This window comes from Streptomyces sp. NBC_00647 (genome assembly GCF_045207245.1).
Lineage (GTDB): Bacteria > Actinomycetota > Actinomycetes > Streptomycetales > Streptomycetaceae > Streptomyces.
The window spans coordinates 4,986,290-5,041,716 of record NZ_CP109040.1 but is presented as its reverse complement, the minus strand read 5'-3'; the positions used below and the strand labels follow the sequence as shown (position 1 = coordinate 5,041,716).

The following is a 55,427-nucleotide window of genomic DNA, read 5'->3' as shown; positions in this document are numbered from 1 at the left end:
ACCACACCGGGCGCCGTGACGGTCGGCACGCGCTGGGGCGGCAACCGCCTTCCCGAGTTCGCCGTCGGCGTCGCCTCGGTCCTGGTCGCGGGCGACCAGAACCGCGCCGGTGAGATGTGCGACGCCCGCGTGGTGACCACCATGTGGCTCGCGCTCAGCACACAGCCGGACCCGATGAAGTCCCTGCGCAGCGTCCGGCTCGACGACAGCATCGAGGGCTCCGCCATCGCGCTGACCCCCACGGAACCCGTCTCCATGTCGGCCCAGCAGACCACGGTGGTCCGCGAGTTGCTCCAGAAGCCGCACTACGGCGTGGCCGCCAAGGTGAAGGCCCACTGGACGGAGCTGACATCCGCGAAGACGTCCACGGCCCGGGTGGCCGAGTTGCTCGGAGTGCCGGCCGGAGGCAAGGGGACCGCGGCGGACAAGGAGAGCGGATCGTGCGGGGAGTAGCGGGAAGCACGGTCGCCGGGCGGTCGTCCGCGTATGTCGTGGCTCTCGCCCTTCTCGGCCCCGTGTGGCGGGGCCTGCCCCACAGGTCCCTGGCGACGGGAGCCGCCCTCGGGCTGCTGCTGGCCGGCGCTCCGCGGATGCTCTCCGATCCGGCCGACCCGTGGCTCTCCCTCAACCTGCTGCGGGCCGCCGCGCTCGCCTTCGGGCTGGGCCTGGCCTTCCTGCTGGACGATCCGGCCCGGCACGCCACGGCGGCGGTGCCGACCAGGCGTCCGGTGCGGACCGGGCTGCGGGTGGGGCTCGTCGTGCCGTTCACGGCGGTGTGGTGGACGGCCGCGCTGCTCCTCATACCCGACCAGGGCCGGCCCCCGGTGGGCGCGATCACCCTGGAGGCATCCGCCTTCGTCGTCCTCGCGCTGGCCGGCGCGCTCCTCGCTCTGCGGCACTCGGAAGCCACCGAACCGGGCATCGCGGTGTCCGCCGGACTCGTGGGCGCGTCCTTCGCCGCCGCCCTGCTGCTCCCCGACCGGTGGGCGCTCTTCGTGGCCACGTCCGACCCGGACTGGGGCGACGCGCACCGGCGCTGGGCGGGCGTGCTGGTCGTGGCGGCGCTGACGGGGGTGTGTTCCCTGACCGAACCCCTGCGGCGACGCCGGACAACCCTCCTTGCCCACCGCTGACTTCGTCTCCCGGTGCGGCGCCCGGAGCGGCGCTCGCGCGGCGGGCGGTCAGGACTCCGTTCGGTACATCAGGTCCGTCTCGTGGGTGACGAAGCCGAGGCGCTCGTAGACGGTGACCGCCGCCTTGTTGTCGGCGTCGACGTAGAGCATCGCGGTGGGCATCCGCTGCGCGGCGAGGTGGCGCAGTCCGATCGTGGTCAGCGCCTTGCCGAGGCCGCCGCCCTGGGAGCCGGGGCGCACACCGAGGACGTACACCTCGCCCAGCCCCTCCTCGGCGTGGACCTTGGTCCAGTGGAAGCCGACGAGTTCCTCGCCGCGGAAGGCGAGGAAGAAGCCGGCCGGGTCGAACCACGGCTCGGCCGTCCGGTCGTCCAGATCGCGCTGGGTGAGGGAGCCCTGCTCGGGGTGGTGCGCGAAGGCAGCGGCGTTCACGGCGAGCCAGGCGGCGTCGTCCTGTCCCGGCACGAAGGTCCGGACGGTCACGCCTTCCGGCAGCTTCGGTCCGGGCAGGTCGAGGCCCTCCAACGGGCGGCGCATCTGGCGCAGTTCGCGGAAGAGGGTGAGGCCGAGGACCTGGGCGAGATGCCGGGCGGCGGAGTGCCCGCCGTGCGCCCACACCCGCAGCCGCTTCCCGGACTCGTGGAGCATGGCCGAGCCGAGCGCCCGTCCGTGCCCGTGCCCGCGGTGCGCCGGGTGGACGACCAGCTCGGCGGCAGGGGCCTCGACCGGATCGGTGTCCTCCAGCTGTGCGTAGCCGACCAGTTCGTCGCCGAGGGTCAGCAGCAGATGCCGGACGCCCTCACGGCTCCCGCCCTTCAGCTGGAGCCGCCCCTGCTCGGACACCGCCTGCTGCCCGTCGGTCCTGGCGGCCTCCGACAGCAGCCGGAGCACATCCTCGGCCTGATCCGAGGTGAGCACGGAGTAGGTCTCGATGGAGCGGGTGAGAGCGGAGGGTGCCGCGTCGTCGCTGGTCATGGATACGAGGGTACGGCTCGGTGATGGGGGGACAAGGAGTTGGCCGGGGTGGATGTGGATCGTGGCGGAGAGGGAGAAGCCGAGAGGGCGGTGACGTGCCCGTCGGTCTCCGGTGAGGCGATGGCAATCACTCCGTAACCCCGAAACCCCTTTTGCGCTACGCGCGTTGATTCTAAAGTGCGTGCAAAAGCCACGGCTGTCACTCGGCCCGCCCGGTTCGCACTGCACGCATCATGTGCGGGACCGGCGGTACGCACCACCCGCTTCACCCGCGCCACCTGCGGGGCCCGCACACCACGCACCGCGTGCGGGGCCGGCAGTTCGCACAGCCCGCACCACCCGCGAGTCCCGCAGAGCAGCGCCACCGCGGGGCCCGACGGCCCGCACCGCACGCACCACCCGCTCGGCTCGCGCACGTCACACCGCTCTCGCATCTCACCGTTCTCCAGGGGGAACCATGCCGCCCACGTTCCGGCACAGACGCACGCATCGCCTTCTCGCGGCAGCCGCCGGCCTCGCCACCGTCGGTGCGCTGGCCGCGGCGATGCCCGCGAGCGCGCACCAGGACAAGGCGACTCCGCTGCACCACCACGGCAGCGGCCGCTACCAGGACGTCCAGCTGCTGTCCTTCAACGACCTGCACGGCAACCTGGAGCCGCCGACCGGTTCCTCCGGGCGGGTCACGGAGCTGGCGGCGGACGGTACGACGAAGACCATCGACGCCGGTGGTGTCGAGTACCTGGCCACGCATCTGCGCAACGCCCGCAAGGACAACAAGTACTCGATCACCGCGGCCGCAGGTGACATGGTCGGCGCCTCCCCGCTGATCTCCGGCCTCTTCCACGACGAGCCCACCATCGAGGCGCTCAACGGCCTCGACCTCGATGTCACTTCGGTCGGCAACCACGAGTTCGACGAGGGCGCCAAGGAGCTGGCCCGGCTCCAGAAGGGCGGCTGCCACCCGACGGACGGCTGTTACGGCGGCGAGGAGTTCGGCGGCGCCGACTTCCCCTACCTCGCGGCGAACGTCACCGACGAGAAGACCAAGAAGCCGGTCCTCAAGCCCTACTGGGTGTGGAAGAAGAACGGCGTCAAGGTCGGCTTCATCGGCGTCACGCTGGAGGGCACGCCGAACATCGTCTCCGCCGAGGGCGTCAAGGGCCTGAAGTTCGGCGACGAGGTCGAGACGATCAACAAGTACGCCAAGGAGCTCCAGCGCCAGGGCGTGAAGTCGATCGTCGCGCTGATCCACGAGGGTGGAGCGCCCGCGTCGACGGCGTACAACTACGACTGCGACAGCCCCGGCGCCGGAGACGGCATCTCCGGGCCGATCGTGGACATCGCCAAGAACGTCACGCCGGCCGTCGACGCGCTGGTCACCGGTCACACCCACCAGGCGTACGCGTGCACCATCCCCGACCCGGCGGGCAAGCCCCGCATGGTCACCTCGGCCTCCTCCTTCGGCCGGCTCTACACGGACACCACGCTGACGTACGACCGCTGGACCGGTGACATCGCCCGTACGGCGGTGAAGTCCGCGAACCACGTGGTCACCCGTGACGTCGCGAAGGCCGCCGACATGACGTCGCTCATCACCAAGTGGAAGGCGCTCTCCGCGCCGGTCGCCTCGCGTCCCATCGGCTACATCGCGGGCGAGATCGGCAACGTGGGGACCGAGTCCCCGATGGGCGACCTGATCGCCGACGCGCAGCTCGCGTACGCCAAGTCGGTCGACGCCGAGGCCGACCTCGCGGTGATGAACCCGGGCGGCATCCGCGCCGGGCTCACGTACGCGGCGAGCGGCGGTGAGGGCGACGGAGTGGTGACCTTCGGGGAGGCGTACACGGTCCAGCCCTTCGCCAACACCGTCAACCTGGTCGACCTCACCGGCGCCCAGGTCGTCACCGCACTCCAGCAGCAGGTCAGCGGCGCCAACGAGGCCGCCCCGAAGATCCTCCAGATCTCCAAGGGCCTGACCTACACGCTCGACCTGACCAAGACCGGCGCGGCGCGTGTCGTCGCCGACTCGGTCAAGCTCAATGGCGCGGCGATCGATCCGGCCGCCACCTACCGCGTCGCGATGAACTCCTTCCTCGCGGGCGGCGGCGACGGCTTCGCCGAGCTCGGCAAGGGCGCCAACGTCCGTGTCGGCGGCGACGACCTGGCTGCCCTGGAGACCTACCTGACGGCCAACTCCGCTGCCGCCACGCCGTACCCGGTGCCGGCTGCGGACCGGATCACGGTCGTCAAGTAGCCACGTCGGCGGACCGGGACGCGGAAGCACCGCGCCCCGGTCCGCGGAAGCACCGCACCCCGGTCCGCCGAAGGCGACGCGGATCGTGGAGTTGATCGTGAAGTTGATCGCATACGGGCGGTAGCGGTTGCGGGCAGGGGCGGTGCGCATGGTCGGATGAGACGATGCGTACCCCCCACCGCATGACAACGCATCCCTTTCCGAACCCGTACGAAGAACTGGGCGCCCTCGATGACGGAGGGCCGTTGGAGGAGTTCCTCCACGAGGACCGGCCGCCGGACGAGCCGTCGCGAGAGCCGACGGAGGAACCGGACGACGGCTGGTCCCCGCCCAACCACCGCCGCGGCAGCAGGCGCCGCCGCAAACGCCTCGCCGGACTTCCGTTCGCGGTGAAGGCGACCGCACTCGTCCTGTCCCTCACCGCGGTCCTCGCTCTGGCCGATCGCTGGGCGCTGCTGTACGCCGAGCACCGGGCGGCGGACCGGGTCAAGGACCAGCTGCATCTGACCGCCGCGCCCGAGGTCGAGATCGGGGGCTTCCCCTTCCTCACCCAGCTCGCCCGCGGCCGGCTGGACTCCCTGAAAGTGACCGTGCCCGACGTGGCCGCGGACCGGGTCTCCCTGGCGAAGGTGTCGGCCACGGCGACGGACGTACGGCTCGACGGCGACGGCCCGACCAGCGTGCGCGGCGCCCGCATCCCCCGGCTGCGCGGTGAGGTTCTGCTCTCCTTCGACGATCTGAACCGTGAACTGGGCGCGTCGCAGGTGACGTTCACCGGACACGGCCGTGACCGGGTGCGGGCGCGCGGCACACTGCCCGTCGCCGGACACGATCTGTCGCTCAGGGCCGACGCGCGTATCCGGCGTGACGGCGCCCGCGGCATCTCCACCCGCATCGGCGGAATGCGCCTGGACATCGGCGACTTGGCGACGTACCGCCCCGGCCGGCGCGCCTCGGAGGGCCTCCACCTCACCCGCGCCACGGCCGCCCGGCTCGGCGAGGAGACCGCGAAGGCGCGGGCCCTGCTCTCCGTCCCGTCGATCGTCCGCAGGCTCGGCGTACCCGACGCGGCGGTGCGCGAGGCGCTGCGCGACGACACGAAGCTCGCGACCCTGACGGGAGCGCCCGCCTTCGTCCACCGGGCGATGCGGCTGAACCTTCTCGATGTGGCGGCGGCCCACCCGGAGCTCCTTCGGCGGCTGGGCTTCGACCCGAACCTGCTCAAGGGCCTGACCCGTCTCACGCGCCCCGTTCTCGCCGACCGGCTCTCGCTGGGATTCCGGCTGCCGCATCCGGCGGACGGGGCGGTTCGGCTGCGGGACGTACGGGTGGAGCGGGACGGGATACGGGTCGAGGTGTCGGGCGCGGACCTGCGGCTCGGGCACTGAGCGGGCGCTCACGAATTCAATGACCTGGCAATTGCCTCGGTAAATTCCAGGTGAGTTCGGTAATAAAGTCCGTGTGAGTCGCTGATCCGTTCCTCCAGGCGCCTGAGAATTCCTTTCAGTCGCAATTCATCGAGGTCTCAGCCGATTTGGTCATTTCCGGGGTTCGAGGTCCCGTAGTGTTTTGCATGTCGAAAGCGAACAGCGCGAACGGCAAAGGTAATTCACCCGCACGGAAGAAGGAGAACCCATGAGCTTCCACAAGATCGTCCCGGTCAAGAAGCACCACAAGGACGCTCCCAAGCGGGCGGCCAAGCCGGCGCCGAAGCCCGCCGCCAAGAAGGCCGCCGCTCCGAAGCGGCGCCCGGTGGGCCGTCAGGGCCGCTAGCAGCCACCACGAGGCGGGGCCCCGGAATTGTCCGGTGCCCCGCCTCGGCCATGTCCGAAGGGAGTTGAATCCGTATGCGGGACGTCAGGGAGGCATTCGCGCGTTTCTGGCCGCTGACACGCGGAGACCGCAAATGGCTGGTGCTGATCATCGGCTGCGTGATCGCGGCGGCACTCGCCGAGACCGCCTCGATCCTGCTCTTCGCGGAACTCACCGACCACGCCTTGAAGGCGGGGTCGCTGTCCGCGTTCTGGGGACCCGCCGGGGCCTGGCTCGGGGTCGCCGTACTCGGCGCGCTCGTCGGCTTTCTCGGCAACTCGCTCGCCGTGTGGACCGCGGAGAGATTCGTCCTGAGGCTCCGGGCCGGTGTCTTCAGGCACGTCCAGGATCTGCCGCCGCACTTCTTCCAGAAGCACCGTCGGGGCGACCTGGTCGAGCGGCTCACCGGAGATGTCGAGGCCATCGAGCAGTTGGTCGTCTCGGGCGTGGTCGGCACGGTCTCCGCGGCCTTCTCCGCCGTCTTCTACGCCGCCGCGGCCCTCTGGCTGCGCTGGGACCTCGCGCTGGTCACCTTCGTCCTCGCCCCGCTCTTCCTCGTCGTGGCCCGCCGGTTCTCCGGGCGGATCAGGACCGCCGCCCAGGAGGAACGGGCCGCCGACGGCGCGATCACCTCTGTCGTCGAGGAGTCGCTCGCCAACGTGGTGCTGACGCAGGCGTACAACCGGCGCGGCGCCGAGGAGAAGCGGCTCGACCGCGAGGCACGTGCCTGGATGCGGGCGTCCGTGCGCGGGGCGCGGGCGAGCGAGATGTACGAGCAGTTCGTCGAGGTCGTCGAGACGTTCTGCGTGCTCGCCGTGATCGGGCTCGGTGCCTGGGAGATCTCCCAGGGGCGCATGTCGCTCGGGCAGCTGCTCGCCTTCGCGGCCTTCCTCGGGTACCTGTATCCGCCGATCCGCAATCTGGGGCAGCTCGGGCTCACCCTCACCGCCGCGACCGCGGGCGCCGAGCGGCTCCAGGAGATCCTGGACGCGCGCCCGGCGGTCATGGACCCCGCCGAACCCGTCCCCGCCTGGCCCGTACGCGGCCGGGTCGCCTTCCACGGCACGTCGTTCCGCTACCCGGGCGCCGGGCGGGACACCCTGCACGGGGTGACGTTCACTGCGAGTCCCGGCGAACTGGTCCTCGTCACCGGCCCGAGCGGCGCCGGGAAATCGACGCTGTCCAAGCTCCTGACCCGTTTCTACGACCCCACGGCGGGCGTCATCAGCCTGGACGGCGTGCCGCTGACCGACGTATCCCTGCCGTTCCTGCGCGAGAGCGTGGCGCTGCTGCCCCAGGAGACCCTGATCCTGCGCGGCACCGTCCGCGAGAACATCGCCTGCGGACGTCCGGGAGTCTCTCCCGCCGATGTCGAACGCGCCGCCGCCGACGCCGTCGCGCACGAGTTCATCAGCGCCCTGCCCGAGGGGTACGACACCGAGATCGCACCCGGCACGGCCACGCTTTCCGGCGGGCAGCTCCAGCGCATCGCCATCGCCCGCGCCATGCTGCGCGGCGCACCCGTCCTGGTCCTCGACGAGCCCACGGCCGGGCTCGACTCGGTTGCCGCGCGACGCGTGGTGAAGCCGTTGCGCCGGCTGATGGAGGGCCGTACGACCATCATGATCACGCACGATCTGTCACTGGCGCCCGACGCCGACCGGATCCTGGTCGTGGACGGCGGACGCCTGGTGGAGGCCGGCACCCATGACGAACTGATGGCACACGACGGGATGTACGCCCGCCTGGCGACACCCGGGTCGACACAGGCACAGGCACAGGCACAGGCGCCGGCGCCGGCGTCCGTACCGGTCTCGCCCCTGGCCTGACAGGGGGAGACGAACGGGCCCCGTGAGACGAACGAGCCCCCACCCGGAGTCGGGTGGGGGCTCGTTCGGGGGAGTGCCCGCTACGGCATCTCGGGCGGAGCCGTCGGAGCTCCCGGAAGCCGTACGACCGCGATCGTGCCGCCGCCGTCCGCGGGGCGCAGCGACACCTCGCCGCCGGACTGCTGGACGGTGCGGGCCACGATGGACAGACCGAGGCCCGAGCCGGGGAGGGCCCGCGCGTCGGGGGAACGCCAGAAGCGGTCGAAGACGTGCGGGAGTTCGTCGGTGGGGATGCCGGGACCGTGGTCGCGCACGGTCAGCTCGCCGTCCTTCAGCCGGACGTCGATCGTGCCGCCCCCGGGGCTGAACTTCACCGCGTTGTCGAGGATGTTCACGATCGCCCGCTCCAGCGCGGAGGGCTCCGCCCGGACGTACCAGGGCTCCAGATCGGCCGTGATCGTCAGTTCCGGGCCGCGCAGCCGGGCCCTGCGCAGGGCCGCTTCCACGGTGTCCTGGAGCGCCACGACCTCCGCACGGTCGGCCGGGTGCCCGGCGTCCGAGCGCGACAGCGTCTGAAGGTCGCCGATCAGCGCCGCCAGCTCGGTCATCTGCGCGGTCACCGAGGCGAGCAGGGCCTTGCGGTCCGCCGGGGGGATCGGGCGGCCGATCTCCTCGCTGCGGGTGAGGAGTTCGATGTTCGTGCGGAGCGAGGTGAGCGGCGTCCGCAGTTCGTGCCCGGCGTCGGCGATGAGCTGCTGCTGGACCTCGCGCGAGGTGGCGAGGGAGGCGGTCATCGAGTTGAAGGAACGGGAGAGCCGGGCGATCTCGTCGTCGCTCTCCTCGTCCACGGGGATGCGGATGGTGAGGTCCTCGGTCCGGGCGACGTGTTCCACGGCGTCGGTGAGTTCGTCGACCGGGCGAAGCCCGGCGCGGGCGACCCAGAGGCCCACGGCTCCGGCGCCGACCACTCCGATGCCGGAGACGAGAAGCAGGACCAGCGCCAGGTCGTTGAGCGTGGACTGGGTGCTCTTCAGCGAGACGGCGATCATGAGACCCACGTTGGGGCCGGGCTGCGCATCGGCCGTGGTGGTGGCCAGCGGCTGAAGCATCACGCGTACCGCGTTGCCGTCCTGGTCGGTGCCGTCGCGGAAGTAGGCCTTGTCGAGGTCGCCGCTCTTGATCGCGGTCCTGTCGGACTGGGTGACCTTGACCTTGCCGACGGAATTGTCGAGAACGCAGGCCGTTCCGTCTTCCTTGACCACCTGGACGTAGTTGTTCCGGAAGGGGGGAACAGCGGTGTCCGGGGTCGCGGTGCAGTTGTTGAGGGCGCTGACGATCGCGGGCGTCGGGGCTCTCATGCCCCTCTTCAGATCGTTGTTGACCTGCTCGTACAGCTTCCCCTGCACGATGAACCAGCAGGTGACCGAGACCGTCGCGACCCCGAACGCCACGGCCGCGGCAACCAGAAGCGACAGCCGGGCCCGGATGGGCAGGGACCGGAACCGGCGCAGTACCTTTCTCACTCCGCGCCACCGGACCGCAGCACGTACCCCACGCCCCGCACCGTGTGGACCAGGCGCGGCTCGCCGGCCGCCTCCGTCTTGCGGCGCAGGTACATGACGTACACGTCGAGCGAGTTCGACGACGGCTCGAAGTCGAAGCCCCAGACGGCCTTCAGGATCTGCTCGCGGGTGAGGACCTGGCGCGGGTGGGCCAGGAACATCTCCAGCAGGGTGAACTCGGTGCGGGTGAGCTCCACCGGGCGCCCCGCACGGGTGACCTCGCGCGTCGACAGGTCCATACGCAGGTCGCCGAAGGTCAGCGCGTCGTCCTCGGGGACCGCACCCGTCGACGCCGCGTACGAGCTGCGCCGAAGCAACGCCCTGATGCGGGCGAAGAGTTCGTCGAGCTCGAAGGGCTTGACGAGATAGTCGTCCGCCCCGGCGTCCAGCCCCGTGACCCGGTCACCGACCGTGTCACGGGCCGTCAGCATGAGGATCGGCGTGGTCGTGCCCGCGCCGCGCATCCGGCGGGCCGCCGTGAGGCCGTCCATGCGGGGCATCTGGATGTCGAGGACGACCAGGTCGGGCTGGTAGGCCGTCGCCTTCTCCAGGGCGTCCGCGCCGTCGACCGCGACCTCGGTGTCGTACCCCTCGAAGGCGAGGCTGCGCTTGAGTGCGTCGCGCACGGCCGGCTCGTCGTCGACGATCAGGATGCGCTGGGTGTCACGGTCGCCTTCGGCGGAGCTCATGGGTGTGGGTTCCTCGAGTGGGATGGGTCGTGATCGGGTGCTTTCAGCCTCGCACGTTCCTGGCTGTCCCGGAATGGATCAGCTTCGTACGGTACGGCGGTGGGCGGAGGCCCGGTGCGCGGCGGGCCGGGAGACGGCGGGGGCCAGTTCCGGGGCCCGCCGCGCGGGGGTGTGCAGCTCGCGGGTGACCGCGAGGGCGAGGCGGAGTCCGGCCGGGTCGCCGTCGCTGTCCGAGGCGGTGTGCGCGACGTGCTGGATCATCATGGCGACCTCCGGGGTCAGCTGTCGGAACCGCCGGCCCGCAGGGTGGCCAGGTCGGACTTGACGGTGTTGATCGGGATGGCGAAGCCGAGGCCGACGCTGCCCGCGCTCGACGAGGACGACGAGGAGTCCGAAGCGGCCGAGTACATCGCGGAGTTGATGCCGACGATGTTGCCGTTCATGTCGATCAGGGCGCCGCCGGAGTTGCCCGGGTTGAGCGAGGCGTCGGTCTGCAGGGCCTTGTACGTCGTCGTGGAGGAGCCGGTGTCACCGTTGAACTCCCGGCCGCCGAACTCGAACGGCCACTGGCCGCTGCCGCCACCGTCCTGCTGTTGCTGCTGGCCCTGGCTCTCGTCGGTGGAGACGGTCACGTCACGGTCGAGGGCGGAGACGATTCCGCTGGTGACGGTGCCGGTCAGGCCCTCGGGGGAGCCGATCGCGACGACCTGGTCACCGACCTGGACGCCGTCGGAGTCGCCGAGCGTCGCGATCTTCAGCCCGGACGGCGCATTCTCCAGCTTGATCAGCGCGAGGTCCTTCTTGCTGTCGGTGCCGACGACCTTCGCGGTGTACGACTTGCCGTTGTTCAGCTGCACCTTGATCTCGGAGGCGCCCGAGATGACGTGGTTGTTGGTGATGATCTCGCCGCCGGTCGTGATGATCACGCCCGAGCCGGTGGACGAACCCGCGTTCGAGGTCGCGCTGATCTCGACGATGCTCGGGCTGACCGCCTTCGCGACGCCGGAGACCGTGCCCTTCTGGCTGGTCGGCACCACGCTGGTGCTCGTGCTGCTGGAGGCGACGGTGTCGTTGCCGGTCAGCTCCTGGAAGCCGTACGCGGTACCGCCGCCGATCGCCGCCGCGACGATCGCGACGGCGGCGAGCAGGGCGAACGGGCCCTTGGGGCGCCGCTTGGCGGTGGCGGGGGCGGCGGGCTCCTGCCCGCCGGGGACCGTGGCGAACACCGCGGTGGAGCCGGCGGGGTCGGGCTCGGGGTAGCCGGCGTACGGACCGGCGCTGTGGCCGCCGTTCCCGCCGCCACCGTGACCGGAGCCCGGCCACACGGTGGTGCCCGGCTCGACGTGGACCGGCGCGACCGGGTCGTACGCCGGCGGGGGAGGCCACTCGGGGTTCACGGGGGTGGAGGGGTGCGACTGCTGCTGGGGGTACGCGGACCCGTGGTCGTCGCCCTGGGGGTACTCGCCGCTGCGGCGGAAGCTCTCGGTCATGAAAAAAGACTGTCCCCCGATCATGAGAGCTCCCTGAGTGGTCCCTGAGAAGCCCGACAGAACCTCGTATGCCCGATATAAAGGCGCTTCCTGTGAGCTTCCGGTGGCGCTCGCGGCCCGTTCCCCGTGGTGCCCACGGCTCGTTCCCGGTGGTGCCCACGGCCCGCTCCCGGCGTGCTCGCGGCCCCTCCCGGCGTGCTCGGGACGGGCTCGGCGAACAGTGGGTTGCGCCCGGGTGATGTCACGGAAGGCCGGGGGCGAACACTTGACCGACCGCTGTGAAGGCCGTGTGTTCAGGGGCGGGCGGTGCCTACGATCTCCGGGCCGGAGGGGGGCTCCGCGGTTACGCCCGATGTCGCTGCAAGCGATTGCCGTCGTCGAACGGGCCGGTGCGTCGTATGCCCTTCCCGGGCCTCGGCCGAAGACAGCACACACGCACCCATCCCAGGAGTCCTGAGTGATACCTGCCCTGCGCGACCGCTGGAGACGCCCCGTCACGGCGTTGCCGGCGGCCGCTCTCGCGCTGGCGCTGACCTGCGCCGGCGCCCTCGCGGCGCAGCCCGCCACCGCGGCCGGCAACCCGGCCGGACTGCCCGACGCGAGCGTCGCCCAGTCCGCGACGGCGCCCGCGCCGGCCGCCTCCGACCAGGAGCTGCGCCACCGTGTCGTCGAGGCCGCCAAGACCCAGGCGACCCCCGGCACCGCGCCCAAGAAGACACCGTTCATCATCGGCGGCAGCGAGACGACGATCTCCTCCGCGCCGTGGATGGTCCAGCTCTCCTACTACGACAGCACGGCCGGGGTCGGCTACTTCTGCGGCGGCACCCTCGTCGCCCCGAACAAGGTCCTGACGGCCGCGCACTGCGTCGCCGGTCTGGACTGGGTGGACAACGGCGCCGTCGTCGCCGGTGCCACCGGCCTGCTGGACGACACCAACGGCACCGTCGCGGGCGTCCACCGCCAGTGGAACCACCCGCACTACGACGAGACGACCATCCGGAACGACATCGCGGTCCTCACCCTGGACCGTCCGCTGGAACAGCAGTGGACGAAGCTGGTGGCCGCGGGCGACAGCGCCTCGTACAAGGCCGGCAACTCGGCCACCGTCTACGGCTGGGGCCTGACCTCCGGCGCCGAGGACGCCGACCTGTCGGCGAACCTGCGCAAGGTCACCCTCCCGCTGGTCGCCGACTCCACCTGCGACACCGCGATGAAGACCGTCCTCGGCGAGGACGACTTCGTCGAGGGCTCGATGTTCTGCGCCGGCGCCCCGGCGACCGGCACCGACGAGGGCACCAAGAGTCCGTGCAACGGTGACTCCGGCGGTCCGGTGATCGTCGGCGGCAAGGTCGTCGGCATCGTCTCGTGGGGCGTCTCCGGCTGCACCGCGAAGGGCGCCTACCCGGTGTTCACCAAGGTGTCCTCGTACACCTGGGCAGCCCAGCCGCGCATCGACGACACGGACCTGACCTTCGACGGCCGTGCCGACCTGCTGGAGCGCACGCCGTCCGGCGGACTGTTCGAGCAGGACAGCAAGGGCACCTCGCTCGCCACCCGCGCCTACCAGGGGAACGGGTGGCAGAACGCCACCTGGGTCATGCAGGCCGACCTGGACCGGGACTTCTTCCAGGACCTGATCGTCCGCGACAAGGGTGACGGCAAGCTGTACCGCAGCTACCTGAACCACGGCTCGGGCGAGTTCGAGTGGATGCAGATCAGCTCGGTGTGGGGCGGTTACAAGTCCTACGCCATCCCCGGCGACCTGACCGGTGACGCGCGTCCCGACCTGGTCGCGGTGGACTCCGACGGCTCGGTCTACCTCTACCCGGGCAAGGGCACCGGCCAGTTCTACGGCCGCGTCAAGGTCGTCGACAAGGCGTGGAAGAACGTCAAGATCTTCGGCCGTGGTGACCTGTCCGGCGACGGCCGTGCCGACCTGCTGGTCCGCAACAGCTCCGGCGTCCTGTACCTCTACCGGGGCACGCAGGTCGAGAAGACCCCGTTCGCCGCTCGCATCCAGGCGCGCACGGGCTGGAACTTCACCTCGTACGTGGCCAACGGGGACATGACCGGCGACGGTATCGCCGACGTCCTCGCCCGCGACTCGGGCGGCACGCTCTGGCTCTACCCCGGCACCGACAAGGCTTCCAGCAGCCTGTTCGGCACCCGGAAGAGCCTCGGCACCGGCTTCAACCAGTACAACCTGCTGTTCTAGCTCCCGCTTCTCCCGCTTCTCCCGCTCTCCCGCTCTTCCGCTCTTCCGCTTTCCTTCCTTCGGGAAGCAGCGATCCCCGCGTCCCGTCAGGGGCGCGGGGATCTCCGCTTTCGTCTGCCTGGTGCGGGTGGCCTGGTCGGCCGGCGGGGCTTACGCGCAGCCGCAGGACTGGCGTACCACCAGCCGCGAGGGGAAGAGCTTCAGTCGCTCGCGCCGGGAGCCGGCCACCCGCAGCCCGTCGTCCAGGACGAGGTCCACGGCCGCGCGGGCCATCGCGGAGCGGTCCGATGCGATCGTTGTCAGAGGGGGGTCGGTCAGCGCCGCTTCCTTGACGTCGTCGAACCCGGCGACGGCCAGCTGCCCCGGCACGTCGATGCGCAGTTCGCGCGCGGCGCGCAGGACGCCGATGGCCTGGTCGTCCGTGGAGCAGAAGATGGCCGGCGGCCGGTGCGGTCCGGCGAGCAGTTCCAGGCCGACCTTGTAGGCGTCGTACCGGTTGTACGGGGCCTCGAAGAGGCGTCCCTCGGTCGGTTTGCCGGCTTCCTGCATGGCGCGCCGCCAGCCCTCGACGTGGTCGGAGACGGGGTCGCCGACGGCGGGCGTCTCGGCCGTACCGCCGAGACAGGCCACGTACGCGTACCCGTGCTCCAGAAGGTGCCGGGTGGCGAGCTGGGCGCCCCCTATGTCGTCGGTGACGACGGCGACGTCGTCGATCGCCTCGGGGCGCTCGTGAAGGAGCACCACGCGGGCGTCCCACGCGTCGATCTCGGCGGCCGCGTGGTCGTTCAGCGCGTGGCTGACGAGGATCAGTCCGGAGACCCGCATACCGAGGAAGGCGCGCAGATAGTGCACCTCGCGCTCGGCGATGTAGTCGGAGTTGCCGACCAGGACCATTTTTCCGCGCTCGGCGGCGGCCTGTTCGACGGCGTGCGCCATCTCCCCGAAGAAGGGCTGGCGCGCGTCCGGCACGATCAGTCCTATGAGCTCCGTCTTCCGCGAGGCCATGGCCTGGGCGACCCGGTCGGGCCGGTACCCCAGCTCCTTGATCGCGGCGAGAACGCGCTCGCGCGTGGCCGGGGCGACCGGCCGGGGTCCGTTGTTGATGACATAGCTGACGACGGCGGTGGACGTACCCGCCAGTCGCGCTACATCATCCCTAGTCACCTTGGCCACGCGCGGAGTCTACGCGGATGGACCTACCTCTGGGCAGGGCGTACGGCGGCTTCCTGAGGCTCCGCCGGAGCCTGCGCCGGGGCGGCGGCGTCCAGGTGCGCCGTCTCGTCCGCATCATCCGGCTTTGGCTGGGCGGCCTTGGCTTTCGCCTCGTCCGCGGCGCGGTCCACTTTCTCGGGGGTAACGAATCGATAACCGACGTTCCGGACGGTCCCGATCAGCGACTCGTGCTCGGGCCCGAGCTTCGCCCGCAGCCGTCGTACGTGGACGTCGACCGTCCGCGTACCGCCGAAGTAGTCGTAGCCCCAGACCTCCTGCAGCAGCTGGGCGCGGGTGAAGACCCGGCCCGGGTGCTGCGCGAGGTACTTCAGGAGCTCGAACTCCTTGAAGGTCAGGTCGAGGACCCGGCCCTTGAGCTTGGCGCTGTACGTCGCCTCGTCCACGGAGAGGTCGCCGTTGCGGATCTCCATCGGGGAGTCGTCGTTGACGATCTGCTGGCGGCCCATCGCGAGCCGCAGGCGCGCCTCGACCTCGGCCGGACCGGCGGTGTCGAGAAGAACGTCGTCGATGCCCCAGTCGGCGGTGACGGCCGCGAGGCCGCCCTCCGTCACGACGAGGATGAGGGGACAGCCGGGGCCCGTGGAACGCAGCAGCTGGCACAGGCTGCGGACCTGCGGGAGATCACGTCGTCCGTCGATCAGGATGACGTCGGCACCGGGGGTGTCGACGAGAGCTGGGCCTTCCGCCGGAGCCACGCGCACGTTGTGCAGCAGCAGGCCGAGAGCGGGAAGCACCTCCGTCGACGGCTGAAGGGCATTGGTCAGGAGCAAGAGAGAACTCATCGCGCCTCACCCACTTGGGTCGTCCTGCCTTCGTGCACGGTTCGCTCGCCCATAACGTCTGGTTCCTCCTCGGTCCCTGCGAGGACGTTTGCGGCACTGCTCTGTACGTGCGGTTCCCGCGCCCCTGGGATCCGCTGCACGTCCGGAGCCCCGTACACCTGCGGTTTCCCGCTTCGTATACAACGCTTCCGAAAGCACAAAAGGACCCGGGGGCTACTCTGCCCGAGTCCTCATGCCCAGCAGAATAGCCCACATGAGCTCAGGTCCGGCAGGTCAAGTGACGCGATCTTTCAATAGTCCACGCCTTGAGACAGCGTCGCGCGTCCCTTCGCGGAGGTTTCTGCGCACAGTCGACGGGGTGACGATCGATGCCGCCTACGACCCCGGAACGGGTTCTTCAGGTGACCTTGCGTTCATCGTCGCGCACGGATTCACCGGCGGTCTGGACCGCCCGCACGTGCGTCGCGCGGCCGGCGTCCTGGGCCGCCGTGCGGCGGTGGTCACGTTCTCCTTCCGTGGTCACGGGGGATCGGGCGGCCGTTCCACGGTCGGCGACCGCGAGATCCACGATCTGGCGGCGGCGGTCGCCTGGGCGCGTGAACTCGGGCACACCCGGATCGTGACGGTCGGCTTCTCCATGGGCGGCTCGGTGGTGCTGCGGCACGCGGCGCTGTACGGGAGGAAGGGTCCGGTGCCCGGTCGTGAGCCGGTGCCCGGCCGGGAGCACGGGGGGCGCACGGAGGCGCGAACGGACGCGGTGGTTTCGGTCAGCGCACCGGCCCGCTGGTACTACCGGGGTACGGCCCCCATGCGGCGGGTGCACTGGCTGGTGACCCGCCCGGAGGGCCGGGTCGTGGGCCGTCTCGGCCTCGGGACCCGTATCCACCACCGTGACTGGGACCCGGTGCCGGAGTCCCCGGTCGAGTGCGTTCCGCACATCGCGCCGACCCCGCTCCTCATCGTCCACGGCGACCGGGACGGCTACTTCCCCGTGGACCACCCGCGGATGCTGGCCGAGGCCTCCGGCGGCCACGCCGACCTGTGGCTGGAGCACGGCATGGGGCACGCCGAGAACGCCGCCTCGGACGACCTGCTCGCCCGTATCGGTGACTGGGCTCTCGCACACGCGGGCTAGCCTGACGGGGTTCACGCGGACACGCGCGCGGACGACACCGACACCGGATCGCTGATTGAGGGACGAGATGGCAAAGGGCACGGTGCGTTACTGGGCCGCCGCCAAGGCCGCGGCAGGCGTCGCCGAGGAGCCGTACGAGGCGGGCACGCTCGCCGAGGCACTCGACGCTGCCCGCGAACGACACCCCGGCGAACTCGTCCGCGTCCTGCGGCGATGCTCGTTCCTCATCGACGGTGATCCCGTGGGTACCCGAGGGCATGAGACGGTACGGCTGGCCGAGGGCGGCACGGTCGAGGTGCTCCCGCCGTTCGCAGGAGGGTGAGCGAGACGATGAGCAACCAGCCGTACGAGGGTCAGTACGAGGGGTACGACCCGTATCAGCAGCCGCAACAGCAGCCGCAGCAACAGCCGCAGCGCCGGCGTCGGCCCCAGCAGCAACAGCCGCAGCCGCAGCCCCAGCACCAACAGCAGCAGCCCGAGTGGCAGCAGCACACCCAGCAGTGGGAGGGGCAGACCTGGGAGACGCAGGCGCAGAGTCCGGTCTCCGCGGCGGACACCGCGTATCTGCCCCCGCAGGGCTACCAGTCCTACGGCGAGCCCCAGGGCTACGGCGCCGCCGTGGGAGACCCCCTGCCGCCCGAGTCCCCGGCGCAGCCCTGGACCCCGGAGCAGGCGCAGGCCGCCCACGAGGCGCCCGGCACCGTCGGCCAGGCCGACCCCTCCCGCCCCGGCGGGACGCTCCGCGAGAGCGCGAGCGAGGCCGCGGGTGGGTACGGTCCCGCGACCGTCACGGGCAACGCCCGGATCACCGACGCCCAGCGCGCCCGCGCCGAGGGACGGTCGCCGATCATCGAGCCCGGGATGCAGCCGGCCGCGCTGACGGCGGTGCTCGCGCTGCTGCTCTCCGGGGCGGCGGCGGTCGGGGAGTACGCGCTCGTCGTTCCGCTCGTCCTGCTCCAGGCCGTCACCGCGGCGGGGTGGTTCCGGCTGAACGGGATGTGGCCCGCCCGGCAGGGCATCGCGCTGGCGTTCGCCGGTGCGCTGACCGCGGACGTCGCGCTGCTCGTCGCGGGCCGGGAGAACGCGCCGGCCGCGATCCTCGGCACCCTCGGTGTCTGGGTGCTGCTGACCCTCGTGCTGCAACTGCGCAGCCACGCCGACCCGGACACCCGGATGTACGGCCTGATGGCGACCGTCGTCTCCGCGGCGCTGTCGATCATCGCGGCCGGGCATCTGGCGGCCGAGCCGGACGCCGTGACGGTGGGCGCCGCCGCGGTCGCCGTGGCGATCCTGGCCCGCGCGCTGCCGCTGCCCACGGCGGCCTCCGTGGTCGTCGCGCTGCTGGCCGCCGCGGGCGCCGGCATCGCGGTCGGCGGGATGACGGACCTGGGCACGCAGGGCGCCTTCCTGGGCCTCGGCGCGGGTGTGTGCGCGCTGATCGGGCACCGGGTGGCGAGCTACGACTACCCGTCCCGCTTCGTCCACTTCACCGCGGGTGTGGCGCTGCCGCTGGCCGCCGCCGCTCCGGCGGTGTACCTGCTGGGCCGCGCGCTCGGCTGATCGGCCGTTCCGGCCGTTCGGATCCGGTCATCCGGCCGCGCCGAATCGTCACAGCTGATCGACAACCGCCATGAAGGGCCCCCGTTCCGGGGGCCCTTCGGGGTTAGGCTCACGCTCGGCGGCCATTCGGCCGTCCGGACGGGGACGTCAAAGGTGGGGGAACACCGAGCATGCGCGCACTGCGAATAACCCTGATCCTCTTCGTCATTCTCGGCGGTCTGTTCGTGCTCGCCGACCGGGTGGCGGTCGGGTTCGCGGAGGACGAGGCGGCGGACCGGATCAAGAGCACCGAGGGCCTCGCGGCCACCCCCGACGTGTCCATCGGGGGCTTCCCCTTCCTCACCCAGGTCGTCGGCGGCGAGCTCGACGACGTGACGATCGGCATCAAGAACTACGAGGCGTCCACGGGCGGCACGGACTCCGCCGCCGGCACGATCCGCATCGACGACCTCAACGCCGAGATGCACGGCGTCGCCTTCAGCGGCGACTACAGCTCCGCCACCGCCGACAGCGCCACGGGCACCGCGTCGATCACGTACGCCGAGTTGCTCAAGGCCGCGAAGTCCGAGCCCGCGCAGGTCGCGCCCGGCGTCACCGCCCAGGTCATCGGCCTGTCCGACGGTGGCGACGGCAAGATCAAGGTCACCGTCTCGGCGACGGTTCTCGGCACCAAGCTGCCCCAGCCGGTCTCGGTGCTCAGCTCCGTCGCGGTCTCCGGCGACACGGTGAAGGTGCACGCCGACTCCCTGCCCAAGCTGGGCGTCCAGCTCGCCGAGGGCAAGATCCGCTCGATCACCGACTTCCAGCAGAAGATCGAGGAACTGCCCGGCGGCATCAAGCTCGACAAGGTCGAGGCGGCCCCGGGCGGCGTCGAGATCTCGGTGAAGGGTTCGGACGTCCGGCTGGTCGGGTAGAAGGCCGTCGGGCCGAAGGCCCTACCGGACCGGCCGGGTGGCAGGCTCCACCGGGCCGGCCCTGTGGCCGGTCCTGCCGGACTCCCTGGCAGATGGCCCTGCCGGGGCCGATCCGGCAGACGGCCCGGCCCCACCGGGCGGCTCCGGCGGACGTCCCCTCGGAGGGCGGCTGTCCGAAAGGCGAGACGGCCCCGTCCGTACCGCAGATGCGCTGTTGATGTGACGACCGATACAGGCCCCCGGAACCCGTGCGGGCCGGGCCTCGACGGCGTACGCATACCACTATGCGGACGATCGCGTCTCAATATACGACACACCGGTGACATGCCCGCCTGTCCGTCCCTACGATCGGACCCATGAAGCGACAGGCGGATCTCACGAAGCGGCGGGCAGTAGACCTGTGCCGCGTCGCCGCCATGCTCTGTCGCACCTTCTGAGCGGAAGCTTCCCGCCTTCCGCGAGCCGGGCCCTTCGACCTCTCTTGTCGGGGCCACCATTGCGCCGCGCAGCCCTCACCGGCATGCATCACCGCGCACCCTCTCCATCGCACCACCCCGCCGCAACTGCCCCGGAGGAGAACGAGCATGAGCCGCAGCGACGTCCTGGTAGACGCCGACTGGGTCCAGGATCACCTGGACGACCCGAACGTGGCCGTCGTCGAGGTCGACGAGGACACGTCGGCGTACGAGAAGAACCACATCAAGAACGCCATCCGGATCGACTGGACCAAGGACCTCCAGGACCCGGTCCGCCGTGACTTCATCGACCAGGAGGGCTTCGAGAAGCTCCTCTCGTCGAAGGGCATCGGCAACGACACGCTGGTCGTCCTCTACGGCGGCAACAACAACTGGTTCGCGTCCTACGCCTACTGGTACTTCAAGCTCTACGGCCACGAGAACGTGAAGCTGCTCGACGGCGGCCGCAAGAAGTGGGAGCTCGACTCCCGCGACCTGGTCGACGGCTCGCAGATCCCCGAGCGCGCCGCCACCGCCTACAAGGCCAAGGCCCAGAACACCTCGATCCGCGCCTTCCGTGACGACGTCGTCGCCGCGATCGGTTCGCAGAACCTGGTCGACGTCCGTTCGCCCGACGAGTTCAGCGGCAAGCTGCTCGCCCCGGCGCACCTGCCGCAGGAGCAGTCGCAGCGTCCGGGCCACGTCCCGAGCGCCCGCAACATCCCGTGGTCGAAGAACGCCAACGACGACGGCACCTTCAAGTCGGACGACGAGCTCAAGGAGCTCTACGCCGCCGAGCAGGTCGACCTCGCCAAGGACACGATCGCGTACTGCCGCATCGGTGAGCGTTCCGCGCTCACCTGGTTCGTGCTGCACGAGCTCCTCGGTGTGCAGAACGTCAAGAACTACGACGGCTCCTGGACCGAGTACGGCTCCCTCGTCGGCGTGCCGATCGAGCTCGGCGCCAACAAGTAACCCTCAAGGCCTGAAGGACGGAATCGAAATATGTGTGGAGCGAAGGCCGGCGGCCCCGACGCCTCGACGATCAAGCCCGGTGAGACCACGATCCAGGGTCAGGTGACCCGCGACGGCGAGCCGGTGACGGGCTACGTCCGTCTCCTGGACTCGACCGGCGAGTTCACCGCGGAGGTCCCCACCTCCGCCACGGGCCAGTTCCGCTTCTACGCGGCCGAGGGCACGTGGACCGTCCGGGCCCTGGTCCCGGGTGGCACCGCCGACCGCACGGTCGTCGCCCAGACGGGCGGCCTCGCCGAGGTCGCGATCGCCGTCTGAACGGCAGACCGCCGTCCGTGACGGCAGTCGACTGAACGGCCGAAGGGCCGCACCCCCGGGGGTTGGACGCTTACCGGATCGGGGTGCGGCCCTTCGGCTCGCCCTCGCTCGGCCCGCCCCACCCCTCAGGGTCCCGCCGACGCTGCGCCGGACGGGTTGTCCGGGCCTACGCTGGTGGTATGTACGCGCGCAGGCGTCACCTGTACTTCGTCATGATGGGGACGTGCATCGTGCTGTTCGTCCTCGCCTGGGGCGTCGTACGGCTGTGGTCGGTTCCGGTGGCCGTCGGTATGTGCGTGGTGGCCATGGTGATCCCGCCGGTGGCCGCGATGGTGGCCAACCGGCGGGGGCCCGAGGACAGATGGTGGGACGACCCGTCCGGCGACGCCAAGTCCGACGAGTGGTGGGACGAGCTGGACGGCAAGAAACGGCGGCAGCAGTGAGCCGGCGGCAGCGGTGAAACGGCGGCAGCGGTAGGAGCGGAAAAGCGTCTATGTCGCGTACGAGGTTGTCCACGGTGGTGCTCGACGCGCCCGACGCCCACGAACTGGCCGACTTCTACCGGCGGCTGCTCGGATACGAGGTGCGCGCCGAGGAGCCCGACTGGGTGCTCATCGGCCCGCCGTTCGGCGGGATGGCGCTCGCCTTCGAGACCGAGCCGCTGTACACACCGCCGGTCTGGCCCGCGGGCCCCGGCGACCAGCGAATGATGCTCCACCTCGACATCGAGGTCGACGATCTGGCCGAGGAGACCGCCCACGCCGTCGGGCAGGGTGCCCGGCTCGCCGACCATCAGCCCCAGGAGGACGTACGGGTGCTCTTCGACCCGGCGGGGCACCCCTTCTGCCTCTGGGTGGACACGCGCGGGCGGCGCGGACGCGGCCAGTAGAGGCACGGACGCCGTGATCGGGGGCGCGGACCGTGAGCCGGGACGCGGACGTCATGAGCAGGGGTGCGGACGTCGTGAGCAGGGACGCGGACGTCGTCAGTAGACGAGCGCCTGCGTCCCGTCCGCCATCGCCTCCTGCACGAACACCTGCGCACCCGCGATCCGTACGCCTTCCAGGACGTCCTTCTCCGTGATGTCGCGCCGGGCCGCGCACTGAGTGCACAGGGTGATGCGTCCGGCCGCCAGGATCGAGTCGATCAGATCGGGCAGCGGCGCCGCGTGCGGCAGCTCGAACTCCGCGGCGCGGCCCGGCAGCGCGAACCACGCGGACTCGCCGGTCAGCCAGAGGGAGACCTCGACGCCACTGGCCACGGCCACCGCCGCGACGGTGAACGCCTGTGAGCAGCGCTCCGGGGCATCGGCCCCCGCCGTCACCTTGATCACGAGCTTGTTCGCCATGGCCGCCATGGTATGCCGAATCGTGATCATCGCCAGGGCAACCCCGTGTGTGGGCCATGGGTCTCCTGTGCGCGCGGATACGGAATCCGTGCTTCACGTTCGTGGGGGGACGTCTTGGTAGTACCCGAAGGACCCGAAACACCGGAAAGACCGGGCGTGCCCGCGGACGCGCCGATTGTCGATCCCGGTACGACCCCTCGTGAGCCGACGCAGCCCGCGCCGGCCGAGGAGGTCCCGGCGTCGGTGCCGACCGCAGCGGCCGCGGAGCCGGAGCAGCCCGCAGTGGTCGCACCGCGCGCGCGTCGGCGCGGCCGTACGACGCTGCTCATCGCCACGGCCGCCGTGCTCGGTCTCGTCGCCGGGACCTGCGCCGGATTCCTGATCCAGGCCGACCGCGAGCCCACCAAGCTGCCCTCGCTGTCGCAGCCGGTGCTGGCCCAGGCCAAGGGCGCAGGCCCCGAGCCGCTGTCCGCCGCCCAGGACCACCGGGTGAAGACGGACGGCGACCTGCGCAAGCTGCTGGTCAAGCGGCCGCACGGTTCCCGGGACCTCGAGTACGCGGTCGGTGACGACGGCTGGATGGACCTGCCGCAGTACGCGGACGCCTACGAGAAGCCCGTCAGCGCCTTCGCCGACCTCCTCGCCGAGGAGTTCCGCCGTGCGGCCGTCACCGGATGGCAGCAGGGCAGCACCTATGCCGTGGAGATCCGCCTGGTGCAGTTCCGCCAGGAGGAGACCCTCGAAGCCGCCGACGGCTCGGAGAGCGGGCACTACTGGGCGGAGAAGGAGGCCGGCACCCGCAGCTGGCCGGTCCCCGGCACCGGTGACGGCATGGCGTACGTCCACACCCGGCCGGACACGAAGCCGGGTTACCTCCCGGTGTATTCGGCGGAGGCGCACGCCTGGCGCGGCGACATCCACATGGAGATCTGGATCTACGACACCAAGCCGATCCCCAAGGAGAAGATCATGGATCTGGCCGAACGGCAGATGAGGCAGCTGTGAGCGAGAACCATGTCGAGAATTCCGCTGGAAGCCTCGCCGAGGTTTCCAGTGAGGCCTCCGAGGACTCCACGGCTGTCTCCGCCGAGACCTCCGCCGAGACCTCCGAGGAGACCTCCGGTGAGGTCCCTGCCCAGAGCCTCGGTGTTCCCGCCGCCGGTGACCCCAGCGGTGAGCCCACCGCGGGTGACACCGCCGCGCCCAGGAAGCGGCTGCGCCGGGGCCGTGTCGCCGCGGTGTCCGGTGCAGTCCTGCTGCTCGGCGCCGTCGTCGCCGGCGTCGGCCAGACCGTCGTGACCGTGGACGAGGCCGACCGTGATCCGGGGAAGCCCACCTGGCATTTCCCGAAGGCCGTGAAGGACAAGAAGCCGAAGGCCGCCACCGGCCTGGAGGGCATGCTCCTGCCCTACGACGAGGGCTACACGCGCGGCCCGGACCTCGGTGAGTTCGGGTCCGACACCGAACTGACCGGCCGCCAGGCCGCCGCGCTGCGCAAGGAGGCGATCGGCGGGCTGCCGCGCACCCAGCGGCGGCAGTTGGAGAAGCGGATCGATGAGCAGCACATCAAGGGCATGGTGATGCGCAGCTACCTGAGCTCCGACCCCTATGCCGTGTACAAGAAGAAGTCCTTCATCGTCAGCGTCACGCTGTCCCAGATGGAGAACCAGCGGACCGTGCGGGAGATCGCGACGGGGCAGAACAGCTTCCTCGACGGACTCGGGATCTTCCGGAAGGGCCCGAAGATCGAGGGGCACAAGAACGCCGGGTGCTTCCTGCCGCCCAAGGACAGTGACGAGAAGCTCGACGAGATGATCTGCTCCGCGTACGTGGGAGACGTGCTGGTGAACGCGACGGTGTCCGGCGTCAAGCCGCTGGACAGCCAGGCCGTGTCCCGCTTCCTGGCCGCCCAGCTCGACCGGATCACGGACCCGGGGGAGGCCGTATGACCGAGAACCTTTCCGTGCCGCTCGATGACGAAGCGCCGGCGGAAGTACAGACGGAGGCACCGACCGAAATGCGGACGGATGCGCCGACGGAGGCACCGACCCACGTGCGGACGGAAGCGCCGACGGAGGCACCGACCCACGTGCGGACGGAAGCGCCGACGGAGGCACCGACCCACGTGCGGACGGAAGCGCCGACGGACGTACTGCCGGAAGCGCCGACGGACGTCCTGCCGGAAGCGCCGGTGGACGCACCGTCGGCCGTGTCCCCGGCCGAACCGTTCCCGGCGCGGCCCCCGGTGAAGAAGGATCGTCGTGTCCTCCGCGCCACGCTGCGCTGGACCGCGGCGGTCGTGGCGTTCGCGGCGGCCTGCGCGGCCTCCACGTACGGCATCACGGAGATGAAGCGCACCGACGTCCCGGGCCTGGCCACCGCCTCGGACGGGCGGTGGGACTACCCCGAGATCCAGCTGCCGCCGCTGCCCTCGGGCAGCCCGCGCCCCTTCGACGAGGCGAACACGCCCAGCGTCCACTTCGCCGACCTGCGGAAGCTGCTGCTGCCCTCGCCCAAGGGCGCGACGGCCGACAACGGCCTGCGCGGTGCGGACGGCTGGCTGCCGAGGAAGGACTTCCTGGCCGGGTACTCCTCGAAGGACGACCGCGACGAGATCGGCCAGTTGCTGACCGACTACGGCCTGCGGCACATCGCCGCCCGCGGCTGGACCACCCCGGACGGCACGCACACCCGGGTCTACCTGCTCCGGTTCGATACCGCCGCGGTCGTCGACGCGCTCCAGCAGGACGAGCTCACGAGCTGGGACAGCCCGAACTTCGCGCTCCGGGGCGCCGCCGACGTGCACAGCGACGAGAGCTTCCCGGACAGCACCCGGATGGACGACGTCTCCCGCTACGCGTACGCGGAGGCCAAGCCGTACGGCGCCGAGCAGGTCAGGCAGGCGTATCTGGTGGCCGGAGACACCCTCGGGCTGGTGGTGCAGTCCCGCAAGGGCCGGGCGCCGGAGATTCCCTTCCAGCAGACGGTGGTCCTGCAGAGCCAGCTCCTCGGCTGAGACCGGACGCTCCGACAGGGTGTACCTGCAAGAGAGTGCCGGGCCCCAGCCGCGTAAGCTGGGGCCCGGCCTTGTGTACCTCCCCAGTCTCGGCTGCGCCCGGGCGGGGACCCCGTTCCGCTCATCGAGGAGCACCCCGTGGAGATCTTCTTCGAAACCCTGCTGGTCCTGGTCTGCGTCGGCGTGCTCGCCTTCGCCGGACTGGCCGTGAAGAAGCTGTACCAGGGCCAGCGCTGACCCCCATCAAGGAACTGCTCAGCTCATGATCGAGATCCCGTCGGACCTCCACAAGGACCTGGTCCCCCTTGTCTTCCTGCTCGGCGACTGGGCCGGAGTCGGTGTCCACGACTTCCCCGGCTCCGAGAAGTGCAACTTCGGGCAGGAGGTCAGCTTCACCCACGACGGGCGGGACTTCCTGGAGTACCGCTCGCACAGCTGGGTGCTCGACGCGGACGGCGAGAAGGTCCGGCCGCTGGAGTCGGAGGCCGGTTTCTGGCGCATCGACTCCGACCGCAAGGTCGAGGTCGTGATGACCCGCGACGACGGCGTCGTCGAGATCTGGTACGGCGAGCTGGCCGACAAGAAGCCGCAGATCGACCTGGTCACCGACGCCGTGGCCCGTACGGCCGCGGCCGGTCCCTACAGCGGCGGCAAGCGCCTCTACGGCTATGTGAACAGCGACCTCATGTGGGTCGGCGAGAAGCAGACCCCCGAGGTCGAGCTGCGCCCCTACATGTCCGGACACCTGAAGAAGGTCGTCACCCCGGAGGACGTCGAGCGCTGGGCCAAGGCCCTGCCCGACGACATGCCGGACGACGGGATCGCCTTCTTCAAGTAGGCCGCCGTGTAGTTCATCAGGTCGGCACCGACAGGAATGGTCCTAGACTTCCAGTGTGGTGAGCACCGACTGGAAGAGCGACCTCAGGCAGCGCGGCTACCGGCTGACGCCGCAGCGCCAGCTTGTCCTCGAAGCAGTGGACACCCTGGAGCACGCGACCCCCGACGACATCCTCGTGGAAGTGAGGAAGACGGCGTCGGGGGTCAACATTTCCACGGTGTACCGGACCCTGGAGCTCCTGGAGGAGCTCGGGCTGGTCAGCCATGCCCATCTGGGGCACGGCGCGCCGACCTATCACCTGGCCGACCGGCACCACCACATCCACCTCGTCTGCCGCGACTGCACGAACGTCATCGAGGCCGACGTCTCGGTCGCCGCCGAGTTCACCGCGAAGCTCCGGGACACCTTCGGCTTCGAGACGGACATGAAGCACTTCGCCATCTTCGGACGCTGCAAGGACTGCGCGGCCCGGAAGAAGTGATCGTGAAGACGCGATCGTGAAGAGGCGATCATGCAGGTACGAACGTGGAGAAGCGATCGTGAGGGTGCGAGCGTGGAGAAACGATCGGATCGGGTGATCATGCGGTCGTCGTCCCAGAAATAAAATCGGCGACCCCACGGTCGTAGTGTGTATGTCCATGAAGAGCTCCCTCCTGTCCCTGCCCGGCGCCGTTCCCGCCGAGGGCGTGGACGAAGGCGTCGCCGCCCACTACGGCGACCTGTTCCGTGAGCAGCGCGCCCTTGCCGACGGCATCGGCTTCGTGGACCTCTCGCACCGCGGAGTCGTCACCGTCACCGGCGACGACCGGCTGGCCTGGCTGCACCTGCTGCTCACCCAGCACGTCACCGACCTCCCGGTGGGCCGTGCCACCGAGGCGCTGATCCTCTCCGCGAACGGCCACATCGAGCACGCGCTGTACCTCGTGGACGACGGCACGACGGTGTGGATGCACACGGAACCCGGCACCCAGGAGGCGCTGATCGCCTACCTGGAGTCGATGAAGTTCTTCTACCGCGTCGAAGTCGCCGACCGCACCGCCGACTTCGCGGTCGTCGAACTCCCGGCCGGTTCGATCGCCGAGGTCCCCGAGGGCGTCGTCGTCCGCGAGACGCCGTACGGCCGTGATCTCTTCCTCCCGCGCGCGGACCTGGACGCGTACGCCGCAAAGGCCGGTCCCGCGGCCGGTCTCCTCGCCCACGAGGCCCTGCGCGTCGAGCAGCACCGGCCCCGCCTCGGCTTCGAGACGGACCACCGCACCATCCCGCACGAGCTGGGCTGGATCGGCACGGCGGTGCACCTCCAGAAGGGCTGCTACCGCGGTCAGGAGACGGTCGCCCGCGTCCAGAACCTGGGCAAGCCCCCGCGCCGGCTGGTCTTCCTCCACCTCGACGGCAGCGAGGTGCATCTGCCCCCGCACGGGACCGAGCTGCGCCTCGCGTCCGAGGACTCCGACGGCCGCAAGATCGGCTTCATCACGACGTCCGTACGCCATCACGAACTGGGCCCGATCGCCCTGGCGCTCGTGAAGCGCAACGTGCCGCTGGACGCCGCGCTGATGGCGGACTCGACGGCGGCGGCACAGGAGGTCGTGGTCGAGCCGTAGCACTCACGTCTCCGTGAGGGGCCACGTCTCCGTGAGGGACCGCGTCAACGGGACGGCTTCGGGACGGCTTCGGGAGGACTCCGGGGGGCTCACATCTCCAGGAGGACGGTGAACGGGCCGTCGTTCGTCAGTGAGACCCGCATCCGGGCGCCGAAGCGGCCCGTGGCCACCGTGGCACCCAGGGCGCGGAGTTGGGCGACGACCTCGTCGACGAGGGGCTCGGCCACATCGCCGGGGGCGGCGGCGTTCCAGGTGGGGCGGCGGCCCTTGCGGGCATCGCCGTACAGCGTGAACTGGCTGATGACGAGCAGCGGCGCGTCGATGTCGGAGCAGGACCGCTCGTCGGCCAGCATCCGAACGGACCAGAGTTTGCGCGCGAGTTGGGCCGCCTTCTCCTTGGTGTCCTCGTGCGTGACCCCGACCAGGACGCACAGTCCCTCGCCGCTGATCTCGCCGACCGTCTCGCCGTCCACGACGACGCTCGCGCCGTCCACCCTCTGCACCACCGCACGCATGCGGACCATGATGCCGTGTCACGCCGGTGTCACGAGCTGCGGGCCCTTCGCGTGATTTCTGAGGGTAACCAACCCGCCATCTGGGGCCGATCGGGTCACTCGGTCACATAGCGACCATCTGGGGTGGCACCATGCGGGGTGTTGCGGTGCACCCGCTGGGTTGACCGCGCCGGTCGAGGGGACGGTAGAGGCACATGAGCACATCGAGGACCGGGCAGCAGCCCGGGGCCGTGTCATTGACCCGCACGAGTGAACGGGCGGGGAGGATGACGGCCCGGCCACCGGTGCAGCGCACCGACAGCGGCCCGCGGGCCGCCGATCCGGCCCGGCCCGACGTCGCCTTGCTCCGGCTGCCCGAACTGCGGACGCTGCGCCGCGACGCGCAGCGGGACGAGGCCGACCTCAGTTATGTCCGGCGGCTGCTCCAGGGGCGCATCGACATCCTGCGGGCGGAGCTCGCGCGCCGCGGGGAGCGGCGGGTGCCCGGCGCGGTCTCAGGACCCCGGTCGCTGGTGGACGGCGGGAAGCCGTCCGTCGTCGAGCGGCTCTCCGAGATCCTGACGGACGCGCCGGCCCGGTACCGCTCCTCGGCCCGCCATGTGACGGTGGGCACGCCGCACGGCGAGGAGTACCGGGCACTGGCCGCCGACATGCTCGCCGAGGTGGAGCTGTCGGACCTGGACGCCCGGACGGACGAAGAGCTGATCGCGGGACTGGGACGCCTCGTCCGCTATGAGCAGCAGGTCTCCCGGCAGCGCCAGCAGCTTCAGCGCACGGCCGACGACTGCAGCACCGAGATCGCCCGCAGGTACCGTGAAGGCGAAGCACAAGTAGACGACCTGCTCATGTGACGTGGCGGCCCCGGCGATCCCGGGGCCGAGGGCGCGCCGGAATCCAGGAGGCGCACGCCCGCTCCACACCGGTGGGGGCGCGGTCCGGGACACGACCCGGCCGGCGCCTTCCGAGCGGGTCCCCGTTCCGGAAGGCCACCGCCGATGTCCGTCGCTCCCAGCACGCCCGAAGGTTCCCCCGCCCCCGACGACGCCTCCGGCATACCCGGCATACCCGTCACTCCGAGTGCACCCGGTACGCCCGGCACGACGGGCGGCACGGGCGGCACAGGCAGGACGGGAACGCCAGGTGCGGCCGGTACTGCCGCCGCATCCGCCGCATCCGGCACGCCCGGCGGACTCCCGGTCCTCGCCGAGGTCGTGCGGTCCGGCTTCGTCGAGGGCCGCCACCGCGGCAGCCTGGTCGTGCTCGCCGCCGACGGGACGGTCGAGCTGGCGCTCGGCGACGTGACGGCGCCGGTCTTCCCCCGCTCGTCGAACAAGCCCATGCAGGCCGCGGGCGTCCTGCGCGCGGGCCTGGATCTGGCGGGGGAGCGTCTCGCCCTCGCCGCCGCGAGCCACTCCGGGGAGACCTTCCACCGTGACCTGGTCCAGAAGATGCTCGTGGAGCACGGGCTGATCACCGAGCAGCTCCAGTGCCCGCCGGACCTGCCGCTGGACCCCGTCGAGGCCGAGACCTACCTCGCCTCCGGTGCCGTCCGCGACCGGGTCACCATGAACTGCTCCGGCAAGCACACGGCGATGCTCGCGGTGTGCGCGCTGCGCGGCTGGCCCACCGAGTCGTACCTCGATCCCGGGCACCCCCTCCAGCAGCTGATCCACTCCGTGGTCGAGGAGGCCGCCGGGGAGCCGGTCGCCGCGGTCGGCACGGACGGCTGCGGGGCGCCCCTGATGGCGATCACCCTCACCGGCCTCGCCCGCGCCTTCCGCTCCTTCGTCCTCGCGGCCCCCGGCTCCGCCGAACGCCGCGTCGCCGACGCCATGCGCGCCCACCCCGAGTACGTGGCCGGCACTCGGCGCCCCGACACCTGGCTGATGCGCGAGGTCCCGGGCGCCCTCTCCAAGATGGGCGCCGAGGCCGTCCAGGCGGTTGCCCTCCCCGACGGCCGCGCCCTCGCCTTCAAGATCGACGACGGCGGGGGCCGGGCACTGGGCCCCGTCCTGGCCCGCGCGCTGGGCCTGCTGGGCGTGGAAGCGCCGGTGGTGACCCGGATCGGCAGCGCACCTCTGCTGGGCGGCGGGCGCGCGGTGGGGGAGATCCGGGCGGCGTTCTGAGAGGGACGCCGTGGGCCGGAGCGTCCCGCGTAGGGGCACGGGGACTCGCGTGACCGGCCCTGCCGGCTCCCACCGGCCCGCGGAGAACGCCCCCGCGGTGGAGAACGCCCCCGCGGTGGAGAACGCCCCCGCGGTGGAGAACGCCCCCGCGGTGGAGAACGCCCCCGCGGTGGACGAACGTCCGTGGGCCCGTGGTCCCCGTGCGGAAGGGGCGGGACGGTCAGGAGGGGCGAGAGGGTCAGAAGGGCGTCAGGAGGGCGTCCGGAGGGGCGGCGCGGAAATCCCCGCGACACCCCGTCGGCGTACACCTAGCGTGGCCCCATGACCCCGCACGACGCCATCGACACGATCGACGTACGACCGATCACCACCCCCGACATCCCCGACTGGCTGCGCGCGCTGAAGACGGGGTTCCTGCGGGCGCCGACCGTGTCGGGGCAGGAGGCCGAGGCGCGGGCGCCGGGGCTCCTGCTGTCGAGGACGCTGGGCGCGTTCGACGGCAACCGCTGTGTCGCGACCTTCAGGTCGTTCCCGCAGGAGCTCACCGTGGTCGGCGGAGCGGCCGTCCCCGCGGACGCGATCTCCAACGTGACCGTCTCGCCCACGCACCGCCGCCGGGGCCTCCTCACCCGCATGATGGAGGCCGACCTGGCGGCGGCGAAGGAGCGGGGCGATGTCGTCGCGACGCTCATCGCCGCCGAGTACCCGATCTACGGCCGCTACGGCTTCGGCCCCGTCACCACCACCGCCGAGTGGACCATCGACGTACCGCGCACCGGTCTGGACCCCCGCTGGGCGGGCCCGGCCGACGGCGGCCGTATCGACCTCGTGGACCCCGAGGACGTCCGCAAGGCGGGTCCCGAGCTGCACGAACGGTTCCGGCGCGGCCGGCCCGGAGCGGTCAGCCGCGACGACCGCTGGTGGCAGATCAACACCGGTCTGCTGAATCTCGGGGGCGAACCCTGGAAGGAACCGTTCTACGCCGCGTACCGATCGGCGTCCGGCGAGGTGGAGGGCCTGGTCGCCTACGAGTCGGACGACAACTGGGGCGACGCCAACCAGCCCCGGAACACGGCCGAGGTGAACTGGCTGCTCGCGGTGACACCGGCGGCCGAGCGCGCCCTGTGGCGGTACCTCTGCTCGATCGACTGGATCACCCGGGTCAAGACCGGCCGACGTGCCCCCGACGACCTGCTGCCGCACTTCCTGCCGGACCCGCGCGCCGCCCGCATCACCACCCAGTCGGACTGGCTCTGGGTGCGGATCCTGGACGTCGTACGGGCTCTGGAGGCACGGACGTACGGGGCTGCCGGGACGCTCGTGCTGGAGGTGCTGGACGGGAGCGGGTCGGCCGGCGGCCGCTATCGGCTCCAGGCCGCCCCGGACGGTACGGCGACCTGCTCGCCCACCGCCGAGGAGGCCCAACTGACTCTGTCCGTGGCGGACCTGGCGACGTTGTGGCTCGGAGACGAGTCCGCGGTGCGGCTGGTGGCGCTGGGCCGGGTCCGGGAACGGCAAGAGGGCGCCGCCTCCGTTGCCGACGCCCTGCTGCGGACGTCCAGGCGACCGTGGTGCCCGGACATCTTCTGAACTGCTGCTGCCGGTCGGGTGGTTCTCCTTCCACGCGGGTGCCGAGTTCTGATCCGTAGCGATTCAGTTGTGGTGGTGCGGTGGTGCGGACCGACCGGGCTCCCGGCTCCCCTCCGGAGGGGAGCCCGGTCGGCCGGACTGGCGGACGGTGGCGTCCGGTCAGCCGGACTGGGCGAGCAGCATCACGAGGATCACGGCCCCGATGCCGCTGATCATGGTGTTCCTGGCCTTGAGCCCGACGGACAGCGCGACGAACGCGATGATGCCCATCGGCCCGTACTCCCACTGGATGAGTTGCTCGAATCCGATGGCAAGGGCGGCGACGGCGAGGGCGACGAGCGGCATGACGGTCCCTCCTTCGGGACGGGGAGGCGGACCCCCGCTGAGGACCGTCCGCCGACCACCTGCCGTGCAGGCGGGGCTTCGGCGGCCAACCCTCCGGAAGTTTGACCATGTTGTGCAAGTTGGCTACCAACTCATCCTTAGTTATCTCCGTGTTGGGGCGACTCATAACCACCTATCCGGCAACTGCCCAAAGATGGCGGGAAGTTGTAGTGTTCTGGTTGTGGAGCCGGAGCACGCCGCCGTCAACGGGCGGAACAGGTCACCACGGCCGCCGAGGTCACACCGCGAGGTGGCCGACGAGCTGCGCAGTCGGATCAGGTCCGGTCAGCTGCGGGCCGGCCAGCGCATGCCGACCCAGGCCAAGCTGGCCGACGAGTTCGGCGTCGAGCGCGGCGCGGTGCGCCAGGCGCTGCGCATCCTGCAGTCGGAGCACCTGCTCGTCAATGTGTCCAAGGGGAGCCCGGCGACGGTCGCGGACCAACCGGAAGGGGCTCTGACCGGGCCCGGAGCCGCACCCTTGCCCACGACGGTGGCGCTCGGCCCGCGCATAGCGGCCGCCTTCGCCGCTCCTCGTGTGGCGATAGACGCCCTCTGTCTCACGTCGGTCTCGCTGACCCTCGCCATGGGCGAGCCCCTGCGGCAGATTCACGCCGGGCGAATAAAACCGGCCAGGGTGGACGTCCGGGTGCTGCTCCCGAGCGGTGACATCGACCTGGCCTTCCCGGCACCGGTCGACGCGGGCTCCGACGGCCGGCTCCAGCGCGGCTGGCTGGCCAACCGCAACGCCCAGGGACAGGTGCTGCGGCACAACCTGCTGGCGCTGAGGGCCACGCACGGCATCGACGTGAACGTCACCTTCCGCGCGCTGCCCTTCACTCCGCCGGTGAAGTTGTACCTGCTCAACGAGGCGGAGGCGCTCTTCGCGTACTACACGCTCACGCGGCGGGGCGAGGAGATCGACCACGAATACCTGGAGATGTACGACGTCGAGGGCACGCAGTCGATGCTGTTTCCCTTCGGCCAGGGGGCGGGACTGCGGGACACCACGTTCGTGGAGCAGTCCCACCTCTGGTTCAACGCGCTGTGGGAGACCATCAGTTCGGAACTGCTGTTCACGAACTGATGGCCGGCCCGGCGACCATCAGGGCCAGTACCACGGCCCCTACCGAGCTGCACGTGGGGCTCTTCGCCTTGATCCCGATGGTGAGCAGCAGCAGTCCGACGATGCCCGCCGGTCCGTACTGCCATTGAACGAGTTGCTCGAAGCCGACGACGAAGACGGCGGAGAGGAGGGCGAGGGCGGGCATGGTGGTTCCTCCTGCTTCTTCAGTGACGTGCTCGGGGTGGCAGATGCCGCAGATGGTCGAGAGGAGGCAAAAGTTCCGCCATCTTGGCCAAGTTGGCAACCAACTATGCCTATGTTGTCCCCACTTGGTGACTGTCCATAAACAACTTTCAAACAACTCCCCGTAGATGGGGGAGAGTTGTACCGTTTGGTCGTGACTCAGGAGAACGTTGTGGTGAGTGACAGCGGCAGAAGGCTTTCGCCCCAGCAGGTCGCCGACGCCCTGCGGGAGCGCATCCGTTCCGGCGAGCTGAAGGCGGGCGACCGCCTGCCCACCCAGGCGGAGCTGGCCGACGAGTTCGGCGTCGAGCGCGGTGCGGTCCGGATGGCACTGCGCGCGCTCCAGGAGGACGGCCTTCTCAGCAACGTCAGCAAGGGCAGCCCGCCGCGGATCGCGACGACCTCCCCGAACAGGGAGGCGCCGCAGCCGACGATGGCCGGGCTGGCGCCGCGGCTGGCGGTCGCCTTCTCGGCGCCCCAGGTGCGTGTCGACGCCGCCTGCCTCACGGCGGAGACTTTGATGCTGGCCCTGGGCGAACCCGTCCGCATGATCCACGAGGGCCGCATTCGCCCGGAGTCGATCGATGTCCGGCTCCTGCTGCCCAGCCGGGAGATCAATCTGGCGTTCCCCATCTCCGTCGACGGCCGCAGCGACGACGACCCGGTCCACCGGCGCTGGTTGGAGCAGCGCAACGCCCAGGGGCACGTCCTGCGCCACAATCTCCAGTCCCTGCGCTCGTCCCACGGCATCGACGTCCGCGTGACCTTCCGGGCGCTCCCCTTCACCCCACCGGTGAAGCTTTACCTGCTCAACCAGTCGGAAGCGCTGATCGCGTACTACATGATCACCAGGCGCGAGGAGACCGTGGAGAGCGAAGTCCTGGACATGTTCGACGTCCTCGGCTCCGACTCCCTTCTCTTCTCCTTCGAGGAAGGGGCCGGCCAGCGGGACGCCGCCTTCGTGCAGGAATCGCAGAAGTGGTTCGACGCCCTCTGGGAAACCATCAGCACGGACCTGACACTCTCCTAGTGGCCTCTGATACGACTGATACGCCCCAGACTGAGCTGATGCCAGTTGAGACGGAATCCGTTCAAGAACTGATCACATCCGCCCGCTTCGTGGTCTTCGACTTCGATGGGCCGATCTGCCGACTGTTCGCGCAGTACACAGCGCAGCGCGTGGCAGGAGAGTTGGTCGAGTGGCTCGCGTTGCACGGGCTGAGAGAGCTTCTGACGGATGAGGAACGGCGCCATCCCGATCCCTGGTTGCTCCTGCGCGCCGTTGACCAGCGTCATCCGGACAGCGATCTGGTCGCCGAGTTGGAGGAGTGGCTCACCCGGCACGAACTCAAGGCTGTGCCTACCGCTTGGCCCACTGCCTACGCGGATCCCCTCATACGGACATGGAGCGCCGTCGGCGTGCGCCTCGCGATCGCGACCAACAACTCCGCGCTCGCGGTCCGCCGGTACCTGGACAGCCGCGATCTCCTGGCGTGCTTCGCTCCTAACATCTACGGCCGGACCCAGGATCTCGGCCTCCTGAAGCCTCATCCGCATTCGCTCAATCGTGCGCTGAACGCCCTGGGTGCCGCGCCCTCCGCCGCGCTCATGATCGGCGACACCCCGGCGGACCTGATCGCCTCCCGGGAGGCAGGGGTCCCGTTCTTGGGCTACGCCACCAACGTGGAGAAGGCCGATCTGCTGCGCAGTACCGGGGCGACCGCCGTGGTGAGCTCACTGTGGCCGCTGCTGCGTGTGCTGCGGGGGCAGATGTGAGGGAAGAGTTCGACGAGCGCGTTTCGTTTGTGAAGCGCGGGTGGGGGAAGTTGGTAGCCAACTGTATTGAGGTTGGCGGGCTTTGGCACCATCAGCGGGCGGCTGTCGATGAAGGCAACGGGAAGGCGCGGAGTTGTAGCGTCTCGTCATGATTCGGGAGAGCGTTGCAGTGAACGGCATCATCAGGCGAACTCACACCGAGATCGCCGACATCTTGCGAGACCGCGTCCGCACAGGACAGCTCAGGGTCGGAGACCGGCTGTCCACTCAGGCTGATCTGGCTCAGGAGTTCGGAGTGGAGCGCGGTACCGTGCGCCAGGCTCTGCGGATACTTCACAATGACGGGCTGCTCGTGAACGTCACGAAGGGCAGCCCACCCCGCATCGCTGAACCTCGGCCGTCGGGCCGCGAGCCGCAATCCACGATGGTCACGCTTGCGCCCATGCTTGCAGAGGCTTTCTCGGTGCCGCATGTGAGCGTTGACGTCATCTGCCTGACGTCCGAGACCCTGATGGTCGCCCTCAGTGCACCCCTGCAGCGGATTCACGCCGGTGAGATACGTCCCGAGTCGATAAGTCTCCGCGTCCTGCTGCCGAGCAGGAAGATCCAGCTGGCCTTCCCTGCCCCCCTGGACGGTTGGGGCCAAGACCGCGATCAGGACAACCAGGTTCGCCAGCACTGGCTGGCGCTGCGCAACTCGCAGGTGACGGTGGTCAAGCACAACCTCCTGGCCTTGCGGGACGCGTACGGGATCAGCGTCGATGTCACCTTTCGGGTCGTGCCGTTCACACCCCCGATGAAGCTCTACGTGCTGAACGGCACAGAGACGCTGGTGGGTTACTACTTGGTTGCCGAGCATGAGGAGCCGAAGGACGGCGGAGCGCTGGAGCTGCACGACGTGCGGGGCGTGGACTCGATTCTTCTCCCCTTCGACAGCAGGTCCTCACAACGCGACGCCGCCTTCGTGGAGCAGTCGGGCAAGTGGTTCGACTCCCTCTGGGAAACCATCTCCACGGAGCTGTCGCTCGCCTGACCGGCACGCGGAAGGGGCCGGCACGCTCACGCCCGGGCCATCAGCAGGACCAACAGCACGGCGCCGACTGACGCGCACGTCGAGTTGCGTGACTTCAGTCCAATCCCCAACAGGCACAAGCCCATGATTCCGATGGCGCCGAACTTCCACTGCACTATCTGCTCGAAGCCGATCACCAGGGCAGCTACGGTGAGCTCCAGCAAAGGTGTGATCTTCATCGGACCCCCTTGGGTTGTCGCCAACCTACCCGCCAATTGGACTGGTTGACTTAGATTGGTTGTGCCCTGCTGGATTGGCGTCCTAACTATCAGTCCAATGGGAAGTGTGATTTGTCTGAAAGTGGCGTGTCGCGTGGCCGTAGGCGGTAGGTTCGGCGTGTGACTGAGTCGCGAGGTTCGGAAAGCGGAGGTCGCGAGTTCGCTCGCGTGGAGACGGCTCTCCTGGAACAGCTGTCGAACGGGACGTACCACCCCGGGGGCCTGCTCCGGCCGCAGCGGGAGCTGGCGGCCGAGTTCGGGGTGTCCAGGGATACGGTGCAGCGAGTTCTGCGACAGCTGGCCAGGCAGGGTTGGATCGAGGCGCGGCAGGGCAGTGGGAGCCGGGTGCTGAAGGTGCCCGTCGGCCCGTCGGTGGAGGGGCGGTCCACGCGGCCCGGCCGGGCGTCGCTGCGTCCGCTGATCGATGCGGCGTTCGAACAGCCGACTGTGTCTCTGGACGTCTTCTCGCTCACCTCCGAGACCTTCTACAGCCATCTGAACGTCCAGATCGGCCGGATCAACGAGCGGGAGATAGTGCCGGAGCGGCTGACCGTTCGCCTGATGCTGCCGTCGGAAGACCAGACGCTCGCCTACCCCCGAGCCGTGGCCGCCGATGATCCCCGGATCTGGGAGCGCTGGCGGGACATGGCCCGGCGGCACTGCAACCAGTCCCGGGCATTGATCGGCGACCTGCGGGCCAAGGGGAAGGTGGATGCCGCACTGACGATCCGCCGGGTGCCGCTGACCCCTCAGTTCAAGCTGTACGTGCTGAACGACACCGAGATGCTGCATGGCCCGTACGAAGTGATCCGGCGCACGATCGCGTTGGAGGACGACGCACGGACCGAGATCGAGGCCTTGGATGTGCTCGGCTTGGGTTCGCCCCTCTCGTACCACCGGCGCGAGGACGAAGCCGACTCGCACGACACCACCTTCTTCGCCGGCCAGCAAGGCTGGTTCGAGTCGTGCTGGGAGGAGTTGGGCGTGGAGGAGGTCGGCGCCTGAGCGGCCAACAGCAAGGCACGAGAGATCGACCCCGGGCGAGAGCGTCCAGATAGTGACACGGTGTGACGCCGATCACGTGAAGGGCTACTCTGAGCGCTCATGTCGTCCCCTCTGCCTCGCAGGGCGCACCAGGCGCTGGTGCGCCGTCTCGCCGAGGCGCGTCGCCGCCGACCGGAGGGGGAGGTGGTTACCGGCCACCACAACAGCAATCACATCGTGCCGCTGGGGCAACCGCTGGCGTTCCTGTTGGGTATCGAATCCGGCCAGGTCCAAGCCAAGTTCCGCACCCCCTTCCGGACCGTCGAGGTCGTGCCCCGGATCTGGCGGCGTGAGTCGGAGGTGTTGAGGGTGGTGAGCAGGCGACTGAATGACGTGCCTCGCTGTCTTGCGGACTTCGGAGAATGGTCACTGCACGCCTATCTGGCGGGACACTCTCTGGCCGACCTGGTCCCGGTGGGGCCGATCGGCAGTCGGCGGCTGGCGGTGCTGGCGGAGTTCTTCGCGCGGCTGACCACCGTTCCGGAAGACGAACTGCCCGAGCTTCCGGCCGACTGGCCGAAGGACAGGGACAGCCGAGGGTTTCTGTGCTGGCTGGCCGACTTCGCGGAGCGGAGTGTGCACCGGGCCAACCGGCCTCGCTTCGGAGACCTCTTCGACGCGGTCGGCATCCCGCGCGATGCGGTGGACCGATTCCTACGCTCCGTACCGGAGCTCACGCCTCGTCCGTTTGCCCTGTTGCACACGGACGTCCACCGGGCCAACGTGGTGGTGACAGCCGGGGCGGAGGGCGAGCGTCTTTCGGTCATCGACTGGGAACTCGCGCTGTACGGAGATCCGTTGCATGACCTGGCTACCCATCTGGTGCGCATGGACTACGACAAGACGGAGCACGAGTTGATGGTCCGGCTGTGGGCGAAGGCGATGGAACGCGCAGATCACGCGGACATGACGCGGGGAGTCGACCGGGACCTGCGCGTGTACCTCTCCTTCGAATACGTTCAGTCGGTGTTCCCCGATGTGATGCGGGCCGCTCTGGCACTTTCCGATCACCCCGAGGAGCCGGAATTCGGCCATGCCGCGGAGCGGGTGTGCCGGGCCCTTGGCCGTGCGAGGGAGCCACTGGCGCTCGTGGACGACCCGTTGGACGAGAGGGCGGCGGTGCAGGCGCTGCGGGAGTGGCACGCCGCGGACATGGAGTGGCGGATGGAGCGGCATGAACGTTGACCTCGATGACATCAGAGACGTTCGGGAGCTGCTCGCGGACGTACGTTGTGTCCTCTTCGACTTCGACGGGCCCATCTGCAGGCTCTTCCCACAGGGTTCGTCGATGCGCGTGGCCGACGAACTCCGGGCCCGCGTCGACGGTGAGGATCTGGTCGACGTACTGACGCAGCGGGAGCGTGCGGACAAGGATCCTCATGTCGTACTGCGGGCGATGCACCGTGCGCGGGGGCAGAGGGATCTAGGGCACCTGGTCGCGGAGCTCGAAGCGTTGGTGACCGCAGGGGAGGTGGAGGCGGCCCGGCGAGCATGGCGTACCCCGGGCGCCGACTCACTGGTGCGACTGCTGGCCGAGCGCGGCTACCGGTTGGCCGTCGTCACCAACAACTCGCCCCGGGCCGTCGATTCCTACCTGCAGTCCCACGGCCTGGCGAAGTACTTCGCGAGCGTCCACGGCCGTACCGCCAGCCCCGAATTGATGAAACCGCATCCCGACGTCGTCATCCGCGCACTGCGGAGCCTGAACACGGCGGCGGCGGACGCGGTGATGATCGGCGACACCCCGTCCGACGTAGAGGCGGCGCACAGGGCCGGAGTCCGCTTCATCGGATACGGCCGGAACTCGGAGAAGAGGGCAAGGCTGCGGGAGGCCGGAGCCAAGCCGGTGTTCACCTCGTATGTTCCGTTGCTCGATCGGATGTAGCGGCTGTGGTGTCGCTCGCGACACACAGGGCGCAGGAGCCGTTGGGGTTGCAGGTTGGAAGCCGCGATGGCGGCGGAGCTACGCTTCACGACCATGAGCAGCGGCAACGCGGGACTGCGTGAACGCAAGAAGCAGCGGATGTACCAGGCCGTCTCCGACATCGCCATCGGTCTCTTCCTGGAGAAGGGGTTCGACGCCGTGTCCGTCGCCGAGGTCGCGGCCGCCGCCGAGATCTCCAAGCCGACGCTCTTCCGGTACTTCCCCTCCAAGGAGGACCTGGTCCTGCACCGGTTCGCGGACCACGAGACGGAGGCCGCGCGGGTCGTCGAGGAGGGGCGGGCGGCCGGGAGGTCCGCGATCGGCGCGCTCCGCGAGCACTTCCTGGACGGGCTGCGGCGCGACGATCCCGTCACCGGGCTCAACGAACATCCCGCCGTCCTGGCATTCCAGCGGCTGCTGTACGGGACGCCGTCGCTGGTGGCGCGGCTGTACGGGTACCTGGAGCGGTCCGAGGCCGCGCTCGCCGAGGCCCTCGCCGAGCCGCTGGGAGACCCGCTCGACGCGCGGCTCGCCGCCGGACAGATCACCGCCGTGCGCCGCATCCTCGCCGAGGAGAACGTGCGGCGGATCACGGCGGGCGAGCGCGCGGCGGACGTGCGTCGCGACGCCGTGGTGGCGGCCGAGCGGGCCTTCGCGCAGCTGGCGGCGGGGTTTCCGGGGCTTGCCTGAGGGCTGGGTGAGACGGGTATCCGCGCCTCCGACCTGATCTGCCCAGGTAAATAATGTTACTCGGTAACGTTATTCCGCTAGTCTGGATGGAATGACGCCCGACCCCTCCCGGAGGCATGCCCCGGACCCGCCGCTCGCCCGCTTCCTCTCCCGTGAGCGCGCCTTCCACGACACCTGCCGCGCCGCCCTCGCCGCGATGGTCGACGGCGCCGAGGAGCAGGTCGTCACCGGCGAGGACGTCTCCGCCTCCGGCGCCGACGCCGAGGTGCTCGGGTATGTGCTGCGCAGCCAGGCGAAGGAGTTGCGCGAGCTGCCCCAAGGGCCCCTGTTCTTCGGCCGGTTGGACTTCGAGGAGGCGCGTGCGGCGGCCGGCGACCACGCCGGGCAGAGCTATCACATCGGGCGGCTGCGGATCAGGGAGCACCCCGCCGCCCCTCCCCTCGTCGTCGACTGGCGCGCCCCGGTCTCGCGTGCCTTCTACCAGGCGAGCGTCCGCGACCCCCAGGGCGTGGCCGTCCGCCGCCGCTTCGGCTGGGCCCCGGGGAGCCGGGGTGATTCCGGCGACCTCACGGGCCTGGAGGACGAGCACATCGGGGCGGAGTGGAGGGGGAGGGAGCGGGCGGGGGCGGACCGGATCGGGGCTGCCGGGGGTTCGGCCGGCCACGGCGGTTCGATCCTCGCCGGGGAGATCGAGCGCCCCCGTGTCGGACCGATGCGTGACATCGCCGCCACCATCCAGCCCGAGCAGGACGATCTGGTACGGGGTGATCTCGCGTCCTCGGTCTGTGTGCAGGGCGCCCCGGGTACCGGCAAGACGGCCGTCGGCCTGCACCGGGCCGCCTACCTCCTCTACACGCACCCGCAGCGCATCCGCCGCGGTGGCCTGCTGATCCTCGGCCCCAACCGCACGTTCCTGTCGTACATCGCGGAGGTGCTGCCCGCACTCGGGGAGACGGGAGTACGGCAGTCGACGATCGCGGAGGAGATCGCCGGCCACCCGGTGACCGGCGAGGACGTGGAGCGTGCCGCGGTCGTCAAGCACGACGCCCGGATGGCTGAGGTGCTGCGCCGGGCGCTGTACGGGCACATCGGCGTACCGGCCGAACCCGTCGCCGTGCCGGACGGGACGTACCGCTGGCGCGTCCCCGTCGGCGTGCTGCGCCGCATCGTGGACGACGTACGCGCCGAGGAACCGCCGTACGCCGTCGGGCGGGAGCGGGTACGGACGCGGGTCGTGCGGTACGTGCGGGAGCGGGCCGAGCTGCGGGCCGGGCCGCAGACGAACGCCTGGGCGCAGCGGATCTCGCGGGCCCGGCCGGTCGGCGCGTACGTCGACGCGGTGTGGCCCCGGGTGCGTCCCGAGGAACTGCTCACCCGACTCCTGACCGACGCGGACGCGTTGGAGCGCGCGGCCGAGGGGATCCTCGACGCCGACGAGCGCAAGGCGGTCCTGTGGGCGAAGCCACCGCGCTCGTGGAAGTCGGCGCGGTGGTCGGCCGCCGATCTCGTCCTCCTCGACGAGATCGCCGGCCTCATCGAACACCCCGAGGGATATGGCCACTTGGTGATCGACGAAGCGCAGGATCTGTCGCCGATGGAGTGCCGGGCGATCGCGCGGCGGGCCTCTTTCGGGTCGCTGACCGTGCTCGGTGACCTGGCGCAGGGCACGACTCCCTGGGCGGCCCGGGAGTGGGGCGAACTCCTGCTCCATCTCGGCAAGCCGGAGGCCGACGTCGTCCCCCTGACGACCGGATTCCGGGTGCCCGAGGTCATCGTCGAACTCGCCAACCGGGTGCTGGACCGCCTCGATGTGGGCGTTCCTCCTGCCCGATCACTGCGCAGGGACGGCGAATTGACGATCCGGCCGACCTCCGACCCCTCGGCCGAGACCGTCGCGGCCGTGCGGGAGGCGCTCGAGCACGAGGGGTCCATCGGAGTCATCACCGCCGACACGGATGTCGTACGGGTGCGGGAGGCGCTCGGCGCCGCGGGGATCACTGCGGCCGGAGCCGATGAACTGGGGGCCCGGGTCGCGGTGTTGCCAGCGAGCCTCGCCAAGGGGCTGGAGTACGACCATGTCGTGGCCGTGGAACCGGCCGCGATCGCGGAGGCGGAGTCCCGCGGGCTGCACCGGCTCTACGTGGTGCTGACCCGGGCGGTGTCACGCCTGGACGTGATCCACGCCCGACCCCTGCCCTGGTGACCGTCGCTCTCGTGCCGCGGCCCCTGCCCTGGTGACCGTCGCCCCCGTGCCGCGGCCGCGGTGATCCCAGCCCGGGTGATGCCTGTCCCCGTGACCCCGGCCCGGTGATCCCTGCCCTCCTGACCCCGGCCCGGTGATCCCTGCCCTCCTGACCCCGGCCCGGTGATCCCCGTCCGAGTGGCCCCCGGCGGTTCACCAGGACAGGGGGCGGCCGTCACGGAAGAAGCCCCCGGTGGGGCCGTCGTCCGGAAGGGTCGCCGCCCAGACGACGCTCGCGGCGCCCTCCGCGACGGGTCGGCCGCCCGGCCCGCCCATGTCGGTCGCGACCCAGCCCGGACAGACCGCGTTCACCAGAATCCCGTCGGAACGCAGTTCGGCGGCGAACATCCTGGTCAGGGCATTGAGGGCCACCTTCGACGCCGAGTAGGCGGGGGTTCCGCCGCCCATGCCGGCGAGGGACGCGGCCTCGCTGGACACGTTCACGACCCGCGGGTGCTCGCTCGCGCGCAGCAGCGGGAGCAGCGCCTGGGTCAGCCGCCAGGGCCCGTACAGATTGGTCTCGGCCGCCCGGCGTACGACGTCCAGGTCGGCGGTCGTCGCGCGCTGCCAGGTGTCGTACGTGATCGCCGCGTTGTTGATCAGCACGTCGAGGGCGTCGATGTCCCGGGCCGCCGTGGCGATGTCCGCCTCGGAGGTGACGTCGAGGCGGAGCGGGCGGACCTCGGGCAGTCCAATGGCTCCGGCGGCGTCGGCGGCGGCCTCCGCGGACCTGGCCGTCAGATACACGGTGTGGCCCGCGGCGGCCAGCAGCCGGGCGACCTCGTGGCCGATACCGCGGTTGGCGCCGGTGACGAGCGCGATCACCGGGTCGCTCCGGCGAGGTCCAGGAAGGGGATCAACTGCTCTTCCTCATGTGTCAGATGGGCTTCGAGTTCGCTCGTGAGGCGGTCCACCTCGGAGAGTACGCGGCCGGGGTCCGCGTCCTCGGCAGCGACGACCCGGCGCAGCTCGTCGAGGAGTTCGGCGATCCGTTCGTGCTCGTGACGCAGCCGGTCGAGGACGGGCGCCGCTTCGGGGCGGTGGCCGGCGAGCATCGGGAAGATGCCCAGCTCCTCGCCGGTGTGGTGGTTGTGCAGGCCCTGGCAGAGAGTGAGGCAGTTGACGCGGAGCTGGGCACCCAGGGACGCCGCGCCCTGTTCCGTCACCTCCTTGCGGATCAGGGTGAGTTCGCGCCGGAAGGCGTCGTGGACGAGCTTCAGCGCTTCGGCCATGGAGTCGGCTTCGATGTTCGGCGGGCCGTCCTTGGGGAGCGCGCGCAGGGCGACGACGGGGATGACGCGGTCCGTCTTCGCCTGGTACTCCGCCCACCCCGGATCGGCCTCCACCGCCCGGGCGAACATGCGGTCGCGCTCGGCGCGTTCGAGCACGAGGGCGTCCGCCTCGTACCTGAACACGCCGTCCTCGACGGTCACCCGCGGATGCGCGACGAGGTTGCGGAACCAGTCGGGATGCCGGGGCGCGCCACCGGCCGACGCGATGACGAGCACCCGCTCGCCCCCGTCCGGGTAGTAGCCGACGGGGGTCGTGTGCGGGGTCCCCGTCCGTGCCCCGAGGGTTGTCAGCAGAATCAGCCGCGCTCCCTCGAAATAGCCGCCGACGCGCCCGCCATTGGCGCGGAATTCCTCGATGACCTGCTCATTGAAGGGGTTGGGCATTCTCTTCCTTTTCTGTTTTTGGGCAGGGTGAATTACCGCGGGGTGAATGCTGTCCGCGGTGTGTCAGGTGCTCGGTGGATCGCTCGATCGTGTGCGCAGGCCCGTGTCCCGTACGAGGGGTACGCGGCGGAGAACGCCTACGGGCGTGGGGCCCGCACGAGCTCGCAGGGGGTGCGCACAGGCAGCGCGCGCGGGAGGCGCACACGGAAAGGCGTACGAGAAGAGAACTCGTACGAAGGAAGAGAACGGGGGGCGGCGCTCTGGCCCGCCCCGGCCTCACTCGGAGGCCGGGTACCCGATTCGCTCACGGCACAAGGCCGACCCGGCAGTCATGAACGTCACCGTAATGCCTCTCCGCTCTGCAAGGCAATACCGAATTCCGTGAGGACGGCCGAATCGGCGACCGTGAAGGCGTTTCCGTGTTTCAGAAGTCGAGAGCGGCGACTTCGATGCGGCGCAGTTCGTCCGGTTCGGCGATGACCTTGATCTCGGTGATGAGGCCGTCGTCCGTGACGGCGAAGGTGAGGACCAGGCTGAGGTGGCCGAAGGGGGCCATGACGAGCCCGACCGTGCCGTCCAGAAGAGCGGGGCCGGTGAAGCGGGCGCGGCCGGTGGCGGCCATCGCGCTCCCGGCGACCGTGGCCGCGCCGCCGACCACGACCGGTTCGGGGGTCGGGATGACGGACCGGTCGGCGTGCAGGACGACATCGGGATGCAGGAGGGCGACCAGCGCCTCGAAGTCTCCGCCGCGGGTGGCGGCCAGGAACGCGTCGACCACTCGGCGCCGACGGGCCAGATCGGCGTCCGGCAGGGGAGAGGCGCCCTTCACGCGGCGACGGGCGCGGCTCGCGAGCTGTCGTACCGCCGCGGGAGACCGTTCGAGCAGCGGGCCGATCTCGTCGAACGGCACGGTGAACAGGTCGTGCAGCACGAAGGCGAGCCGCTCGGCCGGGGTGAGGGTGTCGAGGACGACCAGCAGCGCCACTCCGACCGAATCGGCGAGCACGGCCTCCTCTTCGGGGTCGCCGCCGCTCCCCGGGCCGACGGGCCGGTCGGCGATCCGTGGGTCGAGAGGCTCCTCGCGCCGGCGTTCCCGCGAACGGAGCATGTTCAGACACACCCGCGCCACGATCGTGGTCAGCCAGCCGGCGAGGTTGCCGACGGCGTCGATGTCCGCCTGGGCGGCCCGCAGCCACGCTTCCTGGACGGCGTCGTCCGCCTCGCTCACCGAGCCGAGCATCCGGTAGGCGACCGCCCGCAGATGCGGCCGCTGCTCCTCGAAACGCTCGGCCGGCCACGCGCTCTCGGTCACCGTGTCACATTCCCTTCGTCCGTGGTGTCAGTGAAGTAGAACATCGGAACCCGCTGACGGGGCCCGGGTTTTCGCACCCCGGCCCCCACCACCTTGGGAGCAGCCATGACGACCAGCTCGGCGAACCCGTCCGACCGGTCCACTCCGTCCACCCCGTCGACGATCCTGGTCACCGGCGGTACGGGCACCCTCGGAAGCCTCGTCGTCCCGCTGTTGCGCGAGGCCGGTCACGACGTGCGCGTCCTGAGCCGGCACGGCCGCGAAACCGTCGACGGTGTCGCGCACGTAGCCGTCGACCTCCTCGAGGGCGAGGGCATCGAGGCCGCTCTGACCGGCGTCGGGACCGTCCTGCATCTCGCGGGCGGCCCCAAGGGCGACGACCTCGCGACCCGCAACCTCGTGCGGGCCGCCCGGGACGCGGACGTACGGCACTTCGTCTACATCTCCGTCATCGGCGCGGACCGTGTCCCGCTGGCCTGGCTCAGGTCCAAGCTGGACGCCGAGCGCGCGATCGCCGGATCGGGACTGCCGTGGACGACACTGCGGGCGGCCCAGTTCAACGAGTTGACCCTCAAGATGGTGGCCACGATGGCGAAGCTGCCGGTGTTCCCGGCGCCGGGCGGCCTGCGGCTTCAGCCGGTCGACGCGCGCGATGTGGCGGCCCGCATCACGGAACTCACGCTCGGCAGCCCGTCCGGCCTGGTCCCCGACCTGGCCGGACCCGAGGTCTACACCCTCACCGAACTCGCCGACGGCTACGCCGAGGCCCGCGGGAAGCGGCGCCGTCCGACCCTGCCGGTCCGGATCCCGGGCAAGGCGGGACGCGCGTACCGGGCGGGCGACAACCTCGCGCAGGACGGGGCGCAGACAGGCAAGCGGACGTGGGGGGACTTCCTGGCGGAGCGGGTGGGCCAGGGTGCGCCGCTCGCGTCGGCGCGGGTCGGCGACGCCGGGTAGGGCACTCACGCACGGCTGCGTGGCCCGCGGCGCGTGGACAAACAACAAAGGCAAGGAGGTCAGTCGCTCCTTGCCACTCTCAAGGTACAGCGCCCCGGGGGGCTTGCGGCAAGGCCGGGGGCATACCGCAGAATCGTCGGCCTGGGCCGGAAACCTGCGGAAAACGGGGATACGCGAAGTATGCGCGCTGTCGTCGGCCTCTGTTGTCGCGCGAGGACGTCGAACCGTCGGTGGGACGCGCGGAGCGGGCCGGCCCCGACGCACCATCGGCATAGGGGAGTTCTAGTGATGGACGTGATCGTGGTCGGCGGCGGGCCGACCGGTCTGATGCTGGCGAGCGAGCTGCGGCTGCACGGCGTGCACGTGGTCGTGCTGGAGAAGCTGACCGAGCCGACCAAGGAGACCCGCGGGCGCGGCCTGCACGCGCGCAGCGTCGAGGTGATGGACCAGCGGGGGCTGCTGGAGCGGTTCCTCGCGGTCAGTGAGAAGTTCCAGGCCGGCGGCTTCTTCGGCGGCATCATGAAGCCCTGGCCGGACCGGTTGGACACCGCGCACCCGTACGGCCTCTCCACCCTGCAGCCGGTCACCGAGCGGCTGCTCCACGAGCGTGCCGTCGAACTCGGTGCCGAGATCCGGCGTGGCTGTGAAGTGGTCGGGCTGAGCCAGGACGGGGCCGGGGTGGGCGTCGAGCTGGCGGACGGCACACGGCTGCGCTCGCGCTACCTCGTCGGGTGCGACGGCGGCCGCAGCGTGGTGCGCAAGCTGCTCGGCGTCGGATTCCCCGGCCAACCCGCCACGGTCGAGACACTGCTGGGCGACATGGAGATGACCGAGGACCCGACGAGGGTCGAGGCCGTGGTCGCGGAAGTCCGCAGGACCCATCTGCGGTTCGGCACGATCGCCAACGGGGACGGGACGCATCGCGTCATCGTGCCCGCCGACGGGGTGTCCGAGGACCGGGCGGCCGCCCCGACCCTCGAAGAGTTCAAGCGGCGGCTGCGGGCGATCGCGGGTACCGACTTCGGCGTGCACTCCCCGCGTTGGCTGTCCCGGTTCGGCGACGCCACCCGGCAGGCCGAGCGCTACCGGGTGGACCGGGTGATGCTGGCCGGCGACGCGGCGCACATCCACCCGCCGACCGGCGGGCAGGGCCTCAACCTCGGTGTGCAGGACGCGTTCAACCTCGGCTGGAAGCTGGCCGCAGCGGTCGACGGCTGGGCGCCGGAGGGTCTCCTCGACAGCTACCACACCGAACGGCACCCGGTGGGCGCCCGCGTGCTGGACAACACCCGCGCGCAGATCACGCTGCTGGGGACCGACGCGGGTGCGGTGGCGCTGCGGGAGCTGTTCTCGAAGCTGATGGACTTCGAGGAGGTGAACCGGTACGTGACCGGGATGATCACGGCGGTCGACGTCCGCTACGACGTCGGCCGGCAAGGCGACGAGGGCGACGCGTCCGCCGGCGACGCGCTGCTGGGCCGGCGGATGCGGGACGTGCGGCTGAAGCGGGGCCGCCTGTACGAGCTGATGCACGACGGGCGTGGACTGCTGCTCGACCGGACCGGCAGCCTCTCGGTGGCGGGCTGGGCGGACCGGGTCGACCACGTCGTCGACGTCAGCGAGGAACTGGACGTGCCCGCGGTCCTGCTGCGACCGGACGGCCACGTGGCCTGGGCCGGCGAGGACCAGCAGGACCTGCTCGGCGGTCTGCCCCGGTGGTTCGGCGCCCCCACCGGCTGAGCGGGCGGTCGTGGCCGTGCGGTCGGATACGTCCGGGCGTCATGTCGCTCCGGCACCCGTGAACTCGTACGCACCCCAGTCGGCGAGCGTGCGATAGCCGAGGCGCTGGTAGAGGGCGTTGCTGGTGGGGTTGGACAGGTCCGCGAACAGCACGACCTCCCGCGCGCCCGCGGCCAGGGCGGCCCGGCTCACCTCCGCCGTCACGGCGGCCGCGTAGCCGCGACCGCGCAGTCGGGCCGGGGTGTAGACGATGTCCACCTGGATCTGGCCGCCGATCAACGGGTTCATCCCCGCGACGGAGACGGGAGTGCCGTCCGGGGTCTCCCACACCGTATAGCGCTTGTCGGCGAAGCGGGTGCCGGCCCAGGAGGCTGCGTCCAGGGAGACGACCTCCCCGACCGCCCCGGCGAACTCACCGCACCAGAACATGACTTCCTCGAGGTCCTGCTCGCCCAGGACGCGGCTCCGGCCCGCCGGTGGCGGCTCCGGCGGGGTGAGCGTGCCGAGGCGGTACAGCCGGAGCCGCGTGTCGCGGAGTTTCGGCGTCGCGCCGGTGTGCCGCTGCCAGGCCTCGGCGAAGGAGGTGGCCGTGCTGTGGTCCGCGCTCACGGAGGGAACGGAGTGCCCGAGAGCGGTCAGGTGGGCGGCGAGGGAGTCGGCCTGCTCGGGCGTGAGCGGGGAGAGGCCGAAACCGCGGAACGGGAGGCGGTAGAAGGTGGCGTGGACCTCGCCCGCTCGTTCCAGCACGCCGAAGACGGGGGCTTCGTCGCCGAAGGCCCCCGACCCACGCGCCCGCACTCTCGCGGCCCAGGTCAGCTGCATGACGTGTGCTCCGGGCCGAGAGCGCAGAAAGTCTCCGGCTCGGGCGAGAAAAGCGTCGACGTCTTCGGTGAGGCTCCAGCCATCCGGTCGCATGCTTCATCATTTCCCACGGTGTGGAAACGCCCGACGGTTTTGCGTCAGCGCGAGGAAGCGGGCGGTGGGCCCCGGGGCCGGACCGGGCTCAGCCCGGCGTCCAGGTTCGCCCGCCGGGTCAGAACGGGGAACGGCTGGTGCCAGGTGCGGGGTCCCGGCACGAGACCCCGCACCGCCTCCGGCGCCCGTGCTCAGGCGGGACGCTTGGCCATGACGACCACTCCCGGCCCGGTTTGCTCGTCCGCGGGGAGCCGAAGTTCGGCGACCGGGCGCAGTCCGGCCTGCTCGATCAGGTCCACGAGCTGTTCCGGCCGCCATTTGTGCGTCGTCCAGCGAACGGGTACGCCTCCGTAGGCCTCGGTGCGTACCGCGTCTTCGTCGCCGACGTGCGTTGCGGTGATGAAGTGTCCGCCCGGCTTCAGGGCGCGCGCGAACTGGGCGAGGACCTGAGGAAGGACGGCGCGGGGGAGGTTGAACAGTGACCACCATCCGAGCACGCCGCCGAGGGACGCTTCTCCGAGGCTGAGTTCGGTGGCGGAAGCGACGCTGAAGCGGCAGTGCGGATGGAGACGGCGCGCGTTTTCGATCATGCGGGGTGAGAGGTCGACTCCGGACACGTCGAGTCCGCGTTCGGCGAGGTAGGCGGTCACCGTTCCGGGCCCGCAGCCGACGTCGAGGACGGGCCCGAGCCCGCTCACCGTGTCGGCGAAGGCGTCGATCGACGCCTTGAGCCATGGATGCCTGCGGATGTCGCCGAATCCCGTCGTCAGCACCATGTGGGCGTAGTTGTCAGCCACCCGGTCATAGGACTCACGGACCACGTCAAGATCGGCTGGGCGGTCAATAGGGTGTGCGCGCATCGGCCAACCATAGGACGACGGGTTCGCCGGGGCAGCGGGTCGAACGGACTCGGCCGACGATCCAGGGGGCACCCGTGGGCGGACCGGGAACGGACGGTCGTGGAGCCGCTCGGAGGAGCTGGGACTGAGCAGGGCAGGTGTCGTGCCGCCCATGGAATCCCTTGCCGCCGGGGCTGCCTCGGACATCGCCTTGCAACTCCTCCGAGCCCCAGATGCACACGATGTACAAGCGCGCTTGGTCCCACTCGTCCAGCAGCTACGCGGCGTCGATCTCGCTCTCAGCACCTACCTTCGACGCCCGGCATGGATCTCTCACCCCTGCGGATCGCCGTCAGGGACCCGTCCACGGTGAGCCGGTCTTCCAGCTCCTCGGCGAGCCCTGCCGGGCCTGGAGTCGACGCTGCGTCACCCGTCACGGGTTGAGCCGCACGCGGATGCCCAGCGTCCCGTCCGCTCCCCGGCGCAGCCGGCTGTCGAGCATCATGAGGCGGCCGAGGATGCCGTACTTGCGGGCGATGAGTGAGCGGTAGCGGGCGCCGGTCGCCCTGTCGGCGATCTCGGCGGTGGCCGGGATCTGGTCACCCGTCGGGTTGCCGCGCAGGTCGCAGGGGCCGACGAGGATGTCGCCGCGTGCCCGGATCCGCTTGACCTTCCAGGAGTCGGCGGGGGTCCGCACGCCCAGCGTGTCACCGTCGCGCACCACCCACACCGGGGTGGTGACCGGGGTGCCGTTCTTGCGATAGCTGGTGACGAGCAGGTACTTGCCGGCGCCGAGCCGTTCCAGCAGCGCGTCGTCCATGATGCGTTTCTGCTCCTTGTCATTGCGTTCGGGGTCGTTGGCCACTTGGGCGGCGTACTGCGATGCCAGTTCGGGGGCAGCTCGATTTGGTTGAGGACGGGCGTGCTGCCGGGCCGGGTTGATCGGGCGGGGCGCCGCAGGTCTCCGTACTCGTTACTCGGTCTCGGCCAAGGCGGCGAGAATCAAGTCACTGACGGCCTTGGTGGACACCGGGTTCTGGCCCGTGATCAGGCGGCCGTCGCGCACGGCGTGCGGCGTCATCGGGACGGTGGAGCGCACGTATGTGGCTCCCTTCGCTCGCAGTTCGTCCTCCAGCAGGAACGGCACCCTGCTCTTCACGCCGGCCAGCCTTTCCTCGACCGTCGCGAAGCCGGTGACGGTGCGGTTCCGTACGAGCGGACTCCCGTCGGCGTCACGGAGGTTGATGAGGGCACAGGCACCATGGCAGACCGAGGAGACGATGCGGCCCCCGGCGTGGATGGCCTCGGCTGTTCCCCGCAGGTCGGCATTGTCGGGGAAGTCCCACATAGTGCCGTGCCCGCCCGTGAAGAAGATTGTGGAGTAGGCGTCCGGATCTGCGTCGGCCACGGATGCGGTGGACTTGAGGGAGGCCATGAAGGCGGGGTCGGCTTGGTAATTGCGAACCGTCCGGTCGGCGAAAAGGCGGCCGAGGCTTCGAGGGTCGAGTGGTACCTCGCCGCCGGCCGGGCTGACCACATCCACGGTGCGGCCGTCTGCCACCGCCTTGTCGTAGAAATGGACGAGTTCACCAAGCCAGAGGCCGGTCAGGTGCTTGCTCGCCCCGTAGGTGGCCTGATTTGTCGCCACCGCCAGAATCTTTTTCCGTCTCACTTTTCCCACAGTTCCTTTCGGTCGACTACGCATCGGCGTCTCAGACAGCTGTCGGCACTAGCCCTGCTCGGTGGGGCGTACGAGCATCTCGTTGACGGCGACGTGCCGGGGGCGGGTGGCGATGTAGCCGATGGCGTCGGCGATGTCCTGGCTCTGCAGCCGCTCGATGTCGCCCAGGCCGGCGACGATCAGCTGCTGGACGACTTCCGAGTTGTGGGTGCGCAGTTCGGTGTCGACGCTGCCCGGCTCGACGACGGACACGCGGACGTGCTGGCGTCCCAGTTCCTGGCGCAGTGCCTCGCTGAAGCCTCCGACGCCGAACTTGGTGGCGCTGTACACGGCGGACATGGCGAAGGCCGTGCGGCCGTTCACCGAGCTGATGTTGATGATGTCGGCAACCTGGCGCGGCGCGTCGGCGGCGGCCTTGACCAGGTGGGGGCCGGCCGCGTGGGTGGTGTACATCAGGCCCATGAGGTTGATGTCGATCATGCGCCGCCACTCGTTCAGGTCCGCGCCGGGGGTGGGCCCGAGGAGCATGAGGCCGGCGTTGTTGACCAGGATGTCCAGGCGGCCAAGGCCCTCGACGGTCCGCTCGACCGCTTCCGCGGCGGCCTGGGCGGTGGTGATGGCGCGGGCACGACCAGAGCCTTCCCGCCCGCCTCGGAGATTTCCGCGGCGAGGCCGGTGAGCCGGTCCTCGCGCCGGCCGACCAGGGCCACGGCGGCCCCCTCGCGGGCGAGCTCCAGCGCGGTGGCGTGGCCGATGCCGCTGGACGCTCCGGTGACCAGAGCGACGGTTCCTTCAAGACGACGCGTCATGGTTCAAGCCTTTCGATGAACGGCCACGTTGCTCGGGGCCGTACGGGACAGGGGGAAGACAGCCCTGCCGGCAAGGGGCCGTACAGGGGTGGAGGCCGCTCACGGCCGGGCCGAGGGCACAATGGGGAGGTGAGCAGCACTGGGCAGAAGACCACCGACGCCAAGCATCCGCAGAGCACGATCGAGGGAGACCTGCCGCCTCGCGAACGCCTGGTCAGGGCCGCGTCGCGGCTGTTCTACTACGAGGGCGTACGTGCGATCGGTGTGGAGCGGCTGATCGCCGAGGCCGGGGTGACGAAGGCGACCTTCTACCGGCACTTCGCCGCCAAGGACGACCTGGTCGTGGCCTATCTGCTGACCAAGGACGCCTACTACAAGGACGTGGCCGAACCACTGGCCGCCGCGCACCCGCCCGCGGAAGCGATCGACCTGATCTTCGAGGCGATCGCCGAGCACGCCCGCGAGCGTGGCTTTCGAGGATCGCCGTTCATGAACGCGGCCGCCGAGTACCCGGACGCCACCCATCCGGTCCGCGGCCTGGTGACATCCCACCGGGACTGGATCCGCACCCTCTTCCAGGAACTGCTCACCCGGCTCGGCCACGCCGACCCCAAGTCGGCCGCCGGCGCCCTGCTGATGCTGTACGACGGAGCGATGGCAGCCGGCTACCTGGACGACTCGACGGCCGCCCAAAAGACCCTGCTGGACGCGGTCCGCCTGATCCGATCGGGAGGCTGACCCCATCGAGGCCGCGCCAAATACCGGCCCCCTGTTGGACCCCGGGCAAGCCAGGGCACGGATTGGCTTCATGGAGCTTTCATCTCTGTTCGACGTGCACCGGGACCCACTGGCAGTTGCTTGCCTGGTCGGCAGTCCCGCCCGGAAGGCCGAGACGCCACCCCCAAGGGGTAGGAAGACCGGTCGTTCTACCTCTCGACGATAACCCCCTTGGCGTCCTCGCGCCAGCGGTCGAGCGGCTTGTGGGGTCCCTCACGGGCGGCTGCCGCCTCGGTGGGCCTTCCCGGCTTGCGTGGCCGAACTCGCCTGCTCCCTCGTCTCCCGGCATTGCCTTCGGACCTGTCACGGCGACGAAGTGATCGCGGTCGACGGCCGCTTCGGCCCCCGGGCGGGCCTCGCGGACGGCATCGAGGTTGACCCGCTGGGAGACCCGGGCGGCGCCGCCGCAGCTCTTCGCGGCCAAGAGGGCGAGTCGACCTTCGTGAGTCTGCTGCGGGCCGCTGCCACTAGGGAATGTCCGGTGGGTCGAGGGTGGTGCGGGTGCCCGCCACGAGGTATCGCCAAGCGCCCGAAAATCCGTGGAACCGCATTCCCGTGTGCCGTTACCGTTCTCCCGCCCGCAGTCGCCCTGTCAAGGACGTGCCGTTGTACACCAAGTGAGACCCCTCGAGCGCTGATCCGTCGCGCGTCGCACCTGTGCGCCGCGCTCCTTTTCGCTGCGGTCTTCTCACTGGAACCGGTGTATCTCTGTGTCCAAAAACTGGGTGGTCGCCCCCACCTGCCTGCCGATAGTTCTCCGCAACGTGCGTTCCGTACGGCCCGAGGTCCTGAACCTGCTGCACGACACCGACCCCGGCCTGCCGGCCGAGCTGCTCCAGGACCTGGCCGTACGGCGCCGCGACGTGGGCGGCTCGGGTCGAACCGAGCGGCCGGCCTGGCAGTCGCCGTACGGTCCGCCGCCGCATCGGGCGCACCGCGGCCGCTGGGCGCCTGTGCCGGGGTTGGCCTGGTCCCGGTCCGCTTTGCGGCGGGGCTACCTGTGCGACCGGTGCGTCTGAGTGCCGAAGGTTTCGGCTCTTCGCGAGCCCAGGTCGAGAGACTGCTCGCCGAGGGGAACCTCGCGTCGACAGTCCGCCTGAGCGGCAAGCTCTCGGGCGGCTTCACCTCCATGCTCAGGAGCTGAGTCCTTCCGGCCCGGGGCCTGTCCGGCGGTATCCGAACCGCCGGACAGGCCCTGGCGACATGCTGGAGTCGGGGCGACGACAGTTGTCCTGCACATACGACACCTGTCTTGCTCAGGCTCAAGGAGCGCGCCGAGTGGCGTGGCACACTTTTGCAAGCAGGTGCTTGCAATAGTTAGCGAGAGTGCGGCAAGGTGGGGGTATGGCATCGCTCAACGTCGGCAATCTCGGTGAGTATCTGCGGGAACAGCGGCGCACCGCGCAGCTGTCGCTGCGGCAGCTCGCCGACGCCGCCGGGGTGTCCAATCCGTATCTGAGCCAGATCGAGCGCGGGCTGCGCAAGCCGAGCGCGGAGGTGCTCCAGCAGGTCGCCAAGGCGCTGCGGATCTCCGCCGAGACGCTGTATGTGCGGGCCGGCATTCTCGACGCCGAGCGGGACCGGGACGAGGTGGAGACGCGTGCCGTCATCCTCGCCGATCCCACGCTGAACGAGCGGCAGAAGCAGGTGCTGCTCCAGATCTACGAGTCCTTCCGCAAGGAGAACGGATTCGAGAT

Annotated in this window: 59 protein-coding genes and 1 pseudogene (2 of these 60 running past the window's edge); 39 read left to right on the top strand and 21 right to left on the bottom strand. The window is 70.4% G+C overall.

Features of this window, described 5'->3' with window-relative positions:
* Together OG788_RS22065 and OG788_RS22060 are read left to right on the top strand one after the other, a co-directional pair.
* Positions 1-453, top strand: the final stretch of a protein-coding gene (locus tag OG788_RS22065) for an ABC transporter permease (protein ID WP_406372943.1). 1,119 nt of this gene lie to the left of the window's left edge; the window shows 453 of its 1,572 coding nt (coding positions 1,120-1,572); its start codon lies beyond the left edge, outside the window; the stop codon is at positions 451-453.
* On the top strand, positions 441-1,133 hold the full coding sequence (locus OG788_RS22060) for an ABC transporter (RefSeq protein WP_406372942.1): 693 nt from the start codon (positions 441-443) through the stop codon (positions 1,131-1,133). Before OG788_RS22065 ends, OG788_RS22060 begins: the two co-directional genes overlap by 13 nt.
* 48 nt (positions 1,134-1,181) lie before the next feature.
* Here OG788_RS22060 and mshD read toward each other — a convergent pair whose 3' ends face one another.
* Entirely contained in the window at positions 1,182-2,108 is a 927-nt protein-coding gene (mshD, locus tag OG788_RS22055) for a mycothiol synthase (RefSeq protein WP_406372940.1), read from the bottom strand.
* Positions 2,109-2,565: 457 nt separating this feature from the next.
* On the opposite strand from mshD, the gene OG788_RS22050 reads away from it, so the two are divergent.
* The 4 genes from OG788_RS22050 (at position 2,566) to OG788_RS22035 (ending at position 8,003) form a co-directional block, all read left to right on the top strand.
* Positions 2,566-4,362: a bifunctional metallophosphatase/5'-nucleotidase gene (locus OG788_RS22050; RefSeq protein WP_406372939.1), complete on the top strand. Its 1,797-nt coding sequence runs from the start codon at positions 2,566-2,568 to the stop codon at positions 4,360-4,362.
* A 164-nt stretch (positions 4,363-4,526) separates the two neighbouring features.
* Positions 4,527-5,750 carry a DUF2993 domain-containing protein gene (locus tag OG788_RS22045; RefSeq protein ID WP_406372937.1) on the top strand — a complete coding sequence of 408 codons (1,224 nt, stop codon included), beginning with the start codon at positions 4,527-4,529 and terminating at the stop codon, positions 5,748-5,750.
* 247 nt (positions 5,751-5,997) lie between these two features.
* A complete protein-coding gene (locus tag OG788_RS22040) occupies positions 5,998-6,135 on the top strand; it encodes a hypothetical protein (RefSeq protein ID WP_351537020.1) in 138 nt (45 codons plus the stop codon).
* 74 nt (positions 6,136-6,209) lie between these two features.
* On the top strand, positions 6,210-8,003 hold the full coding sequence (locus OG788_RS22035) for an ABC transporter ATP-binding protein (protein ID WP_406372935.1): 1,794 nt from the start codon (positions 6,210-6,212) through the stop codon (positions 8,001-8,003).
* Positions 8,004-8,083: 80 nt separating this feature from the next.
* On the opposite strand, the gene OG788_RS22030 is transcribed toward OG788_RS22035, so the two are convergent.
* The 4 genes from OG788_RS22030 to OG788_RS22015 form a co-directional block, all read right to left on the bottom strand.
* Positions 8,084-9,526, bottom strand: a complete 1,443-nt coding sequence (locus OG788_RS22030) for an ATP-binding protein (RefSeq protein ID WP_406372934.1) — start codon at positions 9,524-9,526, stop codon at positions 8,084-8,086.
* Positions 9,523-10,254, bottom strand: a complete 732-nt coding sequence (locus OG788_RS22025; RefSeq protein ID WP_351537028.1) for a response regulator transcription factor — start codon at positions 10,252-10,254, stop codon at positions 9,523-9,525. The genes OG788_RS22030 and OG788_RS22025 overlap by 4 nt, the downstream gene beginning before the upstream one ends.
* A 78-nt stretch (positions 10,255-10,332) precedes the next feature.
* Positions 10,333-10,518, bottom strand: coding sequence for a hypothetical protein (locus tag OG788_RS22020; protein ID WP_406372933.1), 186 nt, complete (start codon positions 10,516-10,518; stop codon positions 10,333-10,335).
* Positions 10,519-10,532: 14 nt separating this feature from the next.
* On the bottom strand, positions 10,533-11,744 hold the full coding sequence (locus OG788_RS22015; protein WP_406372931.1) for a S1C family serine protease: 1,212 nt from the start codon (positions 11,742-11,744) through the stop codon (positions 10,533-10,535).
* Between the two features lie 457 nt (positions 11,745-12,201).
* Here OG788_RS22015 and OG788_RS22010 point away from each other — a divergent pair, with 457 nt between their 5' ends.
* Entirely contained in the window at positions 12,202-13,959 is a 1,758-nt protein-coding gene (locus tag OG788_RS22010) for a trypsin-like serine protease (protein ID WP_406372929.1), read from the top strand.
* Positions 13,960-14,109: 150 nt separating this feature from the next.
* Here OG788_RS22010 and OG788_RS22005 read toward each other — a convergent pair whose 3' ends face one another.
* A complete protein-coding gene (locus OG788_RS22005; protein WP_356756828.1) occupies positions 14,110-15,132 on the bottom strand; it encodes a LacI family DNA-binding transcriptional regulator in 1,023 nt (340 codons plus the stop codon).
* 23 nt (positions 15,133-15,155) lie between these two features.
* Positions 15,156-15,974 (bottom strand): response regulator transcription factor, encoded by an 819-nt coding sequence (locus tag OG788_RS22000; protein ID WP_351537040.1) that lies wholly within the window; start codon positions 15,972-15,974, stop codon positions 15,156-15,158.
* A gap of 253 nt (positions 15,975-16,227) precedes the next feature.
* Here OG788_RS22000 and OG788_RS21995 point away from each other — a divergent pair, with 253 nt between their 5' ends.
* The 9 genes from OG788_RS21995 (at position 16,228) to OG788_RS21955 (ending at position 22,220) form a co-directional block, all read left to right on the top strand.
* Complete coding sequence (locus OG788_RS21995; protein WP_406372926.1) at positions 16,228-17,109, top strand: alpha/beta hydrolase family protein; 882 nt, start codon at positions 16,228-16,230, stop codon at positions 17,107-17,109.
* A 67-nt stretch (positions 17,110-17,176) separates the two neighbouring features.
* Positions 17,177-17,431 carry a MoaD/ThiS family protein gene (locus OG788_RS21990; protein ID WP_081218128.1) on the top strand — a complete coding sequence of 85 codons (255 nt, stop codon included), beginning with the start codon at positions 17,177-17,179 and terminating at the stop codon, positions 17,429-17,431.
* An 8-nt stretch (positions 17,432-17,439) separates the two neighbouring features.
* Positions 17,440-18,669, top strand: a complete 1,230-nt coding sequence (locus tag OG788_RS21985; RefSeq protein WP_406372924.1) for a hypothetical protein — start codon at positions 17,440-17,442, stop codon at positions 18,667-18,669.
* A 170-nt stretch (positions 18,670-18,839) separates the two neighbouring features.
* A complete protein-coding gene (locus OG788_RS21980; RefSeq protein WP_351537049.1) occupies positions 18,840-19,583 on the top strand; it encodes a DUF2993 domain-containing protein in 744 nt (247 codons plus the stop codon).
* A gap of 356 nt (positions 19,584-19,939) precedes the next feature.
* Entirely contained in the window at positions 19,940-20,020 is an 81-nt protein-coding gene (locus tag OG788_RS21975; protein ID WP_350310325.1) for a putative leader peptide, read from the top strand.
* A gap of 147 nt (positions 20,021-20,167) precedes the next feature.
* Complete coding sequence (locus tag OG788_RS21970; RefSeq protein ID WP_266760178.1) at positions 20,168-21,013, top strand: sulfurtransferase; 846 nt, start codon at positions 20,168-20,170, stop codon at positions 21,011-21,013.
* A gap of 30 nt (positions 21,014-21,043) precedes the next feature.
* Entirely contained in the window at positions 21,044-21,331 is a 288-nt protein-coding gene (locus OG788_RS21965; RefSeq protein ID WP_054232391.1) for a DUF1416 domain-containing protein, read from the top strand.
* A 179-nt stretch (positions 21,332-21,510) separates the two neighbouring features.
* Positions 21,511-21,774: a DUF3099 domain-containing protein gene (locus OG788_RS21960; protein ID WP_356756819.1), complete on the top strand. Its 264-nt coding sequence runs from the start codon at positions 21,511-21,513 to the stop codon at positions 21,772-21,774.
* Positions 21,775-21,824: 50 nt separating this feature from the next.
* Positions 21,825-22,220, top strand: a complete 396-nt coding sequence (locus tag OG788_RS21955) for a VOC family protein (protein ID WP_356756817.1) — start codon at positions 21,825-21,827, stop codon at positions 22,218-22,220.
* A gap of 96 nt (positions 22,221-22,316) precedes the next feature.
* On the opposite strand, the gene OG788_RS21950 is transcribed toward OG788_RS21955, so the two are convergent.
* On the bottom strand, positions 22,317-22,679 hold the full coding sequence (locus tag OG788_RS21950) for a DsrE family protein (RefSeq protein WP_261702080.1): 363 nt from the start codon (positions 22,677-22,679) through the stop codon (positions 22,317-22,319).
* 243 nt (positions 22,680-22,922) lie between these two features.
* Between OG788_RS21950 and OG788_RS21945 the strand changes: the two genes are divergently transcribed.
* The 6 genes from OG788_RS21945 (at position 22,923) to OG788_RS21920 (ending at position 28,137) form a co-directional block, all read left to right on the top strand.
* Positions 22,923-23,684: a hypothetical protein gene (locus OG788_RS21945; RefSeq protein WP_406372920.1), complete on the top strand. Its 762-nt coding sequence runs from the start codon at positions 22,923-22,925 to the stop codon at positions 23,682-23,684.
* Entirely contained in the window at positions 23,681-24,628 is a 948-nt protein-coding gene (locus OG788_RS21940) for a hypothetical protein (protein WP_406372919.1), read from the top strand. Before OG788_RS21945 ends, OG788_RS21940 begins: the two co-directional genes overlap by 4 nt.
* A gap of 176 nt (positions 24,629-24,804) precedes the next feature.
* Positions 24,805-25,695 carry a hypothetical protein gene (locus tag OG788_RS21935; RefSeq protein ID WP_406372917.1) on the top strand — a complete coding sequence of 297 codons (891 nt, stop codon included), beginning with the start codon at positions 24,805-24,807 and terminating at the stop codon, positions 25,693-25,695.
* Positions 25,696-25,957: 262 nt separating this feature from the next.
* Complete coding sequence (locus OG788_RS21930; RefSeq protein WP_266760167.1) at positions 25,958-26,533, top strand: FABP family protein; 576 nt, start codon at positions 25,958-25,960, stop codon at positions 26,531-26,533.
* Between the two features lie 55 nt (positions 26,534-26,588).
* Entirely contained in the window at positions 26,589-27,014 is a 426-nt protein-coding gene (locus OG788_RS21925) for a Fur family transcriptional regulator (RefSeq protein ID WP_266760165.1), read from the top strand.
* Between the two features lie 157 nt (positions 27,015-27,171).
* The gene (locus OG788_RS21920; protein ID WP_351537062.1) at positions 27,172-28,137 is read left to right on the top strand and encodes a folate-binding protein; all 966 of its coding nucleotides are present in this window, start codon (positions 27,172-27,174) and stop codon (positions 28,135-28,137) included.
* A gap of 89 nt (positions 28,138-28,226) precedes the next feature.
* On the opposite strand, the gene dtd is transcribed toward OG788_RS21920, so the two are convergent.
* The gene (gene dtd, locus OG788_RS21915; protein WP_261702074.1) at positions 28,227-28,652 is read right to left on the bottom strand and encodes a D-aminoacyl-tRNA deacylase; all 426 of its coding nucleotides are present in this window, start codon (positions 28,650-28,652) and stop codon (positions 28,227-28,229) included.
* Between the two features lie 194 nt (positions 28,653-28,846).
* Here dtd and OG788_RS21910 point away from each other — a divergent pair, with 194 nt between their 5' ends.
* The 3 genes from OG788_RS21910 to OG788_RS21900 all read left to right on the top strand — a co-directional run bounded on the left by OG788_RS21910 (position 28,847) and on the right by OG788_RS21900 (position 32,368).
* Positions 28,847-29,503: an AmfC protein gene (locus OG788_RS21910; protein WP_406372915.1), complete on the top strand. Its 657-nt coding sequence runs from the start codon at positions 28,847-28,849 to the stop codon at positions 29,501-29,503.
* Positions 29,504-29,647: 144 nt separating this feature from the next.
* Positions 29,648-30,778, top strand: a complete 1,131-nt coding sequence (locus tag OG788_RS21905) for an asparaginase (protein WP_406372913.1) — start codon at positions 29,648-29,650, stop codon at positions 30,776-30,778.
* A gap of 321 nt (positions 30,779-31,099) precedes the next feature.
* Positions 31,100-32,368, top strand: coding sequence for a GNAT family N-acetyltransferase (locus OG788_RS21900; protein ID WP_406372911.1), 1,269 nt, complete (start codon positions 31,100-31,102; stop codon positions 32,366-32,368).
* 159 nt (positions 32,369-32,527) lie between these two features.
* Here OG788_RS21900 and OG788_RS21895 read toward each other — a convergent pair whose 3' ends face one another.
* The gene (locus OG788_RS21895) at positions 32,528-32,713 is read right to left on the bottom strand and encodes a hypothetical protein (protein WP_266760158.1); all 186 of its coding nucleotides are present in this window, start codon (positions 32,711-32,713) and stop codon (positions 32,528-32,530) included.
* Positions 32,714-32,927: 214 nt separating this feature from the next.
* Between OG788_RS21895 and OG788_RS21890 the strand changes: the two genes are divergently transcribed.
* The gene (locus OG788_RS21890; RefSeq protein ID WP_406376814.1) at positions 32,928-33,836 is read left to right on the top strand and encodes a FadR/GntR family transcriptional regulator; all 909 of its coding nucleotides are present in this window, start codon (positions 32,928-32,930) and stop codon (positions 33,834-33,836) included.
* Here OG788_RS21890 and OG788_RS21885 read toward each other — a convergent pair.
* Positions 33,826-34,020 (bottom strand): hypothetical protein, encoded by a 195-nt coding sequence (locus OG788_RS21885; protein ID WP_356756800.1) that lies wholly within the window; start codon positions 34,018-34,020, stop codon positions 33,826-33,828. The two genes, OG788_RS21890 and OG788_RS21885, sit on opposite strands and share 11 nt — an antisense overlap.
* 186 nt (positions 34,021-34,206) lie before the next feature.
* On the opposite strand from OG788_RS21885, the gene OG788_RS21880 reads away from it, so the two are divergent.
* The 3 genes from OG788_RS21880 to OG788_RS21870 all read left to right on the top strand — a co-directional run bounded on the left by OG788_RS21880 (position 34,207) and on the right by OG788_RS21870 (position 36,867).
* Entirely contained in the window at positions 34,207-35,088 is an 882-nt protein-coding gene (locus tag OG788_RS21880; protein WP_406372909.1) for a GntR family transcriptional regulator, read from the top strand.
* 38 nt (positions 35,089-35,126) lie between these two features.
* Positions 35,127-35,834: an HAD family hydrolase gene (locus tag OG788_RS21875; protein WP_406372907.1), complete on the top strand. Its 708-nt coding sequence runs from the start codon at positions 35,127-35,129 to the stop codon at positions 35,832-35,834.
* 169 nt (positions 35,835-36,003) lie between these two features.
* Complete coding sequence (locus tag OG788_RS21870; protein WP_406372905.1) at positions 36,004-36,867, top strand: GntR family transcriptional regulator; 864 nt, start codon at positions 36,004-36,006, stop codon at positions 36,865-36,867.
* 26 nt (positions 36,868-36,893) lie between these two features.
* Here the strand turns inward: OG788_RS21870 and OG788_RS21865 are convergent, their stop codons facing one another.
* On the bottom strand, positions 36,894-37,085 hold the full coding sequence (locus tag OG788_RS21865) for a hypothetical protein (protein ID WP_356464185.1): 192 nt from the start codon (positions 37,083-37,085) through the stop codon (positions 36,894-36,896).
* A gap of 159 nt (positions 37,086-37,244) precedes the next feature.
* Here OG788_RS21865 and OG788_RS21860 point away from each other — a divergent pair, with 159 nt between their 5' ends.
* The 5 genes from OG788_RS21860 (at position 37,245) to OG788_RS21840 (ending at position 42,985) form a co-directional block, all read left to right on the top strand.
* Positions 37,245-38,129, top strand: a complete 885-nt coding sequence (locus tag OG788_RS21860; protein ID WP_406372903.1) for a GntR family transcriptional regulator — start codon at positions 37,245-37,247, stop codon at positions 38,127-38,129.
* A gap of 138 nt (positions 38,130-38,267) precedes the next feature.
* Positions 38,268-39,353, top strand: a complete 1,086-nt coding sequence (locus OG788_RS21855) for a phosphotransferase family protein (protein WP_406372901.1) — start codon at positions 38,268-38,270, stop codon at positions 39,351-39,353.
* On the top strand, positions 39,343-40,053 hold the full coding sequence (locus OG788_RS21850) for an HAD family hydrolase (protein ID WP_406372899.1): 711 nt from the start codon (positions 39,343-39,345) through the stop codon (positions 40,051-40,053). The genes OG788_RS21855 and OG788_RS21850 overlap by 11 nt, the downstream gene beginning before the upstream one ends.
* A gap of 93 nt (positions 40,054-40,146) precedes the next feature.
* Positions 40,147-40,782 carry a TetR family transcriptional regulator gene (locus tag OG788_RS21845; RefSeq protein WP_406372897.1) on the top strand — a complete coding sequence of 212 codons (636 nt, stop codon included), beginning with the start codon at positions 40,147-40,149 and terminating at the stop codon, positions 40,780-40,782.
* Positions 40,783-40,873: 91 nt separating this feature from the next.
* Positions 40,874-42,985, top strand: a complete 2,112-nt coding sequence (locus OG788_RS21840; protein ID WP_406372895.1) for a HelD family protein — start codon at positions 40,874-40,876, stop codon at positions 42,983-42,985.
* Between the two features lie 192 nt (positions 42,986-43,177).
* Here the strand turns inward: OG788_RS21840 and OG788_RS21835 are convergent, their stop codons facing one another.
* From OG788_RS21835 to OG788_RS21825, 3 genes are all read right to left on the bottom strand, one after another.
* Entirely contained in the window at positions 43,178-43,849 is a 672-nt protein-coding gene (locus OG788_RS21835) for an SDR family NAD(P)-dependent oxidoreductase (protein ID WP_406372893.1), read from the bottom strand.
* Entirely contained in the window at positions 43,846-44,700 is an 855-nt protein-coding gene (locus OG788_RS21830; RefSeq protein ID WP_406372891.1) for a nitroreductase/quinone reductase family protein, read from the bottom strand. The genes OG788_RS21835 and OG788_RS21830 overlap by 4 nt, the downstream gene beginning before the upstream one ends.
* A 424-nt stretch (positions 44,701-45,124) precedes the next feature.
* A complete protein-coding gene (locus tag OG788_RS21825) occupies positions 45,125-46,012 on the bottom strand; it encodes a sigma-70 family RNA polymerase sigma factor (protein ID WP_406372889.1) in 888 nt (295 codons plus the stop codon).
* 105 nt (positions 46,013-46,117) lie between these two features.
* Here OG788_RS21825 and OG788_RS21820 point away from each other — a divergent pair, with 105 nt between their 5' ends.
* The gene (locus OG788_RS21820) at positions 46,118-46,969 is read left to right on the top strand and encodes an SDR family oxidoreductase (RefSeq protein WP_406372887.1); all 852 of its coding nucleotides are present in this window, start codon (positions 46,118-46,120) and stop codon (positions 46,967-46,969) included.
* A gap of 285 nt (positions 46,970-47,254) precedes the next feature.
* Positions 47,255-48,709 (top strand): rifampin monooxygenase, encoded by a 1,455-nt coding sequence (gene rox, locus OG788_RS21815; protein WP_406372885.1) that lies wholly within the window; start codon positions 47,255-47,257, stop codon positions 48,707-48,709.
* A gap of 39 nt (positions 48,710-48,748) precedes the next feature.
* Here rox and OG788_RS21810 read toward each other — a convergent pair whose 3' ends face one another.
* The 6 genes from OG788_RS21810 to OG788_RS21785 form a co-directional block, all read right to left on the bottom strand.
* Positions 48,749-49,624, bottom strand: coding sequence for a GNAT family N-acetyltransferase (locus OG788_RS21810; RefSeq protein WP_406372883.1), 876 nt, complete (start codon positions 49,622-49,624; stop codon positions 48,749-48,751).
* A gap of 191 nt (positions 49,625-49,815) precedes the next feature.
* Positions 49,816-50,484, bottom strand: coding sequence for a class I SAM-dependent methyltransferase (locus OG788_RS21805; protein WP_406372881.1), 669 nt, complete (start codon positions 50,482-50,484; stop codon positions 49,816-49,818).
* 412 nt (positions 50,485-50,896) lie between these two features.
* A complete protein-coding gene (locus OG788_RS21800; protein ID WP_406376813.1) occupies positions 50,897-51,283 on the bottom strand; it encodes a PPOX class F420-dependent oxidoreductase in 387 nt (128 codons plus the stop codon).
* Positions 51,284-51,436: 153 nt separating this feature from the next.
* On the bottom strand, positions 51,437-52,111 hold the full coding sequence (locus OG788_RS21795) for a type 1 glutamine amidotransferase domain-containing protein (RefSeq protein ID WP_406372879.1): 675 nt from the start codon (positions 52,109-52,111) through the stop codon (positions 51,437-51,439).
* Positions 52,112-52,192: 81 nt separating this feature from the next.
* Positions 52,193-52,702 carry an SDR family NAD(P)-dependent oxidoreductase gene (locus OG788_RS21790; RefSeq protein ID WP_406376812.1) on the bottom strand — a complete coding sequence of 170 codons (510 nt, stop codon included), beginning with the start codon at positions 52,700-52,702 and terminating at the stop codon, positions 52,193-52,195.
* The gene (locus tag OG788_RS21785) at positions 52,639-52,953 is read right to left on the bottom strand and encodes an SDR family NAD(P)-dependent oxidoreductase (protein ID WP_406372877.1); all 315 of its coding nucleotides are present in this window, start codon (positions 52,951-52,953) and stop codon (positions 52,639-52,641) included. Before OG788_RS21785 ends, OG788_RS21790 begins: the two co-directional genes overlap by 64 nt.
* A gap of 129 nt (positions 52,954-53,082) precedes the next feature.
* On the opposite strand from OG788_RS21785, the gene OG788_RS21780 reads away from it, so the two are divergent.
* The 3 genes and pseudogenes from OG788_RS21780 to OG788_RS21770 all read left to right on the top strand — a co-directional run.
* A complete protein-coding gene (locus OG788_RS21780) occupies positions 53,083-53,691 on the top strand; it encodes a TetR/AcrR family transcriptional regulator (protein ID WP_351537140.1) in 609 nt (202 codons plus the stop codon).
* Between the two features lie 743 nt (positions 53,692-54,434).
* A pseudogene (locus OG788_RS21775) lies at positions 54,435-54,874 on the top strand (DUF1062 domain-containing protein).
* Positions 54,875-55,074: 200 nt separating this feature from the next.
* A protein-coding gene (locus tag OG788_RS21770; protein ID WP_351537143.1) for a helix-turn-helix transcriptional regulator crosses the window boundary here: on the top strand, positions 55,075-55,427 show its 5' portion. Its footprint extends 178 nt past the window's final position; the window shows 353 of its 531 coding nt (coding positions 1-353); the start codon lies at positions 55,075-55,077; its stop codon lies beyond the right edge, outside the window.

What these genes read in the sequence shown, in the direction of transcription:
- OG788_RS21920 (WP_351537062.1), top strand. Translation starts at nt 27,172, where the DNA reads ATGAAGAGCTCCCTCCTGTCCCTGCCCGGCGCCGTTCCCGCCGAGGGC.
- OG788_RS22045 (WP_406372937.1), top strand. Translation starts at nt 4,527, where the DNA reads ATGCGTACCCCCCACCGCATGACAACGCATCCCTTTCCGAACCCGTAC.
- OG788_RS21975 (WP_350310325.1), top strand. Translation starts at nt 19,940, where the DNA reads ATGAAGCGACAGGCGGATCTCACGAAGCGGCGGGCAGTAGACCTGTGC.
- mshD (WP_406372940.1), bottom strand. Translation starts at nt 2,108, where the DNA reads ATGACCAGCGACGACGCGGCACCCTCCGCTCTCACCCGCTCCATCGAG.
- OG788_RS21930 (WP_266760167.1), top strand. Translation starts at nt 25,958, where the DNA reads ATGATCGAGATCCCGTCGGACCTCCACAAGGACCTGGTCCCCCTTGTC.
- OG788_RS21895 (WP_266760158.1), bottom strand. Translation starts at nt 32,713, where the DNA reads ATGCCGCTCGTCGCCCTCGCCGTCGCCGCCCTTGCCATCGGATTCGAG.
- OG788_RS21985 (WP_406372924.1), top strand. Translation starts at nt 17,440, where the DNA reads ATGAGCAACCAGCCGTACGAGGGTCAGTACGAGGGGTACGACCCGTAT.
- OG788_RS21850 (WP_406372899.1), top strand. Translation starts at nt 39,343, where the DNA reads ATGAACGTTGACCTCGATGACATCAGAGACGTTCGGGAGCTGCTCGCG.
- OG788_RS21830 (WP_406372891.1), bottom strand. Translation starts at nt 44,700, where the DNA reads ATGCCCAACCCCTTCAATGAGCAGGTCATCGAGGAATTCCGCGCCAAT.
- OG788_RS21900 (WP_406372911.1), top strand. Translation starts at nt 31,100, where the DNA reads ATGACCCCGCACGACGCCATCGACACGATCGACGTACGACCGATCACC.
- OG788_RS21965 (WP_054232391.1), top strand. Translation starts at nt 21,044, where the DNA reads ATGTGTGGAGCGAAGGCCGGCGGCCCCGACGCCTCGACGATCAAGCCC.
- OG788_RS21820 (WP_406372887.1), top strand. Translation starts at nt 46,118, where the DNA reads ATGACGACCAGCTCGGCGAACCCGTCCGACCGGTCCACTCCGTCCACC.
- OG788_RS21910 (WP_406372915.1), top strand. Translation starts at nt 28,847, where the DNA reads ATGAGCACATCGAGGACCGGGCAGCAGCCCGGGGCCGTGTCATTGACC.
- OG788_RS21840 (WP_406372895.1), top strand. Translation starts at nt 40,874, where the DNA reads ATGACGCCCGACCCCTCCCGGAGGCATGCCCCGGACCCGCCGCTCGCC.
- OG788_RS21990 (WP_081218128.1), top strand. Translation starts at nt 17,177, where the DNA reads ATGGCAAAGGGCACGGTGCGTTACTGGGCCGCCGCCAAGGCCGCGGCA.
- dtd (WP_261702074.1), bottom strand. Translation starts at nt 28,652, where the DNA reads ATGCGTGCGGTGGTGCAGAGGGTGGACGGCGCGAGCGTCGTCGTGGAC.
- OG788_RS21810 (WP_406372883.1), bottom strand. Translation starts at nt 49,624, where the DNA reads ATGCGACCGGATGGCTGGAGCCTCACCGAAGACGTCGACGCTTTTCTC.
- OG788_RS21980 (WP_351537049.1), top strand. Translation starts at nt 18,840, where the DNA reads ATGCGCGCACTGCGAATAACCCTGATCCTCTTCGTCATTCTCGGCGGT.
- OG788_RS21785 (WP_406372877.1), bottom strand. Translation starts at nt 52,953, where the DNA reads ATGACGCGTCGTCTTGAAGGAACCGTCGCTCTGGTCACCGGAGCGTCC.
- OG788_RS21800 (WP_406376813.1), bottom strand. Translation starts at nt 51,283, where the DNA reads ATGGACGACGCGCTGCTGGAACGGCTCGGCGCCGGCAAGTACCTGCTC.
- OG788_RS21950 (WP_261702080.1), bottom strand. Translation starts at nt 22,679, where the DNA reads ATGGCGAACAAGCTCGTGATCAAGGTGACGGCGGGGGCCGATGCCCCG.
- OG788_RS21875 (WP_406372907.1), top strand. Translation starts at nt 35,127, where the DNA reads ATGCCAGTTGAGACGGAATCCGTTCAAGAACTGATCACATCCGCCCGC.
- OG788_RS21955 (WP_356756817.1), top strand. Translation starts at nt 21,825, where the DNA reads ATGTCGCGTACGAGGTTGTCCACGGTGGTGCTCGACGCGCCCGACGCC.
- OG788_RS22035 (WP_406372935.1), top strand. Translation starts at nt 6,210, where the DNA reads ATGCGGGACGTCAGGGAGGCATTCGCGCGTTTCTGGCCGCTGACACGC.
- OG788_RS21845 (WP_406372897.1), top strand. Translation starts at nt 40,147, where the DNA reads ATGAGCAGCGGCAACGCGGGACTGCGTGAACGCAAGAAGCAGCGGATG.
- OG788_RS22050 (WP_406372939.1), top strand. Translation starts at nt 2,566, where the DNA reads ATGCCGCCCACGTTCCGGCACAGACGCACGCATCGCCTTCTCGCGGCA.
- OG788_RS22040 (WP_351537020.1), top strand. Translation starts at nt 5,998, where the DNA reads ATGAGCTTCCACAAGATCGTCCCGGTCAAGAAGCACCACAAGGACGCT.
- OG788_RS22020 (WP_406372933.1), bottom strand. Translation starts at nt 10,518, where the DNA reads ATGATGATCCAGCACGTCGCGCACACCGCCTCGGACAGCGACGGCGAC.
- OG788_RS21885 (WP_356756800.1), bottom strand. Translation starts at nt 34,020, where the DNA reads ATGCCCGCCCTCGCCCTCCTCTCCGCCGTCTTCGTCGTCGGCTTCGAG.
- OG788_RS21960 (WP_356756819.1), top strand. Translation starts at nt 21,511, where the DNA reads ATGTACGCGCGCAGGCGTCACCTGTACTTCGTCATGATGGGGACGTGC.
- OG788_RS22000 (WP_351537040.1), bottom strand. Translation starts at nt 15,974, where the DNA reads ATGAGTTCTCTCTTGCTCCTGACCAATGCCCTTCAGCCGTCGACGGAG.
- OG788_RS22015 (WP_406372931.1), bottom strand. Translation starts at nt 11,744, where the DNA reads ATGACCGAGAGCTTCCGCCGCAGCGGCGAGTACCCCCAGGGCGACGAC.
- OG788_RS22025 (WP_351537028.1), bottom strand. Translation starts at nt 10,254, where the DNA reads ATGAGCTCCGCCGAAGGCGACCGTGACACCCAGCGCATCCTGATCGTC.
- OG788_RS21805 (WP_406372881.1), bottom strand. Translation starts at nt 50,484, where the DNA reads ATGCGCGCACACCCTATTGACCGCCCAGCCGATCTTGACGTGGTCCGT.
- OG788_RS21995 (WP_406372926.1), top strand. Translation starts at nt 16,228, where the DNA reads ATGAGCTCAGGTCCGGCAGGTCAAGTGACGCGATCTTTCAATAGTCCA.
- OG788_RS21970 (WP_266760178.1), top strand. Translation starts at nt 20,168, where the DNA reads ATGAGCCGCAGCGACGTCCTGGTAGACGCCGACTGGGTCCAGGATCAC.
- OG788_RS21905 (WP_406372913.1), top strand. Translation starts at nt 29,648, where the DNA reads ATGTCCGTCGCTCCCAGCACGCCCGAAGGTTCCCCCGCCCCCGACGAC.
- OG788_RS21865 (WP_356464185.1), bottom strand. Translation starts at nt 37,085, where the DNA reads ATGAAGATCACACCTTTGCTGGAGCTCACCGTAGCTGCCCTGGTGATC.